Source organism: Aquimarina penaris (assembly GCF_040786285.1).
GTDB lineage: Bacteria > Bacteroidota > Bacteroidia > Flavobacteriales > Flavobacteriaceae > Aquimarina.
Genome location: NZ_JBFMKQ010000001.1, coordinates 634,388 through 692,058, shown reverse-complemented (window position 1 = coordinate 692,058; position 57,671 = coordinate 634,388). Strand labels below are relative to the sequence as shown.

General features: G+C 34.0%; 51 protein-coding genes (2 of these 51 running past the window's edge). 26 read left to right on the top strand and 25 right to left on the bottom strand.

Features of this window, described 5'->3' with window-relative positions:
• Positions 1-3,140, top strand: partial view of a T9SS type A sorting domain-containing protein gene (locus tag ABW637_RS02785; RefSeq protein WP_367583106.1) — the 3' portion only. 37 nt of this gene lie to the left of the window's left edge; only the last 3,140 of its 3,177 coding nucleotides appear in the window; its start codon lies beyond the left edge, outside the window; it ends in the stop codon at positions 3,138-3,140.
• Positions 3,141-3,210: 70 nt separating this feature from the next.
• On the opposite strand, the gene ABW637_RS02780 is transcribed toward ABW637_RS02785, so the two are convergent.
• The 10 genes from ABW637_RS02780 to ABW637_RS02735 form a co-directional block, all read right to left on the bottom strand.
• Complete coding sequence (locus ABW637_RS02780; protein ID WP_367583105.1) at positions 3,211-4,314, bottom strand: TFIIB-type zinc ribbon-containing protein; 1,104 nt, start codon at positions 4,312-4,314, stop codon at positions 3,211-3,213.
• A 56-nt stretch (positions 4,315-4,370) separates the two neighbouring features.
• The gene (locus tag ABW637_RS02775; protein ID WP_367583104.1) at positions 4,371-5,507 is read right to left on the bottom strand and encodes an SPFH domain-containing protein; all 1,137 of its coding nucleotides are present in this window, start codon (positions 5,505-5,507) and stop codon (positions 4,371-4,373) included.
• 276 nt (positions 5,508-5,783) lie between these two features.
• Positions 5,784-7,430, bottom strand: a complete 1,647-nt coding sequence (locus ABW637_RS02770; RefSeq protein WP_367583103.1) for a serine hydrolase — start codon at positions 7,428-7,430, stop codon at positions 5,784-5,786.
• A gap of 21 nt (positions 7,431-7,451) precedes the next feature.
• Positions 7,452-8,327: a hypothetical protein gene (locus ABW637_RS02765; protein WP_367583102.1), complete on the bottom strand. Its 876-nt coding sequence runs from the start codon at positions 8,325-8,327 to the stop codon at positions 7,452-7,454.
• Between the two features lie 207 nt (positions 8,328-8,534).
• Positions 8,535-10,391 (bottom strand): sensor histidine kinase, encoded by a 1,857-nt coding sequence (locus ABW637_RS02760; protein WP_367583101.1) that lies wholly within the window; start codon positions 10,389-10,391, stop codon positions 8,535-8,537.
• Between the two features lie 181 nt (positions 10,392-10,572).
• Positions 10,573-11,325 carry a LytR/AlgR family response regulator transcription factor gene (locus ABW637_RS02755; protein ID WP_367583100.1) on the bottom strand — a complete coding sequence of 251 codons (753 nt, stop codon included), beginning with the start codon at positions 11,323-11,325 and terminating at the stop codon, positions 10,573-10,575.
• A 3-nt stretch (positions 11,326-11,328) separates the two neighbouring features.
• A complete protein-coding gene (locus ABW637_RS02750; protein WP_367583099.1) occupies positions 11,329-12,489 on the bottom strand; it encodes a histidine kinase in 1,161 nt (386 codons plus the stop codon).
• A gap of 111 nt (positions 12,490-12,600) precedes the next feature.
• Entirely contained in the window at positions 12,601-13,329 is a 729-nt protein-coding gene (locus tag ABW637_RS02745; protein ID WP_367583098.1) for a metallophosphoesterase family protein, read from the bottom strand.
• A gap of 71 nt (positions 13,330-13,400) precedes the next feature.
• The gene (locus tag ABW637_RS02740; protein ID WP_367583097.1) at positions 13,401-14,537 is read right to left on the bottom strand and encodes an ATP-binding protein; all 1,137 of its coding nucleotides are present in this window, start codon (positions 14,535-14,537) and stop codon (positions 13,401-13,403) included.
• A 245-nt stretch (positions 14,538-14,782) separates the two neighbouring features.
• The gene (locus ABW637_RS02735; protein WP_367583096.1) at positions 14,783-15,535 is read right to left on the bottom strand and encodes an SDR family NAD(P)-dependent oxidoreductase; all 753 of its coding nucleotides are present in this window, start codon (positions 15,533-15,535) and stop codon (positions 14,783-14,785) included.
• Positions 15,536-15,793: 258 nt separating this feature from the next.
• Between ABW637_RS02735 and ABW637_RS02730 the strand changes: the two genes are divergently transcribed.
• From ABW637_RS02730 to ABW637_RS02695, 8 genes are all read left to right on the top strand, one after another.
• Positions 15,794-16,795: an AAA family ATPase gene (locus ABW637_RS02730; RefSeq protein WP_367583095.1), complete on the top strand. Its 1,002-nt coding sequence runs from the start codon at positions 15,794-15,796 to the stop codon at positions 16,793-16,795.
• A 98-nt stretch (positions 16,796-16,893) separates the two neighbouring features.
• Entirely contained in the window at positions 16,894-17,760 is an 867-nt protein-coding gene (locus tag ABW637_RS02725) for a DUF58 domain-containing protein (RefSeq protein ID WP_367583094.1), read from the top strand.
• A 13-nt stretch (positions 17,761-17,773) separates the two neighbouring features.
• Entirely contained in the window at positions 17,774-19,441 is a 1,668-nt protein-coding gene (locus ABW637_RS02720; RefSeq protein WP_367583093.1) for a DUF4381 domain-containing protein, read from the top strand.
• Positions 19,441-20,445 (top strand): vWA domain-containing protein, encoded by a 1,005-nt coding sequence (locus ABW637_RS02715; protein WP_367583092.1) that lies wholly within the window; start codon positions 19,441-19,443, stop codon positions 20,443-20,445. The genes ABW637_RS02720 and ABW637_RS02715 overlap by 1 nt, the downstream gene beginning before the upstream one ends.
• Before the next feature lie 131 nt (positions 20,446-20,576).
• Positions 20,577-21,611: a vWA domain-containing protein gene (locus ABW637_RS02710; RefSeq protein WP_367583091.1), complete on the top strand. Its 1,035-nt coding sequence runs from the start codon at positions 20,577-20,579 to the stop codon at positions 21,609-21,611.
• A 6-nt stretch (positions 21,612-21,617) separates the two neighbouring features.
• Entirely contained in the window at positions 21,618-22,523 is a 906-nt protein-coding gene (locus tag ABW637_RS02705; RefSeq protein ID WP_367583090.1) for a tetratricopeptide repeat protein, read from the top strand.
• 58 nt (positions 22,524-22,581) lie between these two features.
• Complete coding sequence (locus ABW637_RS02700) at positions 22,582-24,348, top strand: BatD family protein (protein ID WP_367583089.1); 1,767 nt, start codon at positions 22,582-22,584, stop codon at positions 24,346-24,348.
• A 5-nt stretch (positions 24,349-24,353) separates the two neighbouring features.
• Positions 24,354-25,103 carry an SH3 domain-containing protein gene (locus ABW637_RS02695; protein WP_367583088.1) on the top strand — a complete coding sequence of 250 codons (750 nt, stop codon included), beginning with the start codon at positions 24,354-24,356 and terminating at the stop codon, positions 25,101-25,103.
• Positions 25,104-25,105: 2 nt separating this feature from the next.
• On the opposite strand, the gene ABW637_RS02690 is transcribed toward ABW637_RS02695, so the two are convergent.
• Complete coding sequence (locus tag ABW637_RS02690) at positions 25,106-26,317, bottom strand: DUF418 domain-containing protein (RefSeq protein ID WP_367583087.1); 1,212 nt, start codon at positions 26,315-26,317, stop codon at positions 25,106-25,108.
• 109 nt (positions 26,318-26,426) lie between these two features.
• Entirely contained in the window at positions 26,427-27,359 is a 933-nt protein-coding gene (locus ABW637_RS02685; RefSeq protein WP_367583086.1) for an alpha/beta fold hydrolase, read from the bottom strand.
• A gap of 194 nt (positions 27,360-27,553) precedes the next feature.
• Here ABW637_RS02685 and ABW637_RS02680 point away from each other — a divergent pair, with 194 nt between their 5' ends.
• From ABW637_RS02680 to ABW637_RS02665, 4 genes are all read left to right on the top strand, one after another.
• A complete protein-coding gene (locus ABW637_RS02680) occupies positions 27,554-27,877 on the top strand; it encodes a hypothetical protein (protein ID WP_367583085.1) in 324 nt (107 codons plus the stop codon).
• A gap of 144 nt (positions 27,878-28,021) precedes the next feature.
• Positions 28,022-29,602: a SulP family inorganic anion transporter gene (locus ABW637_RS02675; protein WP_367584448.1), complete on the top strand. Its 1,581-nt coding sequence runs from the start codon at positions 28,022-28,024 to the stop codon at positions 29,600-29,602.
• A gap of 10 nt (positions 29,603-29,612) precedes the next feature.
• A complete protein-coding gene (locus tag ABW637_RS02670; RefSeq protein ID WP_367583084.1) occupies positions 29,613-30,245 on the top strand; it encodes a carbonic anhydrase family protein in 633 nt (210 codons plus the stop codon).
• Positions 30,246-30,363: 118 nt separating this feature from the next.
• Positions 30,364-32,229 (top strand): SulP family inorganic anion transporter, encoded by a 1,866-nt coding sequence (locus ABW637_RS02665; protein ID WP_367583083.1) that lies wholly within the window; start codon positions 30,364-30,366, stop codon positions 32,227-32,229.
• A gap of 29 nt (positions 32,230-32,258) precedes the next feature.
• Here the strand turns inward: ABW637_RS02665 and ABW637_RS02660 are convergent, their stop codons facing one another.
• A complete protein-coding gene (locus tag ABW637_RS02660) occupies positions 32,259-32,765 on the bottom strand; it encodes a CvpA family protein (protein WP_367583082.1) in 507 nt (168 codons plus the stop codon).
• Positions 32,766-33,004: 239 nt separating this feature from the next.
• Between ABW637_RS02660 and ABW637_RS02655 the strand changes: the two genes are divergently transcribed.
• On the top strand, positions 33,005-33,247 hold the full coding sequence (locus ABW637_RS02655) for a hypothetical protein (protein WP_367583081.1): 243 nt from the start codon (positions 33,005-33,007) through the stop codon (positions 33,245-33,247).
• 3 nt (positions 33,248-33,250) lie between these two features.
• Positions 33,251-33,523 (top strand): hypothetical protein, encoded by a 273-nt coding sequence (locus tag ABW637_RS02650; protein ID WP_367583080.1) that lies wholly within the window; start codon positions 33,251-33,253, stop codon positions 33,521-33,523.
• Between the two features lie 8 nt (positions 33,524-33,531).
• Here ABW637_RS02650 and ABW637_RS02645 read toward each other — a convergent pair whose 3' ends face one another.
• The 3 genes from ABW637_RS02645 to ABW637_RS02635 are packed head-to-tail and all read right to left on the bottom strand — an operon-like array spanning position 33,532 to position 37,593.
• Positions 33,532-36,111 (bottom strand): TonB-dependent receptor domain-containing protein, encoded by a 2,580-nt coding sequence (locus ABW637_RS02645; protein ID WP_367583079.1) that lies wholly within the window; start codon positions 36,109-36,111, stop codon positions 33,532-33,534.
• Between the two features lie 10 nt (positions 36,112-36,121).
• Positions 36,122-37,024, bottom strand: a complete 903-nt coding sequence (locus ABW637_RS02640) for a FecR family protein (protein WP_367583078.1) — start codon at positions 37,022-37,024, stop codon at positions 36,122-36,124.
• A gap of 56 nt (positions 37,025-37,080) precedes the next feature.
• Positions 37,081-37,593 (bottom strand): RNA polymerase sigma factor, encoded by a 513-nt coding sequence (locus ABW637_RS02635; protein ID WP_367583077.1) that lies wholly within the window; start codon positions 37,591-37,593, stop codon positions 37,081-37,083.
• A 75-nt stretch (positions 37,594-37,668) separates the two neighbouring features.
• Between ABW637_RS02635 and ABW637_RS02630 the strand changes: the two genes are divergently transcribed.
• The 9 genes from ABW637_RS02630 to ABW637_RS02590 all read left to right on the top strand — a co-directional run bounded on the left by ABW637_RS02630 (position 37,669) and on the right by ABW637_RS02590 (position 46,614).
• Positions 37,669-39,240, top strand: coding sequence for a 7TM domain-containing protein (locus ABW637_RS02630; RefSeq protein ID WP_367583076.1), 1,572 nt, complete (start codon positions 37,669-37,671; stop codon positions 39,238-39,240).
• 35 nt (positions 39,241-39,275) lie between these two features.
• On the top strand, positions 39,276-40,157 hold the full coding sequence (locus ABW637_RS02625; RefSeq protein WP_367583075.1) for a sugar-transfer associated ATP-grasp domain-containing protein: 882 nt from the start codon (positions 39,276-39,278) through the stop codon (positions 40,155-40,157).
• A gap of 16 nt (positions 40,158-40,173) precedes the next feature.
• Positions 40,174-41,313 carry a hypothetical protein gene (locus ABW637_RS02620; RefSeq protein WP_367583074.1) on the top strand — a complete coding sequence of 380 codons (1,140 nt, stop codon included), beginning with the start codon at positions 40,174-40,176 and terminating at the stop codon, positions 41,311-41,313.
• 258 nt (positions 41,314-41,571) lie between these two features.
• Positions 41,572-41,928, top strand: coding sequence for a hypothetical protein (locus ABW637_RS02615; protein WP_367583073.1), 357 nt, complete (start codon positions 41,572-41,574; stop codon positions 41,926-41,928).
• 50 nt (positions 41,929-41,978) lie between these two features.
• Positions 41,979-42,680, top strand: a complete 702-nt coding sequence (locus tag ABW637_RS02610; RefSeq protein WP_367583072.1) for a ceramidase domain-containing protein — start codon at positions 41,979-41,981, stop codon at positions 42,678-42,680.
• Positions 42,681-42,782: 102 nt separating this feature from the next.
• A complete protein-coding gene (locus tag ABW637_RS02605; RefSeq protein ID WP_367583071.1) occupies positions 42,783-44,315 on the top strand; it encodes a Kelch repeat-containing protein in 1,533 nt (510 codons plus the stop codon).
• Between the two features lie 98 nt (positions 44,316-44,413).
• Positions 44,414-45,433 (top strand): phenylalanine--tRNA ligase subunit alpha, encoded by a 1,020-nt coding sequence (locus ABW637_RS02600; protein WP_367583070.1) that lies wholly within the window; start codon positions 44,414-44,416, stop codon positions 45,431-45,433.
• 59 nt (positions 45,434-45,492) lie between these two features.
• Positions 45,493-45,888 carry a hypothetical protein gene (locus tag ABW637_RS02595; protein ID WP_367583069.1) on the top strand — a complete coding sequence of 132 codons (396 nt, stop codon included), beginning with the start codon at positions 45,493-45,495 and terminating at the stop codon, positions 45,886-45,888.
• Between the two features lie 243 nt (positions 45,889-46,131).
• On the top strand, positions 46,132-46,614 hold the full coding sequence (locus ABW637_RS02590; RefSeq protein ID WP_367583068.1) for a hypothetical protein: 483 nt from the start codon (positions 46,132-46,134) through the stop codon (positions 46,612-46,614).
• A 10-nt stretch (positions 46,615-46,624) separates the two neighbouring features.
• On the opposite strand, the gene ABW637_RS02585 is transcribed toward ABW637_RS02590, so the two are convergent.
• The 5 genes from ABW637_RS02585 to trpS all read right to left on the bottom strand — a co-directional run bounded on the left by ABW637_RS02585 (position 46,625) and on the right by trpS (position 51,388).
• Positions 46,625-47,047, bottom strand: coding sequence for a hypothetical protein (locus tag ABW637_RS02585; protein WP_367583067.1), 423 nt, complete (start codon positions 47,045-47,047; stop codon positions 46,625-46,627).
• A gap of 192 nt (positions 47,048-47,239) precedes the next feature.
• Positions 47,240-48,421, bottom strand: coding sequence for an IPT/TIG domain-containing protein (locus tag ABW637_RS02580; RefSeq protein WP_367583066.1), 1,182 nt, complete (start codon positions 48,419-48,421; stop codon positions 47,240-47,242).
• 321 nt (positions 48,422-48,742) lie between these two features.
• On the bottom strand, positions 48,743-49,291 hold the full coding sequence (locus tag ABW637_RS02575; protein ID WP_367583065.1) for a hypothetical protein: 549 nt from the start codon (positions 49,289-49,291) through the stop codon (positions 48,743-48,745).
• Positions 49,292-50,021: 730 nt separating this feature from the next.
• Complete coding sequence (locus tag ABW637_RS02570) at positions 50,022-50,393, bottom strand: hypothetical protein (RefSeq protein WP_367583064.1); 372 nt, start codon at positions 50,391-50,393, stop codon at positions 50,022-50,024.
• A gap of 26 nt (positions 50,394-50,419) precedes the next feature.
• The gene (gene trpS, locus ABW637_RS02565) at positions 50,420-51,388 is read right to left on the bottom strand and encodes a tryptophan--tRNA ligase (RefSeq protein WP_367583063.1); all 969 of its coding nucleotides are present in this window, start codon (positions 51,386-51,388) and stop codon (positions 50,420-50,422) included.
• Between the two features lie 93 nt (positions 51,389-51,481).
• Here trpS and ABW637_RS02560 point away from each other — a divergent pair, with 93 nt between their 5' ends.
• Both ABW637_RS02560 and ABW637_RS02555 read left to right on the top strand, forming a co-directional pair.
• The gene (locus tag ABW637_RS02560) at positions 51,482-52,231 is read left to right on the top strand and encodes a lysophospholipid acyltransferase family protein (protein ID WP_367583062.1); all 750 of its coding nucleotides are present in this window, start codon (positions 51,482-51,484) and stop codon (positions 52,229-52,231) included.
• Positions 52,232-52,446: 215 nt separating this feature from the next.
• Entirely contained in the window at positions 52,447-54,417 is a 1,971-nt protein-coding gene (locus ABW637_RS02555) for a tetratricopeptide repeat-containing sensor histidine kinase (RefSeq protein ID WP_367583061.1), read from the top strand.
• A gap of 12 nt (positions 54,418-54,429) precedes the next feature.
• Here ABW637_RS02555 and ABW637_RS02550 read toward each other — a convergent pair whose 3' ends face one another.
• The 4 genes from ABW637_RS02550 to recA form a co-directional block, all read right to left on the bottom strand.
• On the bottom strand, positions 54,430-56,049 hold the full coding sequence (locus ABW637_RS02550) for an outer membrane beta-barrel protein (RefSeq protein WP_367583060.1): 1,620 nt from the start codon (positions 56,047-56,049) through the stop codon (positions 54,430-54,432).
• A complete protein-coding gene (locus tag ABW637_RS02545) occupies positions 56,046-56,600 on the bottom strand; it encodes an RNA polymerase sigma factor (protein ID WP_367583059.1) in 555 nt (184 codons plus the stop codon). Before ABW637_RS02545 ends, ABW637_RS02550 begins: the two co-directional genes overlap by 4 nt.
• Positions 56,601-56,632: 32 nt before the next feature.
• Entirely contained in the window at positions 56,633-57,049 is a 417-nt protein-coding gene (locus ABW637_RS02540) for a hypothetical protein (protein ID WP_367583058.1), read from the bottom strand.
• Positions 57,050-57,246: 197 nt separating this feature from the next.
• Positions 57,247-57,671, bottom strand: the 3' portion of a protein-coding gene (recA, locus tag ABW637_RS02535; protein ID WP_367584447.1) for a recombinase RecA. 583 nt of this gene lie beyond the right edge of the window; the window shows 425 of its 1,008 coding nt (coding positions 584-1,008); the start codon falls outside the window, past its right edge; its stop codon occupies positions 57,247-57,249.

Below are 57,671 nucleotides of genomic sequence, written 5' to 3'. Positions count from 1 at the left end.
TGTGCTCTATTGGACAAATATATGGTCAACAAGGGAATACTTTTTATGGTAGGGGAGCAGGAGAATCAAATACTACTGGGGATAGAAATGCTTTTTTTGGGGTGAACTCGGGAAAGAAAAACACGGCAGGTAGCAATAATACTTTTTCTGGATATAGATCTGGAGAAAATAATACTACGGCCAATAACAATTCCTTTTTTGGATATACTGCTGGATTTAACAATACTACCGGAAGCAATAACACATTTTCGGGATATAGATCAGGATTTACTAATAGATCTGGATATCAAAATACTTTTTCAGGATATCATTCTGGTTATTTCAATTCTATAGGACATTCTAACTCATATTATGGATCTCAAGCAGGATACTATAATTCGTCAGGATTTGAAAATACCTTCTCAGGATATCGATCTGGTTATCAAAACTCCACTGGTTATTCTAATTCTTTTTTTGGAGCCCAATCCGGATACAAGAATACATCTGGTGCAGATAATGTTTTTCTTGGGACTCAATCAGGTTACAGTAATACTATAGGGCAAAGAAATATACTCATTGGTTATCAATCTGGATATACTAACGGTACAGGTAACGACAATACATTTATTGGCAATAATTCGGGATATGGAAACACAAGTGGCTCTAAAAATACCTTTATTGGCGGCTTTGCTGGTTCTGGAAGCACTACCGGAAATAACAATGTATTTGCTGGGTATACCTCTGGATCTGGTAATAAAACTGGAAGTAACAATATTTTTCTAGGCTTTGAATCAGGATATAGAAATAATTCGGGATCCTCTAATATTTTCTTAGGTACTCAATCTGGTAAGTCAAATACCAGTGGAGGCTCAAATACATTTATTGGTAATAAATCAGGACATAATAATACAACGGGTTTTCAAAATATTTTCATAGGAAATGAATCAGGTTCAATGAACACTAACGGAATTAGGAATCTTTTTATAGGTATTCAATCAGGAAGCAGTAATATAACAGGTAGTGGAAATATATTTTTGGGATACCAATCTGGAAAGGGCAATACTTCGGGATTATTTAATACATTTTTAGGGTATCAATCAGGCGTTATAAACGATAACGGAAGTAGTAATTTGTTCTCCGGCTATGCTTCGGGAGCAAATAATAAATCAGGAGATAGTAATACTTTTTTAGGAGCCAAATCTGGAAACCAAAATACTTCAGGATCTGTTAATGTTTTTTTAGGAAATCAATCAGGTTTTTCTAATACAGAAGGTAGTAATAATACATTCATAGGTCATAATTCAGGGTATTATAATACCACAGGTGGTGAAAATATATTTATAGGAGCTAGCTCGGGTTCTAATAATAATACAGGAGACAAAAACCTTTTCATAGGTATAGGATCTGGTAGAAGTAATACAACAGGGAGTGAAAATATGTTTTTGGGATATACCTCAGGGGCAGATAATAATTCGGGTACTGGAAACACCTTCGTGGGCTACCAATCTGGTGTTTCAAACACAACCGGTACTCATAATGTTTATTTAGGTAAAGAAGCCGGTTATAATAACACAGCAGGTGGAGGAAATGTAGCTTTAGGATGGCAGACAGGGTTTAATAACCAAGGAAGCAATAACGTTTTTATAGGACAACAATCTGGGATGAGTAATACTACAGCAAATGCAAATATTTTTATTGGGTCTTTTTCGGGTGAAAAAAATACCACGGGAAAATCGAATGTATTTGTAGGTGTGAGTGCCGGAAATGAAAATACAACGGGTGATTATAACACTTTTACTGGTTGGGCATCTGGAACCGCTAATATCACGGGTAAGTATAATTCATTTTCAGGATTTCGGTCAGGTAATAACAATACCAGCGGTGACTTCAATTCATTCTTCGGAGGAAGTGCTGGGCATAATAATACAACAGGAAGTGAAAACACATTTTTAGGATATGCTTCAGGGTTTAGTAACATTAGTGGAAATACCAACGTTTTTATAGGCAACTCCTCCGGAAGATCAAATACTACTGGTCGTAATAATATGTTTATCGGGTATCGATCTGGATATAACAATACATTTGGATCTAATAACACCTTTTCTGGATATAATTCTGGTGGGAATACTACCGAAGGCAATTTAAATACATTTTTTGGTCATTTTTCAGGATATGATAATACAACCGGTACAGAAAATACATTTTTAGGAGCGGGTTCAGGAGCGGGTAATTCTACAGGTAATTCTAACACATATATTGGCAATATGTCGGGGTTTGGAAATAACGGTGATGATAATGTATTTATCGGAAAACATTCAGGAAGAGGCTTAACTAATGCAAATCATACGCTATATGTGCAAAATTGGGAAATAAACAAAACACCCCTGATCTATGGAGATTTTGAAACAGGTGATGTAGCAATTGGTAATTCTTCGACTTTTGGATATAAATTATATGTTAGCGGCGATGCTTTTGCAACAGGAGTATGGGTTAGTAATAGTATTCCTGGGCCAGGTTTTGCAAGAAGTAAATCCAAACCTATAGAGAATGCACTAGATAAAATTAATAAGATTAATACTACAGTAAGCACTATAACTTCAAAATCAGCCGATAAAAATGAAGTTAATAAAACACAGTATGAAGTAAATGCAACCGATCTGCAAAAAGTGTTTCCCAATCTGATAAAACAGCATGAAGATGATGTCGCAGTAAATTATCAAGGGCTTATTCCTGTACTTGTAGAAGCATTAAAAGGTCTGGAACAAAAGCATAGTAAAGAAATCGAAGGTTTGAAAGAACAAAATGAACAATTAAAAGAAGAAATGGAAGAATTAAAAACATTAATCTCTAATCAAATAATAAGTATTGAAAATCAAACAGGGTCATTGAATGATTCTACATTCAAATTATCACAAAATATTCCAAATCCGTTTGAGTCTACTACAATGATTAAATATAGTGTTCCGAAGGGATATAGTCATGATGCATCGATTCAAATTTTTGATGGTAATGGGATAAGAATAAAATCCTTTACTAACCTATCAGCAGGAGATGGAGAGGTAACAGTTGATAATACCTTTTTACCTACAGGATTGTATTACTATAGCTTAATAGTAAACGGAAAAGTGATTGCTTCAAAAAAGATGATATTGAAGAACTAGTATATGAAGGTAGTACGTTTTTTTGCACCAGGGTTATCTTGATTAGATAGCCCTTATGCATAAAAACATCTTATTTGTTAGACAATAAAACCACTATCGCTATCAGGAGAAGTATAAAAAGTACAAAAAAGAATATTTTCCAAAAAGAATATGGTCTTTTACCCGATATCGTTCCGGTTTGACCATTGATAAAGAAATTATACTTCTTTCCCGAATAGGCATATGCACTTATATATACCGGAAGCAAAATATGCTTAAACGTTTGATCACTTAGATTCATATCTACCCCATGTACTCGTTGTGTATCTCCACCTATATCACGCTTGGCCCATGAGATTGCAATTTTTTCGGCTTCTTTAGTAGATGAAAGATGACCATCTTTTAGAGGAATGGTATATTTTTCGGTAACAAAACCGGCTAAAAAATTAGTGTTAAAAGGCTCTAGATCATCAAGTTTCCAATTTGATATTTTTGATGGGATAGCATTTTTCCTTTGATGAGATGCTTTGATCAATGTATCATCTACAAAACCGCTTATGTTTCCATTTACATTAGTCCATCGGGTTCTGCGTTCTTGTCGTGTTCTTTGCACTGTTTTGCCATTTACAGTAGTAGTGTATGGAACACTTACATAGTAATAATCACCTCGCTGCCCTGTGTATGATGCATATAGCTGGGCATCAAAAGTCCAATAAGGTAAATAAAGCCCTTTGGTATTTTGAGGGTCTAAAGCCGCTTTTTTTAAATTATTAGGAGCAAACCAAAGCCCTTTGACCCACTTGGTAAAGATTTGATGTGATTTTTTTTGATCAAATTGAAATGGAAGCACAGCACCCGGTAATATCCAATCCTCTTTATACGCATCTTCTATAATCAAGGGCATTGTGCAATAGACACAATGCAATGATTTATAATTCTCTTCTATATGTTGATTTGCACCGCAATTTTTACAATGCAACATCATAATCTCTTCAGAATGGGATTGAGAACCCATTTCTTCGAGATAAGGTAAGAGCTCTAATTCTTTAAAACCATCTTGATCCTGAGTAATAGTCTCTTGATGCCCACAATACTCACATGTAATGGACGTAGTACCGGGTTTATATTTTAATTCTGCACCGCAATTAACACAGGATTTCTTTTGCTCTGAAACCGCTTTTTTCTCTTCTTCCATAGACGAATGTCATTTCTGCTTTCGCGGAAATCTCATGAATGTACACGTAATAAATTTTATACTCCAGGTAATGGAGGAGGGGTGCTCCCACCTAAAAATGATTTCAGTTCTTCAACATCTTTTAACGTAGTCCAATTTGCCATTCCTTGTTTCCAGATTAGCGAATCTTTATTAATAGTTCTATTAGCAAACAGGGCCTTTAATTGATCAAATGATGCAGGGCCTGCTTGTTGACCATTACTGGCATAAAAATATTGAACCTGTACGGGCATTGGCGGTGGTGCAACTGGCGAGGTTTGTTGAGGTTGAACAACTTGTTGTCCTCCCATTGGATTCATCATACCACCCATCTGTTGTGCCAATACAAATCCCATTCCCATTCCCATTCCTGCTCCTGCGGTACCACCCTCATTAGCCGCAGCAGCTTCAATAGCCTTAGCGGTTTTAAATTTGGTTAGTTTGTCTAAATCTAATTTGTCTATTCTGCTGTATTCGAAGATTTCTTTCTTTAATTCTTCTGGCATAGAAACATTTTCTATAAAGAATTTTTCGAGAGAAATACCTACAGAGTTAAATTCTGGTTGCATCACATCGAGACAGGTTTCAGATAATTCTGTAGTATTAGCTGCGTATAATTCTATAGGAAGATTGGCTTCACCAACGGTATCTGTAAAACGGGTTGAAATTAAACTTTTAAGATGTTCATTAATTTCAAAATTGGTAAAATTGGCATCGGTTCCTACAACATCAACCACAAACTTACCAGCATCATTAATTTTAAAAGCATATGTCCCGAATGCTCGGATTTCGACTAAACCAAAACGATCATCATTTAGAGTAATTGGGTTTTTAGTGCCCCATTTTTCATCGGTGAACAAATGCGTATTTACAAAATACACCTCAGCTTTAAACGGACTATTAAAACCGTATTTCCACCCTTTTAGTGTAGCTAAAATGGGTAGATTTTGTGTGTTTAAGGTATATGTCCCTGCTGTAAAAACATCTGCCAGTTGCCCTTCATTAATAAAGACTGCAGTTTGTCCTTCGCGTACAATAAGCTGAGCGCCGTTTTTTATTTCATTTTGATAGCGCTCAAATCGATGTACAATGGTGTCGTCTGTATAGTCTAACCATTCTACTATATCAATAAACTCATGACTGAGTTTGTTTTTTATTTCGTCAAAAATTCCCATTATAGCGTATTTATATATTTGAGTCTTAAAGCTACAAAATTGAATGGGTCATTAAAAATTATTTACTACTAAAATCTGCGAGATATAGATGAAATGCAGATTGTTGTACAAGTCTGGTATATGATCGATTATTTATATGAAAAATGAAGCGTATAAATAGTGATGTAAAAAACAATATCTCAAAGCTGTACTATAATAGTATAAGGAGTAATACTTCAAATTAAAAGACCACTCTTATTGGGAGTGGCCCTTTATTTTAAAAAATTAACCAGGATATTAGTAAACTATCAATTTTTTCTGTTGTATGTTCTTGTTTTTATTAATGGTTCGAATTATATAAAATCCAGAGGGTTGATTTGTTAAATCCAAAGTTAATTTTCGTTTATTCTTTGTAAATTTTTCATGAATTTTTTCACCAATAGCGTTCAATACTTCTATGGTGGTTGTGTCTTCTGGAAGTTGAATTTCTACTTGCCCTAAAGTTGGGTTGGGGAAAATTACCAGCGTATTTTTCATCTTTTTTGCGATAGACAATTCTTTGTTTTGATTGACACTTCTACCATTTGGTTTGGTAACACCATTTACACAACTTGCGGCTACATTTTCTATCGCAGCTATTGTAAATGAGCCATCTTTAGCATGAAAACCAGGTTTTAAAGAAATACCATCTCTGGCCATTAACCTCAAATCAGAATTTGCATCCGCAATCATTTGATTGCCTGTTGTTACCCGAGTACCTCTATATACCCGTTCCATACCAGAGGTTAAATGCTTTGACCATATGGTAGGATTTTGGCTATCATACTCAATAAAAGTATCCCCATTCAAATCTGAAGCATCGTCAAAACGAAAACGAGTGTATATTGCTTTTACCACATTTTCAACTACGGTACTGGTAAAATTTACATTGTTTCTATTTGCCATAATAACAACGCCATTACCAGATCCTGCAGACATATTAAAATAACAAGCAGCTCCTTCCTGCCCACCATTTTTACCAAGAACTGTTTGGCCGTTTTCAGGATAGACATCGTTCATCATATTACCGCGTAAAAGCCCTTCGGTAGCTGGATTAGTATACAAATCACCATTAACATAACCTTTAATAAACAGTGCAATATCAATAACTGAAGCAATAAACCCACCTGCTGGAAGTTTATAAGCTATGCTTTCAGCACTACCACCTGTTCCGTTAGCAAAGGAATTGGCGTGATTTTGGTATGGATACATCCATTGATATTCTGGTTTATAGGTTTGCATCATTAATGGTCGGGTAATGTTTTCGCGCAGCACTTCTTGATAAGGTTTCCCCGTGTAGGATTCAATTACAGCACCTAATGCCATATAACCGCCTGTTGAGTATCCTCCTGGTGAGCGTGGAACCGTGCTATTATCCAAAATTGCATTTAAAGATTCTTGTGCGTCGTAAATTGGAAAAGATGCCTCATAATCATCATAGAAGTCTTCATCCCAATCACTATCATCTGTAACATCCCTATTATAATGAGGAACATTTGCATTGTGATTCATGAGGTCTCGAACAGTAACTGTTGCATTGTTTTGTGCCCATTCCCAGCCTGGGAGATAAGTGAGTACCGTGTTTTCGATATCAAAACTAGTGGATTCATGAAGTTGTAATGCTAAAACCGCTGTTAAAGGTTTACAGATTGATGCTGTGCGATAAACCGTACATTCATCGGCATTGCGACCACCACCGATTCCACCATAACCTTTTGCAAAAGCAATTTCACCATCAATTACAATTCCTATTGAAATTGCAACACCAGGGCTAATGTTCACCAAGCTTTGTAATTGTTGATCTACCCAACTTGCATCTCCATTACTTAACCTATCAAATTGTGCATTCACAAACCCATAACAAAATAACAATAAGACTATTATTCTATATCTTTTTTTCATCATCTAAAGATTTTTGGGTTAAATTTATTTTTGAATGACTAATTTCAATTCCTCATTTTCCTTTTTCAATTCGATTAGATACAGCGTTATCTCCTCCAATTTTCTCAATAAGGTTGCGTCCATCGAGCCTAGTTCAATACCATTGGCTTCAACTTCTTTTGCTGAAGGAACATCAGGTAAATGACCATTCTTGGCAATGAATGCTTCTACCTCTTCGAGCGTTCTTAATTCATACTCATCTTCAAAAACATAATCTGCCCAACCTGTTTCTACTCGAATTTCTTTTGCTCGAATTTTTCCGTTTACAGAAAGCATATAATTGGATGAAGGGCTTGAAGTACCTATTCCTACGCGATCTTTGAAATAATTCCAAGAACCACCATACCCCCAGCTGAAGTACGTTCCATTATACCAAAGTGCCTCACTGCCTTTAACACGAAGGGCAACTCCTGAAGAAACAGATTTGTTTAGGTTCAAGGCTCCATTTACATCCAGTAAATAGGATGGAGAAGTTGTTCCAATGCCTACTTTTCCTGTGCCATTTATTACAAATTTTGTATTACCATTTATGCGAGCCATGAATGGCCCTTCATTAATGTTACTATTTACTGTTAACCTTGCAGGAGGTATGCTAAAAGGATCATTAATACTCATTCTTCCTCCCATAAATTTGAAAGGATAAAAAGTGGTGGTGTTAAATCGAAATTCGTTACTTCCGCCTTGGGAAGTAGAGTAAACCGAAATGTTTCTTCCGCTTTTCCAATCAATTCCTTCTCCAGATCCAATATCGTTAATGGTAACTTTATTAGCATCCAAGAGGTTTTTGTTTTCCATGTCAATCTGAGCATTTGTTGTTAAAATGAATAAGGTTGCCCCTAGTGTGAAAAGTGTTTTTTTCATGATTTCATGATTTTAAGATTAATTTGATGATTTAGAATAGCAGCAATTTCATATAATGAAACTATGCTATATATCAATGTATTATCAAATTTAGAGTGTTAACGAAAAACCGTTAGGAGGTAATTGACAGTAGGTGTCTTTCAATTGATAGATGTATGGTTTTGATTGATAGGAAGTTTTGGGTGATTGATCGTAATTGTCTTATTACTAAAAAATAAGATCTGTAGGGATTTTGATCACTACTTTGGTGCCAGATGGCTGCCCCAAATGATCAACTTTGTCGATAATACAGATGTTTTTTTCTTCTAGTGGGTTAAGGAGTTGCAATCGGTTTTGAGTTACTTGGATCCCTCTAGATTTTTTATCACTTTTATAGATGGATTGCATTTTTCTAGAAGCGGTTCTACCAATACCGTTATCTTCTACTTCACATATGATATAAGTATCACCTTTGTAGAAGGTAATAGTTAACTGTTTATCATCTTCTTTTTTATGTAATAGACCATATATAAGGGCATTTTCTACAAATGGTTGTACTATAAGCATTGGAATTTCTTCTGCTTCAGGATCTAAATCCTCTTTTAAAATGATGTTGTAATCAAAACTATTGTCAAAACGAAGTGCTTCTAGCTCGATATACTTTTTTAGCAATTTTATTTCGTCTGATAATACCACCGTAGTTTCAATAGAACTTTCTAGTAGATTTCTGGTTAATGTACTAAACTTGTTTAGATACTGGATAGCAGATTCTTTCTTGTCAGAAAGTATTAGATGTTGTATGGAACCCAAAGAATTAAAGATAAAATGAGGATTTATCTGCGCTCGTAAAGCTTTGTTGTTATTAATCAATGATTCTTTTTGAAAATATAGTTTTTCTTTTTGTTCTTGATGAATTTTGTATGCCAATCCTAATGCAAAAATTGTAATTTCTAACGACGCACCCATGATCATATAGGTAGGGTCTTTTAGAAAGAGTAGGCCTAAAGCTCCAATCATATACAAAAACGATCCACAAACTATAAAATAAGCCAAGCGGTTTTTTGCATAAAACAATAAATAGATCATGCCGCCAGTACCAAAAAGCGTCATGATGATGCGTTGGATATTCATGATTTGAATATGTCCTGCAAAATATTTAATATAGAAGAAAGAGGTGTCCAAGATTACAATAGCGATCAAAATATAAATGATAATTTGTAAAACTCTATGAAGTTTAGGATACTCTTTTTTAGTTATTAAATATTGGCATACGAAAAGCACATAAGATAGGTTGATGAGTACCTGTGCAATCTGCTGAAACCAATGACTTATTATATTAAAACCTCCAAAAATGAGATTGTTGGTTCTGAAAACATCACCATTTAGATAAACGAAAAGCCAAAAAACGTATAGAGAATAAAATAAGAATTCTTTTTTTCTAGAAGTAATAAAAAATGCAATGGTGAGTACAAATACAATCAAACAGACTCCAGTAAAAAGATATTTAGGGATTAAAGTTTTAATATCCTTCCAGCTATAATAATCTTCTTTTAACTGTTCTGCTATATTAGAAGAATAGTGGAACTTAAAAATGTGAGTGGGTTCCATACTAATTACGTGTTTTAACTTAAGATAGATAAAACGATTTTCTATAAGTGAGGTATACGTAAAAGGGACTCCAGGAGCATATACAATGGATTTGTTTTTTATTGATTTATCAAATCTTCCGAATTTTTTTTCTTTTAATTTGAAATTTTCCTCATAAAATATAGAGGCGTAATTATAATAACGAGATCGTAGATACCAAATACTATCTGTTTTTAATGTATTTATCTCTTTGATTAAGTCAATTTTCACCCAAAAAATATCTTTAGGATTTGTTTTTTTAGCCAGTAAATGAACAGGCTTAAATAATGTATCAGATTTTATGAGATCCCCTATATAGAGTTTTTCATTATCAGTTTTATAAATTGTAAACGGAAGCTTGGTTCCATGTCTATTTAATTTTTGTTGCCCATATGTATCATCTTGATGTATGCCGAATAGAAAATAAATACAAATCAAATATAGTAAGCTCTTAGGCATGTTTGGAGTTGAAATTAAGCATTAGGTTTAAAAACTCATCTGTCTTGAACCTGTTTAAATAGATCAATCTGATTGAGGTAAATTTTTTATGTAGTTTATATTATATAATAAGCTTAAAGATAAAAAACTATTCATAAGCCTGTTGAAAATTTGATTTCAGTTTTCTTATTTTATAATTTCATTATTGTAGATGATTCATTGCATTTAGAAAGGTGTCTTTTTTGCTTTTTGAAATATTTACGGTGTCATTATTACTCATTAAGATATAACCACCATCTGATTTTATATATTTTTCTACTTCTTTGAGATTGATTAAAAAACTATTATGTATCCTCATAAAAGATTGATGATCAAGTAAGTTTTCATATTCTTTTAAATGTTTACTAACTAGCACTGTTTTTTTATCTTTTAGATAAAATGCAGTATAAGAACCATTAGCTTTGCAATAAATAATACTTTCTATAGAAATAAATTCAAAACCATCTGTAGTAGAGAGACATATTTTATGCAACTTGGGCTGTTGTTGTAAATTATGAACTAGGGTTTCTAATTGCATGTTATATACCTCTTTATTTTTTTTATTCTTAGCTTTTTCAACCGCTTTGATAAGTTCATCAAGATCTATGGGTTTTAATAAATAATCTAATGAGCTGTATTTTACAGCTTTAATAGCATACTGTTCAAAAGCGGTAATAAATATGATTTCAAAATTTATAAGTTTAATCTGAGTAAGAATGTCAAACCCAGTACCAGATTGTAATTCTATATCCAAAAAGACAACATCTGGATTTGTAGTAGCTATAGCAGTAATTGCTTCTTCTACAGATCCTGCAGATGCCATAATACTGACATCAGTACAAAATTCGCTTATTAGATTTTTTAACGTTTCTCTACTATGCTTTTCATCATCTACTATAATTGCTTTTAAGCTCATAATCTAAGATAAATTAGGTAAGGTGAGTATGATTTTATCATTGTTTGATTTAGAATTACAAGAAAATGTAATTTGGTTATCAATATCTGTAAGAGAATTAAATTGCTGTACTTGGTCTTTCCATGTTAAGAATTGTTTTCTATAATGAGGGATTGCTCTATTTTTTGTCTTATTATAATCAGATGTACAAGAAATATCTACAAGAACATTCTTTTTTTTGATAGTAAATGCCAGGTGGATTGTGTAATTTTTCTTTTGTTTGTAAATAGCTTGCTCGATCATATTTTCTAGTAAAGTTTGTAAAATGAAGGAAGGTATTGAGGCTTTTCCATTTTTTGAAATATTTTTGGAATCAATAAAATAATCAAACTGATCTTCATACCTCAATTTTTGAATTTTTAAATACCAATGGAGCATATCGATTTCATCAACTAGATGTACCGCTTCTTTTTCTATGTATTTCAAATAGAACCTAATTAGTTTACTAAAGGTAGAAAGATAATCCACAGCATGTTTTTTATTTTCTGAAGTAATAAAATACTGGATAGCATTTAGTGTATTAAATACAAAATGGGGGTTCATTTGTGAGCGAAATGCTTTTAGCTTTAGCTTTATCAATTCTTGCTTAACCCTAAGGGTATTTTCTTGCTCTTCTCTCAACCTCTTATCAGCTCTGATACTATTGATCTTTATCGAACAAAAAGAAGCAATTGCAGACAGTATCGTTAAATGCTGTTGGGTAAAAAAATTCTTATCTGGATGTTCACAATCTATAATTCCATAAACGGTGTTTTCTATAACTATGGGGATGGTAATTTCTGATAATCGATGTTGGTCATCAACAATATATTTGGGGTTTTTTGAGGTGTCATTATTAATTTCGGCAATCCCAGTAAGGGCTACATTACCCGATATTCCTTGACCTATAGCAATTTTTACAGGATTGTATATCCTGTTCTCATTTGGGCTTTTAGGTCCGTAAGCCGCCTTTTGTATTAAGGTTTTGCTTGTATAATCCACGGTATAAATTACACAATCTACAAAGCCTAATTTGGAGATACAATTTTTTGCCAAGTCCCATAAAACATCTTCCTCATTATTTTTTGCCAAAATAGATTTTGAAAAATATATTAAAACATCTTCAAATTGAATACTATCCTTCATATTCCTGCATTTCTTATATGATAAATGTACAATATGTCTTTAAATAATGTAGTAACGAATTGATGGATGTGCTATTAGAATTGACGGATTTAATAAAAAACTTCTGAGCGATTAATTCCTCCCCTTTTCATCTGGATACAATTCATAAACCGGATCACTTTGCCAGAATTCTTTTGTAGTAATATCCATGATGGTCAGTGGTCCTTTAAAGGCGGCACCGGTATCGATATTCCATATGCAGGTGGCATTTACCGGTTTAGTTTGGTTGATTCTGGTAACGGGGGTGTGACCGATATAAATTTCATCAAAAATCAGCAGTCGTTTTGGATAGTTGAGATCGGTTTTCTTTAAATTTGGGTCAATTGCCAGAGCAGTTTCCCATAATGTTCTATCCCAGTAAAAAAGCTTGCTGAAATACTCTTGATGTGGACCATGAAGATTGGTAAACCCTGCATGAAGAAATAATCGATTATGGTCGTCAATATAGTAATTGATAAGATTTTCATAAAACTGAAGATGAATAGTAATGTCTTCTTGGGATAACTTTGCATAAGAATCCATGGTAGCTTGTCCCCCATGTTGTATCCATTTGGGATTATATGTTTTTTGGGTTAACCAAGTATAGGCTAACTCATCATGATTTCCTCTTATAAAAATACAATTATGGGTTGTTTTAAGTTGTATTAAAAAAGAAACAAGATTTGCACTATCACTCCAGCCATCGATATAATCTCCAAGAAAAATAAGAGTATCCTCTTGGTTGACTTTTGCTTTTTCCAGTATTTGTTTTAATGCTTTTAGAGCCCCATGAATATCTCCGATTACTAAAACTCTGCCCATATACTTTGTGATGATTGATTGTTATTTGTTGATGGTTTTAAATGCATATTTCAAAAAAAACTTTTTAGTGACTAGCTATATCTCACTTTCCTTACAATTCTAATACTCTCTTTATAAAGAATATATACGCTATCATTATAGGTTTTTAAGTAAGGTTTGGCTTCTTCAAGTTTGTCTTTTGCCTCACTAAAATCGTTAAAGTAACAGATTAAGTAGGTCGCAGGTAAATTGAGGATGTCTTTTTCTTCGCTTTTTGATAATAGAATTCCATTTTTTAATTTTTCAATTAAGGCATTATTACTATTGTATAAATGGTATAGTGTTTTACGATCAAATTGTGGAGGTTCGAAAAGAAGTTTTCTCTCTATATCATAGCTTGCATTATCTTTAAAAGTGATGACAACTTCTTCTAAAGGATAATATTTATAGGTATCCTGAAGCCCTAATTGAACATATTCTACAATTTTAAATTGGTTATCTGTTAATGATATGCTTACTTCATCCAATTCTGAGTAAAACAACTTTACATGTTCATTTACTAACTCTATATCTACTCTAGAATAATATAATTCTCCATTCTGTCTTTTTTCTTTTGCAGCCCAACAAACTACAAAATACTCTTTAAAAACTTTGTATGCAGGGTTGTAATCCTTTCGCGAGTTCATAAAATCAAAAACCCCATCAAGTGTAAGTTCTATGTTATTTTGGGCATGACTTTCTATTGCACTTACAATGTCTGAGTTGACATCTTTGATCTCGAGATCAAAGACTTTGGGCATACTTATACTACCATCTCTAAAAAAAACAGTACCCCCATAATATTTCCAGATATTTTTTCGTAGTGAACACATTATATTTCCTTGTGATCGAATAGATACCAAACCCACGACTTTATCGCTAGGCAAATGTGGGAAAGGAATGTTCTCGTATGCAACCAGAGGAGGGTTGTCTAAATATGCGTTTACCAGGTTTTGTATTTTACTATCATCAAAAAAATCAACACCAACAATTTGATTATCTTCATCCTCAACACCAATAACGATATACGAATTATTCTTTGGGTTAGAATTGGCCAGTGCACAGATATGTTTTAAAAACTTAGCTTTACCTTCTTTTTCGCCAATATTAAGCTTACGTTTCTTATCATAAAAACTGTTTTCGTCATTATGTGCCAGTAGGTTTTTTATAAGAAGACGTTTATTAATCATTCCTTTTTACTCGATAATCGAGATTTAAATGCTCCGAGGCTTGCCTCGAAATCAAAATTATTTTCCAACCGATGCCTCACAGGCTTGCCCCGAGGTAGTTTACTAATAGCAGTTGTTACTTTTTCCCAAGTTAAACTTAGCCATTTTTATTGGGTCTGCAATGCAATGAGAATAAAGAAATTATAAACTTTGCCGTTATTTAATTTAACTTCAGAAAAGCTGCTACTTACAAGTTACAAACTATTTCATGAATTTTTGTTCAAAACAGTGGCACTTGCTTGTGCTGTAGGAAAAACAACCAGATCAGCAATATTTACATGATAAGGACGGGTAACCACAAAAGCAATAATATCTGCAATGTCCTCTGGTGTTAATGGATCAAAACCTTTGTACACATTATCAGCACGCCCATCATCACCTTTAAAACGCACATTACTAAATTCGGTTTCAACTAAACCGGGATGAATAGCGCCTACTCTAATACCATGCTGATTAAGGTCTATTCTCATACCTTGATTGATTGCATCTACGGCAAATTTGCTAGCGCAGTATACATTACCATTAGAGTATACTTCTTTTCCAGCGACAGAGCCAATATTAATAATGTGACCGGATTCTCGCGTAATCATTTTGGGTAGTACAGCTTTTGAAACATATAAAAGCCCTTTAACATTAATATCAATCATAGCATCCCAATCGTCAATATTACCATTTTGTATAGAGTCTAAACCATGAGCATTTCCTGCATTATTGACAAGAATATCGATTTGATCGAATGCTTTAGGAAGGCTTTCTATAGCCTCCAAGACCTTGTTCTTATCTCTAACATCAAAACAAAGGGTATGAACTTTCACAACCCCACTTAATTCTTCTTGTAATTGGTCTAATCGTTCTTGTCTTCTTCCACAAAGAATCAGATTTATATTGTGCTTAGCGAGCTCAATTGCCGTAGATTTACCAATTCCGCTAGTTGCTCCTGTAATTAATGCTGTCTTCATAAAGTAGTGTCATGTTTTAAAAAATTGCAACACCAATTGAGGTGTTTCGTCTTTTGGTAAACTCATCATGAAAATGATGAACATTGATATGTCTAATATTTTCTGGAAAAAGGATTAAATATACTGTAAAATTTATGCTTAGGCAGTTTTTTTAGAAGTACATTTAACCAAGAATTAACAAGAATGCGAAAATTATTTCGACAATTTGCAATGTTTAATTATGAATAGTAAATTCACGGCTTTAAAAAAATAAAATAGATGGAAGAAAATAGTTCTATTGATATTGCTTCAATCAACCAGAAGATAGAGAAAGAATCTGCTTTTGTAGATTTATTGGTTATGGAAATGAATAAGGTGATTGTAGGTCAAAAACATATGGTTGAAAGATTGCTGATCGGATTATTAGGACAGGGACATATCTTACTCGAGGGTGTTCCGGGATTAGCAAAAACTTTGGCAATTAACACATTGTCTCAAGCGGTTCATGGTAGTTTTAGTCGTATTCAGTTTACACCAGATTTACTACCGGCCGATGTTGTAGGAACCTTGATCTTTAATATGAAAGAGAATGATTTTTCAATAAAGAAAGGACCAATTTTTGCCAATTTTGTATTAGCAGATGAGATTAACCGTGCTCCAGCAAAAGTACAAAGTGCTTTGTTAGAAGCGATGCAAGAGAAACAAGTTACCATTGGTGACGAAACTTTTGTGTTAGACAAGCCATTTTTAGTTATGGCAACTCAAAATCCGGTAGAGCAAGAAGGAACCTATCCGCTACCAGAAGCTCAGGTAGACCGTTTTATGCTAAAAACCGTAATCGATTATCCAAAATTAGACGAAGAACAACTTATTATTCGGGCTAATTTAAAAGGATCTTTTGAAAAAGTAAACCCTGTAGTTTCGATTGAGCAGATTCTTAAAGCTCAACAGGCAGTTAGAGAAGTATATATGGATGAGAAAATCGAAAAGTATATACTAGATATCATTTTTGCTACACGTTATCCAGAGAAATACGGTTTAGAAGAGTTAAAACCACTCATTAATTTTGGAGCTTCTCCTCGAGGGAGTATCAATTTGGCCACTGCAGCAAAATGTTATGCGTTTATCAAGAGAAGAGGATATGTTATCCCAGAAGATGTACGTGCAATAATACATGATGTATTGCGACACAGAATTGGTATTACCTATGAAGCCGAAGCAGAAAATGTAACTTCAGAGGATATTATCAATAAAATTGTCAACGAGATTGAAGTACCATAAATCAGTAAAACAGTAATCAGTATTCTGTAGGCAGTTGCTTTATAGATATTGATTAAAACTGACTGCAAACTGAAGCCTGCAAACTGCAAACTGAAAAAATGGATACAAAAGAGTTACTTAAGAAAGTTCGAAAAATTGAAATTAAGACGCGTCGTTTAAGCGACCACATCTTTGGAGGTGAATACCACTCTACTTTCAAAGGTCGTGGTATGACGTTTAGCGAAGTACGACAGTATCAATTTGGAGATGATGTACGTAATATCGATTGGAATGTAACGGCACGGTACAATGAACCTTATATAAAAGTATTCGAAGAAGAACGAGAGCTAACGATGATGTTGATGGTAGATGTATCGGGTTCTCAATTGTTTGGTACACAAGAGCAATTTAAAAAAGGGATAATCACAGAGATTGCGGCCACCTTAGCATTTTCGGCTACGCAAAACAATGATAAAATTGGATTGATTCTGTTCACAGATGAAATAGAGCTTTATATTCCGCCAAAGAAAGGAAGATATCATGTCCTTAGAATTATTAGAGAATTACTTGAGTTCGAACCAAAAAGTAAGAAAACCAATATTACCGAGGCACTAAAATTTCTTTCTAATGTGATGAAAAAGAAAGCCATAGTTTTTATGCTTTCAGATTTTATTGCAGATGATTATCAACAGACGCTTAAGATTGTTGGCAATAAACATGATGTTACCGGAATTAGGGTATACGATCGAAGAGAAGAAGAAATCCCTAATCTAGGGATGGTACAAATGGAGGATGAGGAAACCGGCGAACTGTTGCTTGTTAATACGAGTTCTAAAAAAACACGTTTACATTACAGCACATATTATCAAGAAAGAGCAGATTACTTTAAGGATAGTTTTACACGTAGCGGTGCAGGGTCATTAAGTAGTAGAATTGATGAAAGCTATGTAAAGAAATTACTAGGCTATTTTAAAAGAAGAGGATAGTAGAAAATCACGAATGAAGAATTACGAATTACGAAGTATAAATAGAAAGAAATGTATTCTCCCTTTGAAGAAGGTTAGGGAGGTGTTATTTTTAGCAGTTCTATTGTTGCTTTTAGGAAATCAAGGTTTCTCCCAGGTATCAGCAACCATTGATTCAACTTCTATTAAAATTGGAGAAGAGATTCGATACAAAATGCACGTCGAAGCAGATTCTACGCAAATCGTTATTTTCCCAGAAGGGAAAACATTTACACCCTTAGAAGTAATTGAATCATATACCATCGATACGGCAAAGAACGGGAAACGTTTAGGGCTAACCAAAGAATATGCATTAACCCAATTTGATTCGGGATACTACACCATACCAAGGCAAAAAGTAATGGTTGGCGATCAGGTGTTTTTTACAGATTCACTTAAGGTTGAAGTTAGAAATGTAGTAGTAGATACAACCAAACAAAAAATGTATGCGATTAAGCCTTTAGAAGATGTTGAGGCTAAATTCCCTATTAATTGGAAAAAATGGTTGTTATTAATAGGTATTCCTTTACTTATCATTGGTGGTATTACTTTCCTTCTTTTAAGAAGAAAGAAGAAAAAAGCGGCTAAAGAAGAAGAACTACCACCTTATGAAAGAGCCATGCTTGCTCTTCAGCGAATAGATGAATCTCATTTACTAGAACAAGACTCACATAAAGAATACTACTCGCGATTAAGTGAAACGGCACGTCGATATATTGATGAAGAAGTATACGATCACGCCTTAGAAAGCACGACCGACGAACTCATTATTCGTTTGGATGAAGAAATAAAATCGGGAGCGCTTAATCTAGATAAACATACCATAGAAGAGCTCAAAAGCGTTCTAAAAACTGCCGATATGGCCAAGTTTGCAAGATCAAGACCAGATATAGGAACGGCAAAGGCAGATCGTAATGTAATAGAGAGAGTAATCAACGAAACAAAAGAAGCGATTCCCGAACCTACCGAAGAAGAATTGTTGGCAGATGAAGAATATAGACGTTCTGTTGAAGAAAAAAAACAGAGAAAGAAGATTCTTCTTGGCAGCCTATCTGGAGTAGGACTAATCATAATCACATTAGGAATTTTTATATATATCAAAGGATATGATGTGGTTGTAGATACGATATTTGGCCATCCCACCAAAGAATTGGCAGATACCGAATGGATCTCTAGCCAATATGGATCTCCACCAGTTACAATTTCTACCCCTAGAGTGTTGATTCGTAATGAGTATCAAATGACTGATCAACAAAGACAAATCCTAAAAGGTAATGAAACGTTTGTGTACGGAAGCCTCGAAGGAAATTTTGAAGTGGTAGTGTCTACGGTTTTATATAACCAACCTACCAAAGTAGAATTAGAAAAGATAGTAGAAGGAGTAGTAGGTAATTTTGAATCTAAAGGAGCAAAGAATATTACGGTAAAAGATGAAGAGTATGAAACGTTAGGAGGAGCCAAAGGAGTTAAAGTATTTGGAAATCTGACCATCAATAACGCTATCACAAAAAAAGAACAAAAGAAAGAATATCTGATGCTTAATTTTGCAGAGAATGGAGGATTTCAACAGATCACTTTAGTGTATGATGTCGAAGATCGCTACGCGAAAGATGTTGCGCAGCGCATTCTTAATTCTGTAGAACTTAAAAATGCCAAAAAATAATGTTTGATAATTTTGTATTCGAAAATCCACAGTTTTTTTGGTTGTTTTTGCTACTACCACTAGCAATCGCATGGTATATCTGGAAACGAAATAAACAACAAGCCGCATTAAAAATTTCCAGCATTAAAGGATTTAAAGCCTCTGCAAGTTGGTTAACTAAACTTAAACCGGTTTTATTTCTAATTAGGCTTATTTCGTTATCCTTAATCATTACGGCCTTAGCACGACCAAGAACTGTAGACGTTTCTACAAAAACCAAAACCACTAAAGGTATCGATATTGTAATGGCAATTGATGTTTCGGCAAGTATGCTGGCCAAAGACCTTAGACCAAATCGATTAGAGGCCTTAAAAGATGTGGCTGCAGAGTTTATCAAAGACCGACCTAATGATCGTATCGGTTTAGTGGTGTATGCAGGAGAAAGTTTTACCAAAACACCGATAACCAGCGATAAATCGATAGTCTTGGGGAGTATGAAAGATGTAAAATACGATAATGTATTAGAAAATGGTACCGCTATCGGTATGGGACTGGCAACATCGGTAAATCGACTTAAAGACAGTAAAGCAAAGAGCAAAGTAATCATATTACTTACCGACGGATCTAATAATGCAGGTTTTATAGATCCTAAAATTGCATCAGAATTGGCGGTAGAATATGGGATAAAAACATATACGATTGGTATAGGAACCAATGGTATGGCATTGGCACCTGTAGCAATTCTGCCTAATGGTTCATTTCAATACGGTAGAGTACAGGTAGAAATTGATGAAGATTTACTTAAAGAAATTGCCAAAGCCACAGGAGGTAAATATTTTAGAGCAACAAATAACAAAAAATTAGAACAAATTTATCAGGAAATAGATAAATTAGAAAAAACAGATATCGAAGAATTTAAATTCTATAATTACGAAGAAAAATTCAGGTCGTTGGTATTATTAGCAGGGTTCTTAATTTTTGTAGAATTTTTGTTGAGGTACACTGTGTTTAGAAGTTTTATTTAATTTTCATATCCCCTTGAGGGGATTATAGGGGTGTTTTACATCCCCCTAGCCCCTTTCAAAGGGGGAATAAATTGTCGCACTAAGCTTGTCGAAGTGTCTTTATTTTGAAGAATTATTTAGTATAAAGAAAAATGTACTTATTAGAAGAAAAAATATATTTCTGGTTGTTATTGGGGATCCCAGTACTCATCCTATTGTTTATAGGTGTCTTAGTATGGAAAAAAACCACCCAGAAAAAATTTGCTGATTCGACCTTATTAAAGAAATTAAGTCCAGACCAATCAATTTTTAAATCTATTTTAAAAATAATCCTGATTAGTTTAGCTTTAGGATGTATGGTGATCGCTTTAGTAAATCCCAAAATCGGGACTAAGCTCGAAACCGTAAAACGCGAAGGAGTAGATGTGGTTTTTGCGATAGATGTATCTAAAAGCATGCTTGCAGAAGACATAGCGCCTAACAGATTAGAGAAATCGAAACAATTGATCACCCAAATCATTAATAATTTGGCTAGTGATCGAATAGGGATCATTGCGTATGCAGGTAGCGCCTTCCCTCAGCTACCCATTACAACAGATTATGCGTCGGGAAAAATGTTTCTTCAGGCCATGAATACCGATATGCTTTCCTCTCAGGGGACTGCTATACACGAAGCTATAGAGTTGGCAAAAACGTATTATAATGATGAAGAACAAACTAACAGAGTACTTTTTCTCGTTAGTGATGGAGAAGATCATGAAGGAAATGTAGCATCAATTGCAGAAGAAGCTTCTAAAGAAGGAATTAAAATCTTTACGATTGGTGTAGGATCCGAAAAAGGAGCACCGATCCCAATAAAACGAAACGGTATCGTACAAAGCTATAAGAAAAATAATCAGGGAGCTACGGTTGTTACAAAGCTTAATACGGCAACTTTGCAGGAAATTGCCAATGAAGCAAATGGCATATACATTGATGGTAGAAGTACAAGTAAAGTGGTAGAAGAAGTCACAACGATTCTACAGAATATGGATAAAAAAGAATTTGAAGCAAAGCAGTTTGCAGATTTTAAGGATCAGTTTCAGTGGTTCCTTGCGGCAGGATTGTTATTGTTGTTTCTGGATATTTTCTTTTTAGAAAGAAAAACATCCTGGGTTAAAAAATTAAACCTCTTTAATGAGCAATAAAATAAGATGAAACATTATTTAATACTTATATTTTGTTTACAAGTGGGATTCCTTTTTTCGCAAGAAGAAGAGGAAGATAAAGCGCAGACCATTGCCGAGGCAAAACAATTTATTGCTACGGGTAATAAGGTGTTGACTAAAGACGGTAACTTTCCTAAAGCAGAAGGAGAATACCGAAAAGCTATTGCCAAAAATCCGGTTGATCCCACAGCAAAATATAATCTTGCCAATGCATATTATACTTCAGAAAAATATGACGAAGCCACACAGCGATATACAGAGGCTACAAAAATAGCGACCACCAAGGCAGAAAAACATAAAGCTTTTCATAACCAGGGTAATACGCATATGGAGCAGAAAAAGTATAAAGAAGCTATAGAAGCGTATAAAAATGCTTTGCGCAATAATCCTAAAGATGACGAGACACGATATAATTTGGCATTAGCCAAAAAAATGTTGGAAGAGCAGGAAAAACAAAATGATCAAAGTAAAGATGATCAGGGAGGTCAGGATGAAAATCAGGACAAGGATCAAAACCAGGATAATAAAGATCAGCAAGAAGGAGACGATAAAGAAGAGAAGAAAGGTGATGAAGGCGAGAAAGAACAAGATCCAAAAGATGGAGATCAAGAGGATAAAGGAGATCAGGGAGAGGATCAAAAAGATGAAGGTGACGAAGAGAAAAATGATCAAGGAAAACCTAAAGATGATCAAGGAGATAAGGAGCAGGATGAAAAAGATGGTGAAGGCAAACCACAAGGCCAACAACCACAACAAGTTCAAGGTCAATTATCCCCACAACAGGTAAAAAGCTTGTTAGAAGCCATGAATAACGAAGAAAAGAAAGTACAAGATAAGATCAATGCAAAAAAAGCGCAAGGATCAAAAGTAAAAACAGATAAAGACTGGTAAACTAGGATAGTATTGTCCACTTCCGCGAAAGCGGAAATGATGTAAAATATATAATTTGATGAAACTAAAACTAATTTTTCTAACATTGTTTCTAACGCTAGCTCAGTTTACATTGGCGCAGGTAAAGTTTGAAGCCAAAGTAAGTAAGAAAAAGTTAGGAGTAAACGAGAGATTACGTGTAGATTTTGAAATGAATAAAGACGGAGACAATTTTACTCCTCCTTCATTTTTGGGATTTACAGTTGTGGGTGGACCCAACCAATCCATTAGTAACTCATGGATAAATGGTAAAAGATCGTATTCTAAAACATTTAGTTACTTTCTTGAGCCAAGAGGTAGAGGAAAATTCACTATAAAACAAGCTGCCATAGAAATTGATGGTAAAATCTATAAAACACTTCCTGTAAATGTTGAGGTAACTGGCGCTGTTGATAAACCTAAAGACGGGAACGATACCGATTTTGTTGCCAGCGAGAATTTACACCTGATTGCTGAGGTTTCTAAAGCTAACCCTTACCTAAATGAAGCCATAACTGTGGTGTATAAGCTTTATGTTAGCCCAAGGATTAGTGTAAGCAATTGGAGAGAGTTGGATAGCCCAAAATACAGCGATTTCTGGAGTCAGGCTATCGACATGAAACAGCTCAAAATAGAAAATGGCGAGTATAATGGAGAACCTTATCGTTATGTAGTACTGCGCAAAACAGTGTTATATCCACAAAAAACAGGAAAACTAAATATAGAACCGCTTACCCTAACGGTTTCAGTGGATGTGCCTACCAAAAGAAGAGATATTTTTGGAGGAAGATTATATTCAACGGTTAATAAAACAGTAGCCGCGGGTAACAGAGCAATCAATGTAAAGCCTCTTCCTGCACAAGGAAAACCTGATGATTTTAGTGGAGCCGTAGGATCATTTGATTTTAAAGTTACTACCAATAAAACAGAATTAGATGCAACAGAATCTTTAGATGCCAAAGTATTAGTTTCCGGAAACGGTAACCTAAAATTATTTGATTTACCTCAACTTACTGTACCTAATGGGTTAGAGCAATATGAACCACAACATAATGAAAGAGTAAGAACCAATTTAACAGGTATGGGAGGTAATATCTCTGATACCTATACATTAGTGCCCCAGTATAAAGGAAAATATCCTATACCGGCTGTTTCATTCTCTTATTTTGATCTAAAAACAGAAACATATAAGAGGATTACATCAGATGAAATAATCATTAATGTAAAAACAGGTCCAGATGGAGGTAATACTATCGCAACGTCTGAATCTAATGGTACGGGTAAAAAAGTAGTTACTCAGGTAGGAAACCAATTTAGATTCTTGAAATCAAAAGCTAACCTTAAACCAGTTACAAGAAAACATTTCTTTAAATCTATAGCGTATTGGTTATCACTCACTGCCCCATTATTGGCTATACCATTATTTCTTTTCTTCGGAAAAAAGAGAGAAGAAAGATTAAGTGATGTTAAAGGAAACAGGGTTCGAAAAGCAGATAAGCTTGCACGTAAATATCTTTCTGAAGCTAAGAAAAATTTAGGAAGTCAAAAAGAGTTTTATATCGCCATGGAGCGGGCTTTACATAATTATTTAAAAGCAAAATTGCATATCCAAACCAGCGAGATGAGCAAAGATAGGATACAAAGGCTTTTAAAAGAGCGTGAGGTAGAGGATACCATAGCCATAGAATTCATTGCATTATTAGAAAGTTGTGAATTTGCAAGATATACGCCGTCTTCAACTTCGGCAATGCAACAAGATTATGATAAAGCCTCTAGAGTGATTGCTACTATAGACAAACAATTATAGAATACATGAGAAGAATAATTGAAATAACACTGTTTTTAATAGTAGCCTTTGGTTTTTCTCAGGACGAAGAAACTTTTCAGAGGGCAGGTTCATTGTATAATCAAGAGAAATATCAAGAAGCTATAGATGCCTATAGATCAATTTTGGATACGGGTCAGGAGTCTGCTTCATTATATTACAATTTGGGTAATGCCCATTACAAATTAAGTAACATCGGGCCTAGTATTTATTACTATGAAAAAGCACTAGAATTAGCTCCAAATGATGAAGATATTCAGAATAACCTTGCCTTTGCCCAAAAAGCTACTATAGACTCAATAGATGTAATTCCCGAGGGCTTTGTTTCTAGAACAATAAAAAGATTCACGACGATGTTTAGCTACGATAATTGGGCATGGATTTCGGTAGTCTGTATGGTCGTATTTGTTATTTTGTTTATCCTATATTATACGGCTCATACTTCTTCAAGAAAGAGATTGTTTTTTGTAAGCTCTTGGTTGTTACTTTTTATTGGAATTCTTGGAGTTGCTTTTGCGTACAACCAGTACAATTTTCTTAAAAACAATCAGTTTGCGATTGTTTTTGCTCAAGAAACCAATATAAAAAGTGAACCCAATCTGCGTAGTGAAGAAGTGTTTGAGCTTCATGAGGGTACAAAAGTGCAAGTTACCGAGACAGTAAACAATTGGAAAAAAATAAAACTCTCTGACGGAAAAATTGGATGGATTCCTGCTGAAGACTTAAAAGAGCTGTAGGATCATTTTTTAAAAGGTTGTATTTTGCCCAGTGTTGCACTTCGCCATAACCATTCTAATGGGCCATATCTAAAATAGGTTAACCAAACCTTACTAAGCATTGCTTGTATACTAATTAGTAAGATCGCCATTGCAAAAAGATATAAGGTTCTAACTTTTCCTAAGTATCCAAGACCCCAACCAAATAAAATAAAAGTACCTACAATAGATTGTAATACATAATTTGTAAGCGCCATTCTTCCGTATGGGGCAAAAAAGGATAATCGTTTTTCACCCCAATTTTTCATATAAATTAATATAAAAGCACATAGAATAATTGCTGTAAGCACCATATTTGACCAGTCATAAGCATTAATACCTAATACATGTAGCCAACTTTTGAAATCTACAGGTTGCGGACTCAAACCAAAGAAACCACCAGTAATTAGCAAAGCAATTAGAAAGAAAATAAAGGCTCTTTTTAACCACTTTTTTACTATTGGGATTCGTTCTTCTACATTTTGAAATAGTCCTATTTTACCTAGCCATAGACCAATCAAAAAATAACCAAAGGTGAGATAAAATCGACCAATAAATCCAATCTGGAAGTCCATTTTTTGAAGCATTCCCTGGCTGGCATTTTTTGTAAATACATCAGTAATACTCCCTTCTTTCAGTGTTTGTATATAGGATGTATTTAATTCATTATTGAAATCCATAAACGACGAAAAACCAAAAGCGCTATCTGTGCCTAAAATGTAATAAGAAATAAATCTTGGGATACTTACTAAAAATAACCCTGCAATCAATAAGATCCATTTATTATTCATTTTATAAAAAGGAATAAGAAAGGGAGCTATAAGTGCGTAGATGGTTAAAATATCTCCTTTGTAAAAAAGATGATGGCCATACCCAATAACAAAAAGCAAAAAAACTCGCCATAAAAATCGCCCAGCAAAGTTTTGCCCACGCTTTGCAGCAGTATCCATCTGAATAAAAAAACTAAGGCCGAAAAGAATAGAGAAAAGAGCAAAGAATTTACCAATAATTAAAAAACCAATGGCTCCACTAAGGACCTGATCAATCGGGCCATTAGTTATTTCCATTAAGTTATCGGTAGGAGCAGAGGCGATATATTGCTCGGTCATGTGTACCAAGGCCACTCCAGCAAGTGCAAAACCCCTGAGAGCATCGATAATGACTATCCTATTTGAAGAAGTTTTTTCCAACACCATTAAAATAGGAATTTATAACGACACCACAAAAACGAACTCATATGATCAAAGAGCCATAGGTTTGATTTTTAGATAGGTTATAAATGGGTTCTTGAATAATGCATTAATTTCATTTCATTTTACGACGTATGATTTCAATTACATCTTGCGATTTATCAAATTGAACATAATGGCCTGTTTTGTCTAGCAGTATGAGTTCAGAATTCTTTACTTCAGAATAGAATTTTTCGCAATCATTTCTCAACGTACTTATAGAATCTTTGCCTGTAATAATGGTAATATCAGAGGTTATATTTTTATACTTGTGTGACATTAAATTTAGGTCATCTTGATAATGAATAGACTCTTTAGATTTTGTATAGATAACCTTGGGTTGAGACCAGATATGTTGTCTTTCTTCTATAAGTTTATCAACCTTTTCCTTTTCAGTAGATTTAAATATAGGGATTAAACCATCTCTTATTTGTGCATTAGCAATGGTATATGAAGACAATAAAGCGATTCCTCTACCTATTACAGGTGTTGCAATTAATTTGTAAATTTTTCTTGGCTGGGCTTTGTACAATGGAGAATCAATAATTATATATTGAAGACCTTTCAGGCTAGAATGCGTAGCCATATAAGCCGCTGTAGAGCCACCATAAGAATGTCCTACTATTAAAGGGTTCTTCAATTCTAATTGACTAATCAACTGCTCTGCCAAAATCGCATTATCTTTTATATGATAGGTATAGTCATTTGATGAACTAAACCCATGTCCTGGTCTATCAAAAGAGGTTACCCTATAGTCTTTTGCAAGAGCATCAACAATATCGTTCCAATCTTCGATCAGACCTGGACTACCATGAACGAATAGAATGTCTTTTCCGCTTCCTTTTTGCGAAATTCTAATGTTTTCGTTTCCAATAGTGACAAAAGTAGTTAAGGGATTTTGGTTATCCGATAAGTTTCCAAGATTGGTATATCCCAGAAAGGTGATGACGATAAGCAATATACCTATTCCTAATAGCGTATATTTTACTATTTTCTTGATTTTTTTCATTGTTCTTCTTACTATCTAAATGTAGTGGTTTTTTAAGAAGTATACTACTCTAGTTTTTTTAGATAGGATAGTAATCTTTTGATTTTCGTTACAACGAGTAGCAACATCACATGATGTTGTTTAAATAAATTTACGATTGATTTAACAGATTTTGAAAGTAATACTGTTATTTTAGCGGTTCAAATTCTTTATTCGTGTTAACAAAGCTTCAAATAGCAAAATTTTTAATCGTATTTGGGTTCTTCCTAAATATTACCCATTATGGTATTGGGCTAGTTAACTTCTATAGTAGTGAAGAAAAAACTTCTGTTGTTTTTGAAGAAACAGAAAATTCAGAAAAAAAGGAAAAAGAGAGCTCAGAGAAAGAAGATTTTAAAGAAAAAGATAAAATCTCGCAATATCATGATGAGAAAACCTCGGATCTATTGGATCTAGTGGGGACACTTCACCCTGATTTTTATCTCAAAAACTCTTCGGTATACCTAGAGGAAAAGACACCACCTCCAGAATTTTCATAATACATTTTAATTATTTTAATTCGCAAAACAAATCATTCATTGAATTGAATGGGTATTTCCTTTTGTGAATTGTTTCAAATCAATTTTATCTATTTGTTTCTAATGATTAATTAGAAACATCAATTAATTTATATTACTATGAACATTTTTAAGAATTTAAAAAATGATCTACCCGCAAGTATTGTGGTATTTTTTGTAGCCTTACCTTTATGTTTGGGTATTGCTTTGGCTAGTGGAGCCCCTCTTTTTTCTGGTTTAATCGCGGGAATTATAGGGGGTATTTTTGTAGGAGTCTTAAGTGGCTCGCAGATAGGAGTAAGTGGTCCTGCAGCAGGATTAGCAGCAATAGTACTTGCGTCCATAGGAACATTAGGTGGTTACGAAAACTTCTTGGTGGCTGTGGTGTTAGGAGGAATAATTCAAATTCTTTTTGGAGTATTGAAATTAGGGGTAATAGGATACTATTTCCCTTCTTCTGTTATTAAAGGAATGCTAACGGGTATTGGGATTATTATTATTTTAAAACAAATCCCACACTTTTTTGGATACGATACCGCTCCAGAGGGTGATTTTTCTTTCTTCCAAGCTGATGGAGAAAATACATTTTCCGGAATCATTAGTGCTTTTAAATCCATTAGTTTAGGATCAACTATTATAGCTGTTATCGGTTTGGCAATATTAATTCTATGGGATAAAGTTCTGGTTAAGAAAGCTAAAATATTTCAATTGGTTCAGGGTCCTTTGGTTGCAGTAGTGATTGGTATACTTTTTTATGCTTTTACTGTTGATAGTTCAGAGTTTGGTATATCCAAAAATCATTTGGTTAGTGTGCCTATTCCAGGAGATTTTTCGTCGTTTTTAGGGCAGTTTAGCTTTCCTAATTTTGCGGTTATAGGTAATACAGATGTATGGATAACGGCATTTACAATTGCTTTAGTAGCTAGTTTAGAAACACTGCTTTGTGTAGAGGCAACAGATAAGTTGGATCCAGAAAAACGAGTGACGCCAACTAATAAAGAGCTATTTGCTCAAGGAACTGGTAATATTATTTCTGGGATGATCGGAGGATTGCCTATTACCCAGGTAATTGTAAGAAGTTCTGCGAATATACAATCGGGGGGGAAGAGTAAAATGTCGGCCATCATTCATGGATTCTTTTTATTGATATCTGTGATTTTAATACCTCGTTTATTAAATATGATCCCGCTTTCGGTTTTAGCAGCTGTATTACTAATAGTAGGATATAAATTGGCAAAACCATCTACTTTTAAAGCGATGTGGAGTGCAGGTAGAAAGCAATTTGTACCTTTCATAGTAACCATATTAGGAATTGTTTTTATCGATTTATTATGGGGTATTGGTTTAGGGCTTATGGTCGGAATTGTTGTTATTCTGTATAAAAGCTACCAAAATTCTCATTTCTTGCATATTGAAGATGTTAGTAATGGAAAACATAAGGTTAAAATGACCTTAGCAGAAGAGGTTACCTTTTTTAATAAAGGAGCTATTCTAAAAGAACTTGATCAATTACCAGAAGATACGTATCTTACTTTGGATGTTAGAAAGACTAGATATTTAGATAATGATATTTTAGAAATTCTAGAAGATTTTTCTGAGAAAGCAAAAGGTAGACATATCGATATTAAACTTATTTCAGAAAGAGGGGAAATTGAAAACCCTGACAGCTATATTCAATTTTTTAAATTAAGATCAAAATCAGCTTAAACACATAATTATGAAAGCACTTACAAAAGAAACTCAAGCATCAATAACGCCAAAAGGAGCGGTAGCATTATTAAAAGAAGGGAATTCTAGATTTCAAAAAAAGATGCATGCAGATAGAGACTTGTTAGAACAAGTAGCAGATACAAAAAGCGGCCAATTTCCGTTTGCAACCATATTAAGCTGTATCGATTCAAGGGTATCATCTGAATTAATTTTTGATCAAGGTATTGGTGATATTTTTAGCGCTCGTGTTGCAGGTAACTTTGTAAATGAAGATATTTTAGGTAGTATGGAATTTGCATGTAAACTTGCTGGAACCAAATTGGTTTTGGTTTTGGGTCATACCGCTTGTGGAGCTGTAAAAGGAGCCTGTGATGATGCTAAATTAGGAAACTTAACCGCGCTTATCAGTAAAATTAAGCCTGCAGTCGAAGCAGTAACAGAACCAACGGATCCTTCGTCGAGAAACTCTAAAAATATTGATTTCGTGAATGAAGTTGCCGTTAAAAATGTACATATGACCATAGATAATATCCGAAAAGAAAGCGAAGTATTAAGAGAGATGGAAGATAATGATGAAATTTTGATCTTGGGTGGTATGTATGATATCAGTAATGGAAAGGTTACTTTTTTCGAAAGCTAATCAAGTATATTAAAATTTTCCTAAAAGAGTTGATATAAATTTATATCAACTCTTTTTTTTAGACTAATTTTGATAGTTTTACTATCATTGAGAATAGAAATCGAAAAAATAGTGACATATGAAAGGTTTTTTTAGCAATCTTAGAGGAGATACATTTGGAGGTTTAACTGCCGGAATTGTAGCATTGCCTTTGGCTTTAGCATTTGGCGTTTCTTCTGGATTAGGGCCAAGTGCAGGATTATATGGAGCAATTTTTATCAGTTTTTTTGCTGCTTTATTTGGTGGTACAAATACTCAAATTTCTGGTCCTACAGCACCAATGACCGCCGTAAGTATGCTGGTAATTGCCGGATTGATAGGAGCAAATAACGGAGATGTCGAAAAAGCATTACCCGCTATCCTTACAGTTTTTCTTCTAGCTGGATTAATGCAGATAGGATTAGGAGTCCTGGGAATTGGAAAATATATACGATACATACCTTATCCTGTTGTTTCGGGATTTATGACGGCGATAGGAGTGATGATTTTGATCACTCAATTGTTACCGGCTCTTGGATATTATCCGAAAGACGATAAGGACTATGTTGAAAAATTTAAACCTCAGGCCGAAGAGGTCATCCTGGATAAAATACTAATAGATGAAGCTGGAGAAGGAATTCTGGTTTTAGAGGACTTTAGAGAGACCATTAAGAGAGCTGAAAAAATTTCTAAGGAAGAAATATATCTTGAAGCAGAAGCGCTGGCAAATAGTAATGCCTCTGGTGTTTTAGGCTCTATTAGAAGTCTTCCTAGAGCGATAAAAGGTATAAGCTATCTAGAATTAATCTTGTGTTTGATTACCATCGTGATTATTTATGGATTTAAAAGAATTACTACTGCAGTACCAAGTACTTTAGTAGCGTTATTGATTGTTTCTGGAGCAGCCTATGGTTTGGGATTAGATTATAGACCTATTGAAAAAATCCCCAGTGGCTTTCCTGCTCCTAATTTATCAATTATAACCAATTTCAGTTTAGAAGCGATATTCCCATATTTTTTTACAGCACTATCGTTATCCTTTTTAGGAGCTATAGATTCTTTGCTGACTTCTGTTGTGGCCGATAATATGACTAAAACAAAGCATAATCCCACAAAAGAGTTGGTGGGTCAAGGGATAGGAAATAGTATAGCAGCTTTTTTTGGAGGAATCCCCGGTGCTGGTGCAACCATAAGAACTGTTGTCAATATAAATGCAGGAGGAAAAACAAGATTGTCGGGAATGATAGCAGGGGTACTACTGCTCCTGGTCTTATTAGCTCTTGGTCCTATTGCTTCGCAAATACCAGCTGCAGTACTTGCCGGGATTTTAATCACCGTAGGTATTGGAGTAATGGATTATAAAGGACTAAAAGCAATCCCTAATATGCCAAAAATTGAGGTAATAATCATGATCATTGTTTTAGTGCTCTCTGTTTTTTGGGATTTGGTCTATGCCGTTGGTATAGGTCTAGTATTAGCTTCATTGGCCTTTATGAAAAAAATGGGAGATGTTACCGTAATGGAATCAAGAATAGAATCCTTGAATGGGTTTGAAAATCGTATGCTAGAGAAACCCTGGAAAGATGAACTAAACTTCCCAACAGAGCTTAAAGAAGAAATATTTGTAAAACATCTTAATGGGCCACTGTTTTTTGGATCCAATAATGAGTTGCAAGAATTAGCAAATCAAATTCCTGAAACAGCTTCTCATGTGATTTTAAGAATGGATAGAGTGCCTTATATGGACCAGTCTGGTGTGTACACTCTTGAAGAAATTATTTTGGGATTAGAACAAAAAAATATTAAAACTCAAATAGTTGGAATTCAGAAACAACCTATGTACATCATTAAAAGTATTCATATTGTACCTGATTTAGTACCTGAGGAACGGGTTTTTGAGGATTTCGATTCATGTATTGCCTATCTGATCGAAGTAGTTGAGGATAGAGTGACAGCTCTAAAATAGCTTCATAGGCTGCGAATGTTTTTGTATATCTATGCTTCAGTATGATTATTAGAGGTTTCTTTTAATACATTAGGTAATACCATGGGTGCTAGTTTACGCACAGGATTGTAAAGTAACGAGGATTGCAGTGTTTCTTGTTTAATAAAAGTAATGTTCCTGTTGATGGCCTCAATGAAAATAATGAGTACACTAGCAATAAATGCCATTTTTAAAACCCCAAAAGCAGCACCTAAAATTTTGTTTAAGATTCCTAAAGCTGCATAATCTGCAATTTTGGTGAGTAGTTTACCGGTCAATGAAACCAAAATAACTACAACAATAAATGTGGTGGCAAATGCAGCAAGTTTCATAGCGCCTTCTTGCCAATCTACATATTGTTGCAAGTAATCTCCAACAATATGTGAAAAATGAACGGCAATATAAATACCTATTACTAGCGCCAATAACGAGGCCAAAGAAGCAAATAAACCTTTACTAAGGCCTTTTATTAATCCCCATAATAAAAGAATCCCTAAGATGATGTCAATGTAATTCATTGATAAAAAATTATGGTTTCAAATATAGTTTATTCTACCCATAATTAAACAAGTAAATTGGTTTTGTCATTGTATGTATATGACTATATTATTTTACGTATTACATCAAAATTTTGTATCACAGTAAAGCGAAGTCGAAATGTTCTTGGCAAAGTAAGATTTTAGAACAACGACATAAAAGCAATGTGAATTAAAATATAATTGTATATATTTAGCATATAATATATACAATATATATCATGAGAAAAATTATTGATATTGATGAGCAAATAATCCCTAAACTTAAGCTATTGGCGGCAATAGAAGATTCTAGCGTTAAAAAAGTAATGGAAGATGCCATATCTTGGTATATCGAACACAAGCAAAATACACAGATGAATGCAATGTCTCTAGATCAAAAAGAGGACTTAGGTTTATTGCTTTTAATGCAACAAGCAAAGACTTCTGTCATGATTAATGAGGAAGAACTATTTAAAAAATAGAACATGGACTTGAAAATCTCCTTAAGCTTTGCTAATGACTTTAAAACTCTAAATGACATATCGCTTACAGAAAAGATTAAAAGTATCTTAGAATCGATAAAAACAGCTAAAAACATACATGTTTTGACTCAGTTTAAAGGTGTAAAAGGCGATGATAAAGCGTATAAAATGGGTATTGGGTTCTATTTTTTGATTGGTGTGATGACTTCAGAAAATGAAATAACATTAATACGATTGCTGCATAGAGATGAAATAATAAGAGTTCTAAATACATAGAGATTATATTAAAAAAACATCCTAAACACCAAATTAGGGGTTAATCCTAAAGACTGTTGTCTTAAGATCTCTAATTCAACCTCGCCTGTATTGGGATTTTCGTCTGCCCGATAGCTCAGCGAGATAGGAACCTGTCTGTTATATACATTTTGTATAGAAGCTCCTAATTGTCCTCTCCAGCTTCCTGTTTTGTTAAGATTGAATTGATAAACGGCAGACACATCTAAACGATGGTACTCTGGTAAACGTCTGGCATTGGCACGGCCAAATTCTATCTCCTCATTGATAAGGTCGGCATCTGTAAAAGGTGCTCCTGATCGCCACAACCAACCTAGAGAAAACTCCCAGTTATGCATTTTTAGAGTATTAGAAATTCTAAAATTATGAGTGATGTCATTATTACCAGGAAAAGAACCCTGTTGTATTTCGGGAAATGTATATTCGATATCATTAAATGTGTACCCTAACCAGGTTTTAAAATTTCCGAATTTCTTTCTTAAGAGGATATCAACCCCTAAAATAGAGCTTTTTCCAGTAGATAAATCGATATCCAAAGTGTTAACCCCATTAGTAACCGATGTTAAACCATCGATGTTTTTATAATATCCATCGATCTCAAAATTCCAATCGTTTTTAGAGAATAAAAAACCTCCAGAAAACTGAGTGCTTTCTAAAACTGGGATTTCATCATTGGCATGTATCCAAATATTATTTTCTAACCTAAGCTGTGTGTCTTCGAACTCTATCAACTGACTTATAGGTTGGTATCTAAGTTCTGCGGTACCCTTAACTCTTAAAAAATCAAAGAGTGGATACTCGATATTCACTCGGGGTTCTATATATAATTCGTCAACAACCGAATAATGAGATGCTCTAATTCCCAGGTTGATAAAGGCTTTATTTTTGGATAAAAATTTATAATTTCCGTAAATTGTATTGGCAGTGTTTTTTACCAGATCAGATTCATTTATAGGAGTTTCAAAATCGCTTTCTCGGGTAATGGCATAAAAGACTTCATTATTAGAAAATTGATACCCTGCAGTCACCACATTTCTTTGATTAATATCATAGGTAAGATTAACATCGAGACCTAAATCTTCTACAGTGTTTTTTCTGATAGATTGTTCTTCTATTCGTAATTCTTCCCGCAATGTGAAAAGGTAATCAGAATCATATGCAGAGTAATATGCCTTTAGACTATGTCGCAATTTTTTAGATCGCGTACCCACCCACGAAAAACTAGCACCTTCATTTTTTATTTCCAGATCATCAGTAATAAGATCTTCATCACTATCAATTTCGAAAGCAAGATCATTATTGGTATAGATACTACTCAATAGAATTTTGTCATTTTTAGAAGCATCTATAATGAGTTTTGTACTTACATCATAAAAGAAAAAATTGTTATCACGAATATTTTCTTCATTTTCGGGATCATCACCTTCTTCTACCTCTTCCTCTGGATCTATTGGAATAATTGTGGGGCTTGGGGCTGCATCAATTTTTGTATTCTGAAATACTTTTTTCGAAAGCGCTTTGTATGTTGGGGATTCATATAAATCTGTAAATGATCGTCTCCCCGAAATCACCAAGCCTGTCTTTTTTGACAGGGGTGTTTTAAGAAAAAGATCGGCATGTGTGCCATTTATTCCGGCACCACCATTCAACTTTTCGGGTACTTCTTTATCACTAGAAATGTCAATTACACCAGAGGCTCGATCACCATATTTTGGGTCTGTGCCTCCTTTAAAAATTTTTGCATCTTTAATCACGCTGGGGTTAAAAGCAGAAATCATTCCGAAGAAATGCCCGGTATTATACATTTTAATATCATCCCAAAGAATTAAATTTTGATCAGGAGAGCCTCCTCTTATCTGTATGCCGGTTGCAGTCTCATCGGGGCTATTAATTCCCGGAATGAGCTGAATGCCTTGTAAAATATCAGTTTCACTTTGACCAGGAAGAATACCAAGATCATCGTTGGTTATGGTTATCGATCCATCAATATTTTTATCAATCCCAGTGGTAAGATACTCTACTATCAACACTTCTTCTAGTGCAGTGCCGCTCGTAAACATGGGTATTTTGGGACATGTAGATGAAGCAAAAGAAGAAACATTCATTATTTTGTTTTTATACCCAACATATTGTATTGATAGGGTTGCATCCTGTTCTATTTCTCCTAGTTGAAAAAAACCATTATCATCGGCAATAGTACCGACCTTCTCATTTTCAATGATTATTGATGCAAAAGAGAGGGGTTCATTTGTGGTTTCGTCAAAGAGATACCCACAAACTTCTACTTTTGTGCTTGGGGCGCTCACAATAACTTGTCTTTCGGAGATTTTTTTAAAATCGAGACCGGTTAATGTTTTTAGAGTGCTTAAAATCTCATCTAAAGGAGTATTATTAACGGCTAGGGTTATGATTTTGTTTTTTACAGTTTCATTGCTAAATGAAAAAATAAGATTGTAAGATTCGGATAATTCTGTAAGGACTTGCTGTAAAGGAGTTTCTTTGTAATTCTTTGTGATCTGCGCATTAATATTCAATGAACATAACAATAACAACACTAGGATTTTTTTCATTTACGCATATTTATCTTGGTGAAAGCAAAACCATGTTTCCGTTTACAACATATTCTATTCCCATAGGTACTAATACAGACTCTAATGCAATCTTTAGGTCTTTGTAATTAAAACCGCCGGTAAATAATTGATTTTGATCAATCGTACTGCGTTTAAAAGTAATATTGTATTGTCTTTCCATTTCATCCAATACTTTTTCTAATGGGATACTATCAAAAATGCTTTCTCCACTCATCCATAATGGTGTTTTTTCGGTAATCTTTCTCGAAATCAATGTACTACCTTGTAGCGATACGGCATCCCCTTTTTCAAGTGTTTTTTTCTGATTTTCTACTGAAGAAACTCTCACTTTTCCTTCATAACAACCCACCGTAAACTCATTAGGTCTTCCTTTTACATTAAATTGTGTACCCAACACTTCAATTTTACCTAATTGCGTGGTCACCGTAAAATTAGTTCCCGATGTTACTTTAAAAAAAGCTTCTCCATCTAACTTCACTTGTCTGGTATTGGACCAGAAAAAACGTGGATGCGAAAGGGTAGATGCTGCATTAAGCTCTACCGAACTTCCGTCTGGTAAAGTAATTGCCAATTGTTGTCCTGGATCTGCAATATAAGACACTTTGTTAAAGAAAAGTCCTATAATTAATACAATGGAAGCAGCTGCCGAAATTGCGTACAGGATCGGTTTTAACTTGATTACTTTTCCTTTTTTAGGAGCATCAAGTTTTGTGATTGTAGTTTCTAATGATTGCTGAAGATCAAAAGATGGTGCGTTAAAAAAGGCTAATCCTTCTACGATTTTTTTATACTCATCGTATTCAGGAAGCGCTTTTAACTCCTCGAGCTCCTCGGTAGTAAGATCATTATCTAACCACTTTGCTAAATATGTATTTTCATTTTCGCTAAGCATAATGCTATCTTCATATCAAGCTTATAACAGGTAATTTCTGAAATACCCTACCTTGATTAAATATTTTTTATTAGTACTCTCATTTTTTTTAAGGCATTATGCATCCTTTTTTCGACTGCTTTTACCGAAATACCAAGCATTTCGGCAATTTCATTATATGTTTTTTTATCGATTCTGTTTAATAAAAAAACTTCTCGTTGTCCTTCAGGAAGTTCGGCAATTGCTTTTTGAAGTTTATCCATAAACTCTTTTTCCTCCATTACAAAATCTGGAGATTCAATATTTTTAGTACTACGCGGTATTTTTGAATATTCTAACCGAACTTTTTGTCGAGCAACCTGATTTAAGAACAAATTATTGGCTACAGTGCATAAAAAACCTTTAGCTTTTTCAAAAATTACTTTTTTACAATTATTCCACATTTTTATAAAAGCCTCCTGCATCACATCCTCTGCCTGTGCCTTATCTCCACACTTATAGTAGATAAGATTTCTAACCGCCTCTGCATGTGTTTCGAATAATTCGGTAAAAACAGGTTGTTCACAAACAGACTTAGAGGATTCCTCCATATATAAAATAATTTTTTTCGATGTAAGGTAGGGTGAATTAAATCTCACCTGTTATTAACCCAAAAATAACTGATTATGAATTCTCAAACAAATCTTAAAATCGCTTTGGTTTTAATTACAGTAATTGCTGTTGTTTCTATAGGATTTAAAATTAAACCTACCCTTAAGAATTATGACAATTTTAATCCTGAAAAGGTATATAAAGTAAATTACAATTACTTTTTTAAATCGAAAGATAAAAGTAGTACTGTAGTTAAAACTTTTATTCCTACTAGTAATTACAGACAGAGAATATCTAGCGAAAAAATCGAGAATGATAATACCTTGTTATTCGCAAAGAAAATGGCTAACAATAGAAATGTAAGAGGAGTATGGGGAACCGATAGCCGTAAAACATATCATACTGTAAATTACGAATTCATTTTTGAAGGTAAAGAAATCACATACACCATTCCCAAGCAGTTTAATTTGGTGTCAGATAAGTATGATAAATACCTTAAACCAACCAATAATATACAATCGGCTCATGCACAAATCAGTGAGCTAGCAACGCGATTGGGTCAAAACACTCAAAATGATAAAGAGGTTATCAAAAACATCTTTGATCATGTGGCTATGATTCCGTCTGCTCCGATTATTACATTAACCGATGCTTTAACCACGATAGAGCAAAATAGAGCTTCTTGTAATGGAAAAAGTAGATTATTTGTAGCGATTTGCAGAAATTTAGGCTATCCGGCAAGAATTAAAGGAGGAATTATCGTCGAAAACGCAAATAAAAGAACTTCTCATGTATGGGCAGAAGTACTTATCAATCAAACCTGGATTCCATTTGATGCATTAAATAATCACTATGCACATCTACCCGCAAATTACCTGGAAATTTATGAAGGAGATGAGTTCTTGATAACCCATTCTCCCGGAATTCAGTTTGATTATACGTATGAAATCAAAGAAGTAAATCATATTTCGTTTTTGAAAATGAATTCTAATGAAATTCATAAACTATCAAGCATCTCACTGTGGGGAGTAGTAGAAAGCGGAATTCTTTCAAAAAACTCACTAAACTTACTTTTATTACTTCCGTTAGGAGGATTATTAGTAGCGTTTTTAAGAAACGTGGTCGGAGTTAAAACATTTGGGGTTTTTCTACCTGTTTTGATCGCATTTTCATTGTTGCATACAGGCTTCGTTTCGGGGATGTTATTATTTGTGTCCTTAATTTTACTGGTCGGGTTGATATCCTATCCCTTTGATAAAATAGGATTGTTATACACACCCAAGTTGGTAATTTCGTTAACCGTAATGGTTGGCCTTATGATCCTAGCCACCATGATAGGAATAAAGTACAATATTACGTGGTTAACAACACTTACTTTTTTTCCTACCATTATTCTAACTATTGCTGCAGAGCGTTTTTCGCGAGCAACCGTAGAAGATGGCTATAAAATGGCTATTGATAAACTCTTGCAGACTTTACTGGCGACTGCTATCTGCTATACCCTGTTGTCTTGGTCTGCACTGCCCTCAATCCTTATCATTTTCCCAGAATGTATTCTTTTAATTATTACATCGGCAATGCTGTTAGGAAGATATATCGGGATACGATGGGTAGAGTTTTATCGTTTCAAACCACTTTTTAACTAGATAGTATTCATCAAAAACCTAAAGTTATGATCCCTATGTTTTCAAGAATATTGGTTAAGAAATCACAGCGTATCTCTAAAGTTATTGGCTTAAATGAGAGAAATATTAACCTTATTTACCCCAATAATGCAAAAAAGCATTATCCATTAGCAGATGATAAGGTACTTACCAAAGAGATTTTGCATCAATATCATATTCCATGTGCAGAAACTTATGCAGTGATCGAATATAACAGCGACATAAAAAAGGCTTGGGAGTCTTGCAAGAGGTATTCTGCAATGGCTATAAAACCTGCTAATGGTTGTGGCGGTGGGGGTATTAAAATTGTGAAAAAAGACCAACAAGGAAATTGGACGTCTAGCGGAAAAGTGATATCAGAACGTGAAATTTTTCAGCATATGGCTGCTACCATTATGGGCTTCTTTTCATTAGGCTCTCATGATAGAGTTTTGGTTGAAGAATGTATAGAACCACACCCGTTTTTTCATGAAATATATCCTCAGGGAGTACCAGATTTTAGAATCATCACTCTGGATAAGGTTCCTCTAATGGGAATGCTAAGAATGCCTACAGATAGATCAGATGGCAAAGCAAATCTTCATCAAAATGGAGTAGGGATCGGGGTAGATATGCAAAAAGGAACATTAACCCAGGTATATGATGGTAAAAACTATTATGACCATCACCCCGATAGCAAATTTGTAGTACAAGAAGTACCAATCCCATACTGGAAAGAAATCCTCGAAATATCTATTGCCACAGCCAAAGCTTTTCCACTCAATTACTTGGGAGTAGATATAGTAATTGATAAAAATAAAGGACCACAGATTATGGAGATTAATGTTCGGCCGGGATTAGGGATTCAATTAGTAAACAAACAAGGATTAAAAGAAACCATTGAAAACAAAATTAAATAAGAAGATACATACAGCTATGAATACAAGGAAAATAATAATTGGACTTACAACTTTGCTAATAAGCAGCTTAACATTTTCACAAAGTAAAACCTCATTTGATGTAGAAACACAAGGAGGATATGAATATAACTATTTTAAAAGCCCCAAAGAAATAAGAATGAATGATACCATACTCACCAAAGAAGATCTAATTGCAAGTAGTGTTTATCAGGATATTGATGTTAAATATAGATATCGTTATAAATGGGATAAGAAAAACAGAGTACGATTATTCTTAAACCCTTTTTCACGACTGTTTTATGAAAATTTTGATGATAGCTATTGGAGTTTAGATGCACGGGCAAATTATGATCATAAGTTTACTAAAAAGCTTAGTTTTTTAGCCGAAGCTCGGTTTAAACGTATGAATAGAGAAGGACTAGGTGGGGATCAGGACGTATTGATTAACCCTTTGGGATATACAAATTACGGGGCAACTGCCGGAATAGAGTTTGTGCCATTTACTAACAATGAAACAACGCTAGAAGGATTTTACAACTTTAAAGATTTTGATGCCTTTGGTGTAAGAGACTTACAATTTAATGAAACCGGAATCCAATTCTCTAGCGTGCAGTCTTTTGAAGTGAATACATTAGAACATAAGTTTGGAATCAATGGATATGCGAAAAAACGAAAGTATGACACTTTTAATGCTAGTGAAATCCTTACCGATGGAGAAAGAGATTGGGATTATATCAAAGGGAGTGTGTTTTATGAGCTACCATTTAGTGAAAACTTTAAAATCAAACCCAACTTTTTATATTATGCAAGGATTGATAACTCTACAGCAGGGCGATCTGGATTTAATCAGTTTGGCCCCGGTGTTAATATGATCTATAAAAGTAAAACTACAAAAGTGAGTTCATCGTTTTCCTTTATTAACAGAAAATATAAAGAGATCGAAGCAAGAAATACCGAAGAAAGAATAGGCGAAAAGCTTGCCTATGAATACGTTAACTTTCGATTAAATGCATCTCATACCATCAAAAATGGATTCTCACTAACGGCAACACTATACTCTAGAGTAAGAAGTACTAATTATACAGATATAGATGCCCGTTCGTTTAGAAATTATAGGAATCAATATGCCGGAATTGGCGTATTGTGGGAGTTTTAAGATTTCTCCCAAAATAGTGGTTATTTTTATTGGGTTAAGCGTTACTTTTGTAGCGCTTAACTTTTTATCGAAACCCGTCGATTCGAGTATTTCGGTTTTTATCGAGATGTATCGAGAAATAGGGTTTTGATATGCTAAAAAGCTATTCTCGACATAATTTTATATACTTTCACCTCGAGCGCAGTCGAGAGGTCATTGCAATAAAACACTCGAAGTGATGCTTTTGGCGTTATACATTATAATAGATTAAAAAACATTATGGCCAGAGATGAAAAATTAAAAGAGCGCTGGGCGATGCTTGTACATAAACTTTCTGCTCAATTTGCCGAGGGAGAAGACCTGGATCTTGATGGGATTATATATCTTATCGGGGTACAAGAGCTGGGGCAAATACACCGCAAGTTTAAAAAAGATGAAAAACTAGATTTGATGCATATTGCCATATGCAGACTTTTAGAGCCTTACGGATACTATGAGTTTGATTATTTTGATGATCAAGGATGGCCACATTATAAGGTTAAAGAAGAATTACCTAATCTAAAAGCAGGAGAACAGTCTGTTTTGATGAAAGAGGCAATTGTAAATTATTTTTTAGTGAGTCAGTATATAGAATAAATCCAGCTTAAATTTACCTCTTATTTCTTAACTTTAGTACAAAAAGAAATATGCTATTCAGTTTTGCCGAGGTGGCACAACTTCCTAATGATACTGGGCCTATTTATCGCGAAACTTTGATGAGTAGATTGCCGGTTGAACCTTTTAATACCTTTAGCAACCTTATTTTTTTAATTATCATTATTTACTTTTCGGTTAAGGTGTATAAAAATTTCCGTAGGCATGCTTTTTTAGGTTTTTGTTTACCTGTTTTGGCTATTGGTTTTGTGGGCGGAACCCTGTTTCATGGTACAAGAAGCCATCAGATATGGTTATTTATGGATTGGGTACCGATTATGATCTTGTGTATGGCGGCGGTTTTCTATTTCATTTTCAAATTATTTCACACATGGTGGAAAAGGCTTTTGGCACTGGTTCTTATCTTTGCCGTTTCTTTTACTATACGTTTACTACCTATGCCATCGATGATAAGGATTTCATTAGGATATGTCATTACAGCAATCACAGTGTTATCGCCAATTGTTTTATACTTAATAAAAACCAATGGTAAACATAAAGAACTAATTATCTCGGCAGTGTTAAGCTTTGTATTAGCAGTAAGCTTTAGAAGTTTAGATAAGGTTTTAGAAACAGATTTTTTATATATGGGCACCCATTGGTTATGGCACCTTTTTGGAGGTATTTCGGTTTTCTATTTGATGTTGTATTTGTATCGGGATAAATTAAATGCAAATAAGAGGGTAATATTTTGACACTATAAGACACTAATCAATAAACGTTAAAAAATTTTATGTATTGATAAAACAAGTATACTTTCGCGACTTTATTTATCAATCAAATTAAATCAACTTGTAATGAAGAAATTACTGTCTTATACCCTTATTATGCTAGTGCTGTTTGCATCATCATGTTCTGATGATAATGATGTAGGTATGGTAAACCCTGATTCAACAGATCAGATGACTCCTGATCCAACAGACCCAACAGACCCCGATCCGGCAGATCCAAACTCTGAGACAATAACAATCTTAACCAATAACTCACAGAAATCTTGGAGAATCGAAAAAGCAACGCTTGTTAATCCAACAAATTCTTCTTCGTTAGACATTTCGGAAGCATTAAATATCAAAGATGATGTGTTTGTTTTTTCTACTACAAAAGTTGATAATCCTGACTTGCAAGAAGTAAATGGATCTATATCTTGGAGGGGTAGAGAAGGAGTAAACTGGGAAGCCAATTCTAGTACCGAATTATATAAAGATTTTTATGAAAAAGAAATAGTAGTGGGTTTTCAGGTACAACAAGACAATACTGCTATTTTTAAGGCCTTTGAAGGTTTGTTTGATTTCACAATAACCAATGAAAATACAATCATAGGTAAAATTAAGGTTAGCGATACTGCTGAGTTGGAGATTATCTTAACACCACTTTTAGATACTGATTTACCGGTAATACCCGCTTCAATTAGTTTTACAGAATTGACTACGCTAGAGTTTGCTCCTATGGGAACAGGCGGGCTTTTAGGGCTTAAAGGATCTAATCAAACAAATTCCTTATATATTTCAAAAAGAGGCCCTAGAGATAGCAACCCTGATGGATGTCGTCCTAGTCTTGAAGAAGTGGCAGTTTATAATGTGGCATCCCAAGCGTTTGAGTCTAAATTATTTTGCCAGTATTCAAGTTTTACGACAAAAGAGATAGAGATAATTGATGGAAAATTGGTGATATTATCAAGTGATTCCAATAATGTATATAATTTAGATCTAAGTAGCGATCCCTTAGTAAACGAACATGACGAAAGACTTACTAGGTATGGATCTGCAAATTATGGGAATGATATCTTTGTTACCGGAAGTAGATTTGACCCTGAATCGACAAATAAACCTTTGGATCAATTATTTAAATTCGATACAGAATCGGGAGCGTTTAATGCATTTGCAACATTACCCAAAATTAAGTATTGGGCAGATTTAGAAATAGTAGATAATAAATTATATCTATTTGGTGGTCTGGATGACGCTTTCGAAACGTTAAATGGTACAGATGATCTATTAATTTATGATTTTAGTACCACTCAATGGCAAACTCTTAAAATGCCAAAAACATTAAACGATACTTTTACAGCAAGATATTATAACCTGATCTTTGTTGGAGGAAATACTGGCATAGATACCAATGGTGACGGAAACACAGACAAGAATGAATCTTTTCTTGGTGTTTTCAACACTAATGATAATACTTTAACAGAGATTAGTGTTGAAATTAATACTTCCGAAATTGAATCATTTAGACAATTAACGATACTGAATGATAAGTTATACGTAATAACCAGTTCGGCAAGTGTAAGTGGAAATATTTTTAAACTTCACGAAGCCGATTTAAATTAAATTACCATAAATAAAAAAGTTAAAAACGCTTTCTGAAGAGAAGGCGTTTTTTTATGATTTTATTTCGCTAAATTTGCCGTTCTATTAAGAAAATAGTGATGATTGATAAGATTAAAGAGTACATAGGTGAAGTAGATGCTTTTAAAGCCAAAACCAAAGAAGATGTTGAAGCATTTAGAATTAAATTTTCTGGTAAAAAAGGATTGATTAATGAGTTTTTTGCAGAATTCAGAAATGTAGCTAATGACCAGAAAAAAGAATTCGGACAAGCCATTAATACACTAAAAGTTGCGGCAGAAGAAAAGGTGAAATCTTTAAAAGAAGAGCTTGAATCTAATGAAGAAGAAAAAGGAGCTTACGGGGATCTTACGCGCCCTGCAGAACCTATAGAACTGGGATCTCGTCATCCAATTTCTCTGGTTAAAAATCAGATCATTGATATTTTCTCTCGCATTGGGTTTAATGTTAGTGAAGGCCCAGAAATAGAAGATGACTGGCATAACTTTACGGCTCTTAATTTACCAGAATACCATCCTGCTCGTGATATGCAGGACACTTTCTTTGTACAAACAGATCCAGATATATTATTGCGTACTCATACCTCATCGGTACAGGTGCGATATATGGAAAATAACCAACCGCCGATTAGAACCATTTCACCGGGTAGAGTATATCGAAACGAAGCAATTTCGGCTAGATCACATTGCTTTTTCCACCAGGTAGAAGGTTTATATATTGATAAAGATGTATCGTTTGCAGATCTAAAACAAACATTGCAATATTTTACTACCGAAATGTTTGGTAAATCTAAGATCAGATTACGTCCGTCGTATTTTCCATTTACCGAACCCAGTGCAGAAGTAGATGTGTATTGGGGATTAGAGACCGAAACCGATTATAAAATGACCAAGGGAACAGGTTGGTTAGAAATCATGGGATGTGGAATGGTTGATCCAAACGTACTTAAGAACTGTAATATTGATCCAGAAGAGTATAGTGGTTTTGCGTTCGGAATGGGAATAGACCGTATCGCTTTATTATTATATGGTATATCAGATATTCGTATGCTTAGTGAGAACGATGTGCGTTTCCTTGAACAGTTTAAATCTGCATTATAATTAAACATATATTTTGAATCTTCGCCATGATTTGTGGGCAAAGGTTGAAATTAGATTTCATGAAAAAAGATATAGAAATACCAGTAGTGGCAAATGTATGCATTGCAGTGGTCAAAGAATGGGATGAAGATTTTTTGGCCCAAAACTGGAATTCCTATATCATCAATGATCGAGATACTGCGATCGAAATGGTTTTGGTAGTAACCAAAGGATATGATCAAGACCGAAAAACTTCATTATTACGTCATGGCATCGGTACTATAGAACCTAAATCTTATGCCAAAATCGAAATGCTTCAGGAGGCGTTATTGGATATGAATAATGAATTTGCGGTTACTTTCTTTGCCGATAGTAAATTGTATGAGAAGAAATACATTTTCAGAAAACATACAATTAATGAAAATGCATTTCAGGATCTACCCGTAATGACCCAACGAGGCGTTTTGGTGAAATAAACTTTTCTTTTTTTCTTCTTTTAAAAAATTGACATAAGGTATTATCTCCTTGAACATGGGATTTTTTAGACATTCTTGTTAAATCGCTATACCCAAAAATGGCATAGAATTATAAATGTGGTAAAACAGTAATGGGTCGATTAAATACTGTTTTAATATGTTGAAATACACAATTTAACACTAAATATTTGTTAAATACATGTGTTTTTCTGAATTTTGCTCCTGTAATTGGAAATACATTGTATGGATAAATTTTTACTCGGTTATACAGAACGGTTAACTGTGCTAATTCTATTGTTATTTTTATGTTCTTGTGCAAATAATGTATCTAACACTTTAGAAACTACTTTTACAGGGAAATGGCAATTGAAAAAAGAGTACAGTAGTGAAGGAGTTGATGCCTCATTAAAAGAGTTTCCGCTTTCTGCTTGTGATAAGAATACCATTTTAGAAATTATGTCTAATGGTAAGTTTATAGAAAAAAGCTATTATGAAGACACTGGTACCGGAGGCGAATGTATTAAGGATAACCAGGATATTCATGGAAAATGGAAAAGGGGGAGAGGCAACTATTTTCGGTTTGTTTACGATGAAGAGGATAATTTTTTATTTAAAAAATCAAAGATTACTATTGAAAATGGTGACCTAATTGTCGCTTTGGTACAAAATGATCCAGATTTCGAATCAGAAACCATGGTTAAATTTATATACTCTAAAGTATATTAAAATAGCCAATTTAATTCTTGGGTTGTACATAATAATCAATAGAATCTAATACGTGGTTGCTATCAATTATATCAAGTATAGCCACTATAAATTTACCAAAACCCGATAGCGTATTTTGCACTTTGTTCTTACCTAGTACACTGGATATAGTCTCATCTCTATTGCCAAATTTATACCCTCCTTTTTTTAACCATAGCATATTTAATAGATGCTGCATGATTACATTACCCAATTGATCAATAGAGACTGCAATTTCTAGAAAAAAGCCGCCTACACCTTTAAAAAAGTGTTTAAATAGTGAATGTACTAATCCATAGATAAAACCAAAAGGTGTGGTTGTTATAAAAAGTACTATAGAAACAAGGAAGAGTAAAAATCCTGTAAAAAGATTTGCCTTTCTTTGGGTTGACTGATCATCATTTTGTGGATTCATTTGTTTAGATTTTATTGGTGCTGTATTGCCAAAGAATATCTGATCAGGTTAAAAAAACAATATGATATTGGGGATAAGATGGTTACGAAGGTGTAGTCAAGATAAGAATTCTTTTTAAGAATTGCTACTGTTGTTATTAAATCAAAAAAGCCTGCACATGTGTGCAGGCCTTGTATAATAGTTTCTTATGACTTATTGTTTAATCACGATATCATCAAAATCTTTACCAACAGTAAGAAAAGATGTAGGTATAGTCACATTGGTGGTAACTCCAGTTTCTAAATTCATACGTGCAATATATGGTTCTCCAAAATTATCCTCAAACCCAATATACTCGTTATTTTGCGTGTGGATTACGGCTCCGAGTGAGTTACGACCATAATCAATATTTTCTCCGATATAAGTAAGATCACCCGTAACGATATCGATTTTTGCCAGTTTTTTTGCAGAGTCATGAAAGATGTATACATCATCGTTTTCATCAACAGTTATATCACTAAAATCAATACCAGCAGTAAGAAAAGAAGTAGGTATCGTTACATTAGTAACCGTACCGGTTTCTAGATTAACACGAACTAAGTAGGGTTGGGTAAAATCATTTTCGAACCCAATATATTCATTATTTTGTTTATGAATTACTGCTCCTCGTGTATTGGCTCCATAATCAATATTTTCTCCGATATAAGTAAGATCACCAGTAACGATATCAATTTTGGCTAGCTTCTTTACAGAGGAATGGAAGATATATATGTTATCGTTTTCATCGATAACCAGATCACGAAAATCTTTACCCACAGTAAGAAAAGACGTTGGGATATTTACATTGGTTGCAGTACCCGTTTCTAAATTAATACGAACTATGTATGGCTGAGTAAAATCATTTTCGAATCCAATATATTCATTGTTTTGTTTATGAATTACTGCTCCTCGTGTATTGATCCCATAATCAATATTTTCTCCAATATAAGTTAGGTTGGCTGTAGCAATATCAATTTTAGCAAGTTTCTTTGCAGAAGAGTGGAAAACGAAAATATCAGTAGTGGTAATCTCTATCGACCCCACTACGGTAGTTTGACCGTTTGCTGTAAGTGTAATATCTCCCGATGTCGCTTCTTCTGGCACTTGTGCTTTTAAAAAGGTAGGTGCTACTTCGGTCACTGTGCCCTGTACTTCATTAAACTTAACCACGTAGGTGGTATTGGTATCAAAGTTTTTACCAGTAATGGTGATAATATCGCCAGCAGTTGCAATGGTAGCAGAAACACTCTCTATTGTAGGTAATTGTGTTATGGTTTCTATACTTGGTGCACTATCATCACTAGAGCAACTAAAAAGTAAAACACTTAATAAGGTAATAAGGTAATTTTTTTTCATAAGATGGGGTTATATATATAGGTTATAAGCATTGTTTTATATAGTGATGTAGCATTAATACTACATAACAAATATTAAAAATGGTATTGAGATACTATTGAAGTGAGTACGATTTGGGGCGCATTCACGAAGTATGGGCGCGAATATAGGAATTCTTAATGAAATGTGAAAATAATCATAAAGTACCCTGTTGATTTTTAATTATTTATGGAGAATCAGAGCAAATTAAAAAGCCTGCACAAAACGCGCAGGCTCGGCTAATCTAATTAGTAATATACTACTACTTAGTATGCGTCAAGTAAAAACGCATATTTCTTCAGTCTAATTTTTGCTTAGCGTGTTACTTAATGCCTTTTGTTCCAATCGCTTATAACTCTCTTTACTACCCGAAGCATTAACCTCTTCTCCCGGGATGTAGATAGGTTCAATAATTTTGTATGAAATGCCTACCGGAAACGAGTAATCAATAGATATAACAGCATATTGATTGTTAGTAAGGTTACTGGTTTTGTTAATATCCTCATTTTCTGAAAAAGCGCCCGTTAAAATATCATAATCATATATCTCTATCGCTTCATCGACTTTTAGCAAACTCAACTCTTTGCTGTTACTGGGAGCCAGCTTAACGTAAAGATGCGTAGCTTCAATAGTAATGCCAGTAGCATCAAAAGTACCTTGGGTTATCAAATCGGCAAGCGCATCTTCCATGTTGTCTATACTGTATGGGTTTTTATTGGCTTTCGCGAGAGCAGCATTAGTTTCTTCAGTATTTGGTGGTGTTGGATTTTGGTTACCATAATCATCATCTTCGCAGCTCAAAGAGATTAAAGCAAGTAAGATTAGGATAAACCATAGTTTTGTGTGTTTCATAATCAATAGGTTTTTAGTATTAATTGTTTCAGTATTGTTAGAAATTTATAGTGTAGGATGTTTTTTTCCATCGTACGATTGATGATGTGTTGTTCTTGAAATAATTTCATAGTACTCCGTTTTGATGAAGCTAATTACAGATAAACATGTTTTATATTCAATTTAAAATGTATAAGAAGGAAAAAATAGGGTTAAAGGGGAAAAAATAGAACTGAGTTCATCGTGGTTTTGTGTTTTTATAATAAACCTGAAGTAAACTAAATGAGTAAGTAAGATGTTGATTAGAGTCTAGAACTATAAAAAGTGAAGCCTGTGTAGAAATACACAGGCTTCTTTTGTCTCTAACAGTTGCTTATTACACAATGTCAAAAATGAGAGGGCTCATTTGCAAATTGCAAGAGACAGTGCCACTTCCTACCCCAGAAGGAAGTCTTTTTAAGCTTAGAATTCGTTCCTGCCTCGGGGGGGACATTTTTCTAAGCTTAGAATTTGTTCTTACCCGGGGCAGCAAGCTTTTCTATGCTTGTTATTTATGTAATATGAGTATCATGTTAGACGCTTCTAGCTTGCAAACTATAACAAAATTTAATGCAAATGTTACGGAAACCCGTATCGGGGGTATGCAAATTTTTTCGTATGGGAGAGGGTGAGCAGGTCTTTTTGTAGTGAGTTTTTGAATGTTTGGGGCTGAAAAACCTTTCATTTTCAAAAAATAAATATTGATTCTACCTTATCTTTTATCAAAATATATTTTTCGAATAAGGAATATATAAATGACTATAGGGATGAACAGGCAGATTATTACGGAAGATGTCTTATAAGAACTACCTATGGTATTAAAAAGATTTAAGAAATCAACAGAAGCATTAAACAACCAGTTCGAAAAAATCTTAAAACTGGGAACCAGTAAAAGTGAAATGAGGATAAATGAAGCAAATCCTGTTTTAAAATAGTGTTTGTTTGTAATTTTATCTAATAAAAACATCCATGTAAAAGGAATGAAGAAAAACCAAATGACGATATTGATTTCTTCATAAGATAATCCGGTTAGCTTTTCAAGGAACTTCAAAATATCATATACAATTTTAAATAGATAATCCATAAAAAGGAATTTTACCTCAAACCTTATTAATATCCCATTTTGTCGCGTACCCTGTCTAATACTTTGTCAGCAACCGTAGCAGCTTTTTTGGCTCCGATAGCCAGGGCTTCATCAATCTCGTTGAGGTTATCCATGAAATAGCTATATCGCTCACGCTCTTTCGAGAATTTATCGATAAGCAATTCAAATAAAGCCTGCTTAGCATGCCCATAACCATAGTTGCCGCCTTGGTAATTGTTGCGCATTTGATCTTGCTCTTCTGGTGTGGCAATCAGGGTATATAAGGCAAATACATTGCAAGTATCTGGGTCTTTAGGTTCTTCTAATGGTTTGCTATCGGTTTCGATAGACATGATTTGTTTGCGTAGTTTTTTGTCAGGCAAAAACAGATTGATGATATTACCTTTAGATTTACTCATTTTAGTACCATCGGTCCCTGGGACATACATGGTTTCTTTTTGTACCTGTGCCTCTGGTAGTACAAAAAGTTCTCCCACTTGTGCATGTATTCGTGATGCTACATCACGAGTCATTTCTAGATGTTGTAATTGATCTTTACCTACAGGAACGATTTCTGCATCGTATAATAAAATGTCTGCGGCCATTAGCATGGGGTAGGTAAATATCCCGGCATTTACATCCTCAAGGCGATCAGCTTTATCTTTAAATGAATGTGCAAGTGTTAATCGCTGATACGGAAAAAAACAAGTTAAATACCATGATAACTCTGTTACTTGGGGGACATTACTTTGTCGATAAAAAACTGTTTTCTCTATATCTAGCCCAAAAGCTAACCAGGCAGCCGCAGTAGAGTAGGTATTTTCTCGTAATGTTTTGGCATCCTTGATCTGCGTAAGCGAATGCATATCGGCAATAAATAAAAATGATTCGTTTTTGGGCTGATTAGCCATTTCGATTGCCGGGATGATTGCTCCAAGTACGTTTCCTAAATGCGGAGTTCCTGTACTTTGCACTCCTGTTAGAATTCTGGACATAGTAATTTTTGTAGTTTCCCGCAAAGGTAAATTTTTTTATCAACTCCTCTAGACTTTTTTATATAGCTCAATCCAATTGTGTATTTTTGAGTCATGTCTATTTTGAAAAAAATATTGACCCTACTTTGGCGCATATGGTTTTATGTACTTATGGGGGTCCCCATCATTATTATGTTTCCTGTTTTATTGGTACTAACCTCTAGAGAAAAATGGTATCCACAGTTTTTTGTTGTAGCAAGATTCTGGGCAAGAATTGTATTATATGGTATGGGTTTTATGCCCAGAGTAAGTAAAGAAGCCCAACCCGATCTTAATAAGAGTTATATGGTTGTTGCCAATCATACCTCGATGACCGATATTATGTTTATGTTACATTGTGTGAAACACCCCTTTGTTTTTGTTGGAAAGAAGGAGTTGGCCAAAATCCCCATTTTTGGGTTTTTCTATAAACGCACATGTATACTAGTTGATCGTAATAGTCAAAGAAGCCGAAAAGAAGTTTTTGATCGTGCTCATGCTAGGTTGCATGATGGTACAAGTATCTGTATTTTTCCCGAAGGAGGTGTTCCTGATGATCAATCCTTATTATTAGATCAATTTAAAGATGGTGCTTTTAGACTTGCAATAGATCATCAAATCCCAATACTGCCATTAACCTTTTTTGATAATAAAAAACGATTTTCGTATGAGTTTTTTAGTGGTAGCCCAGGAAGAATGAGGGCTTTTATCCATAAAGAGATTCCTACCAAAGGATTGGTACAGGAAAATAAAAAAGATCTAAAAGAGAAAACACGACAGGTTATTTTACAAGCCCTTGAAAACAATTATAATAAAGAGACATAATCAAACCGGTATATAGTTGAATTCTATTAATATATCATTTATGAGTACATATATTATACAATCAGAAATCAATTTACGCACCGTTTTTACTTCAAAACCATAAAAATAATAGTATTATAGTAAGAATTAGACTACTAAATAGTCTTTTTTAAATAAGATTTTGGTATTTTGCGGAAATAAATTGCATTTAATCTATTGCCCCGAAAATAGAATTTATGAAAAAAAATTATTTTCTCTTATTATTCCTGGTGAGCTCATTTTGTTTTCCGCAGCAAAAATCATTGGATAGTATTATCCCAAAAATTAGAACTTCAAAGGATACCATAGCTTTTGATAGTGCAATGGAATACCTTAAAAAAATATGGGTGCAGGAAGAGTATGAAGTTGCATTAACTTATGAAGATAAATTAGCAATCCTTTCTAAGTACATCAATTATGATAAAGGAACAGGACATGTATACAATCAAATAGGAAATATTTATAATCTAACCAATAAATATATCAAGGCCTTTTATAATTATGATAAGGCAGCTATTTACTACAAAATTGCGAAACATTCAAGAGGTTTGGCAATAATCAATAATAATAAATCGACTATAGAACAAAAACGGGGTAATTTTGAAAATGCGATTAATTACCTCTTAGAAGCCAATCTATACTTTGCTAGAATAAATGATAGTATTGTTTTGTCTAGTACCTACAATAATATTGGTAACGTATATTCTTCTCTTGATAATACAAAGTTGGCAGAAGAATATTATCTCAAGTCTATAGAGCTTAAGAGAAAAAACAAATCAAAAAAATTGGGCGGTTCACTTAACAATCTTGCCCTTTTATATATTGATCTTAAAAAATTAGATAGCGCCAAAGTTTTACTTAAAGAATCATTATCCATTAATATAAAGAATAAAAATACGACAAGTGTAGCGCTAACATATAATAGACTTGGTTCTATAGCTTTGATAAATAAGAATTATGAAAAATCCAGAAAATATTATGATTCTTCTGCTGCTGTGGCATTAAAAGCGGGTAATAAAAGGATACTTGCTAATGCAAGACAACAATTAGGACTTATTGCCATTAGGACGAATAAATTTAATGAAGCTCAAAACTTTTTAACTGATGCACGTAAAGAGCTTAAAAAACTAAAATTGAATCCTCTTCTTCTTACAAATTATAAATATGCAGCGGCATTAGATTCGGCAAAAGGAAATTTTGCGGGTGCGTTTGAGTGGCAAAAAAAGCATCAACAGCTATCAGACGAGAGCATATCAGACGAAACTACTCTAAAAATAGAATTGGCCGAGGCTCGTTTCAAATCTGAAATGGAACAACTCAAACTTATCGATGAACAAGAAAAAAGAGAGCGGCAGAGCAAAGACGAATTATTTAGATATCGAATATTCACATATGTTAGTATAGGTATAACATTAATTATATTAATATTCTTTGCATTCATTATCAAATCGAGAAAAGAACGAAAAAGATATGTTGATCAATTAAACGAATCCAATCAAGTCAAAAACAAGCTGTTTTCGATTATTTCTCATGATCTAAAAAATGAAATTCATGGTCTTGATGGGAGCTTGAACTTATTAAAAGATGATGCAATTTCGACAGAAGAGTTCAAAGAGATTGTTCCGCTACTGGCAAACAGAACACACCAAACGTCGATTTTATTAAATAATTTATTGAATTGGTCAAAATCGCAAATGAAAGAACTGAATGCTAAGCCTACTACTTTTGATATTAATGAAGTTATTTCTAGTAAGTTCACCTTTTTTAAACCGAAGGCAGAAATAAAAAATATTCAACTTACCAATGCATTAGATCCAACACTAATTTTTGCTGATAAAGATATGGTCGCCATTGTGGCCCAAAACCTGATTGCTAATGCTATAAAATTTTGTGATTCGGGAGATTCTATAACGCTATTGTCTACAGAGAAAGAAAAGCATTATGAGATTTGTTTCAAAGACACTGGAGTAGGTATTGCTAAAGAAAACCTCGATAAACTTTTTGCAGAAGATACATTTACAACAACTGGAACTCAGCAAGAAACAGGAACAGGATTGGGACTAAAAATATGTAAGGAACTCATAGAGCTTAATAATGGTCGTATTACAGTAAAAAGTGTATTAGGAGAGGGGAGTACTTTCTGTGTTACACTGCCTAAAGCGTCATAAATTTCTAACACTTTAAAAACTAATGCTCACCCCTGTGTATACGCCAAAGTAATAAGGTCTAAAATTTTCTGCATTACCATTAAAGGCATTAAATTGATACTTAAAAATAGGTTCGAGATTAAACTGAAAGTGATCCGATAATTTATAATCTACCCCAAGCCCGATATTACCACTAAAACTAACTTCGTTTAGGTTATTCGCTTGTCCCACCGAGGTTTCAAAATCACCTGCTTCTATAGAAATCTCATTATTTTGCAGGAATAGTGTACTTATACCTCCAATCATGTTTACGCCAAGTTTTTTATTCACTAAAGCATATTTCATTTCCATAGGAACTTCGATATACCCAATACTCTGATTTAGTAACCCAATGTTCTGTGTTTGATTTGGAGCACGCCTAATATCTGATGAAGTAAGATCATCTTGGTTCCCAACATCTGAAACCAAAATAGCTTCTGCATTAGGACTATAGTTTATACTTTGTAGGTTTTGACCATTAGTAGAGGCAGTAAAACTTACATCCTCTGTATTATAGCTAAGATCCACTTTGCTTACTCCGGATCGAATACTTAGTTTTTCGTTTATAGCATACGCAATTTGTACGCCATAACTTAAATTAACTTGCCCGTCTTTAGCATTGTCTGAAAATTGAGGGTCAATAGACGAACCATCTCCAATAACATTATAATATACAGGAGCTACGTTGGGAGAGATATTCCATTTTTTGGTAATTGTCGTAGTTTCTTCTTCTACAATGGCTTCTTCTTTTTGATCTATAGCATCAAAGATGGATTTTTTATTGTCTTTTTCTGCAATCTCAATATCTTCTGTGGTATTGTTTTCTTGTTTTTCAGAAACAGAATCCTCAGGATTGTATTCTGCAATACTTTGTGCATTGGGATTACTTTCCTGATGTTCTGGAGCTATAAAATGAGAGTCCAGTTTCTTAGGTTTCGAACCCTTGTTTGAGATATTAGCTACTTCCGTATTTTCTGTACTTCTATCCTTAGAAGTGGTCTCTTCTTTATCTTTTGTTAAAGTATTGTTTGGTGTATTGTTTTTTATTGGGGTATTTTCTGCAATTTGGCCTTCATTAGATGAATGCATATTGGTGGTCAAATCTTCACCTTGTATAGTTGATTTAGAGGGCGATAGTTGTTTTTTAGGAGCAGTAACAATTGCATTGTCGTTTTGCACAGATGGGTTGAAATGATTGCCTTGGACAGCCTCGCTATTTAGATCCCTATTTTGTGATGTTTCCGTTGAGACCGGAGTATTAATTTTATCTTCTTCTGTGGCGACCAAAATTTCTTTAGAGGTATTGTCGTTTGTCTCAAAAGTTTTATCAGGGGTAGTTTCAGCTTCAATGATAGTTTTGGTATTATTAACATCATTTACAATCGTTTCTTCTGCAGTGCTATATTCATTAAATGATACATACCCTATACTAAGTATAAGTATAATTGATGCGGCTACACCTGCAGCCCTATACCAGAAAGGCAATATAACCATTCGCTTGCGACCTTTTTCTTGTCGAGCTTTGATTTTTTCCCAAACAGCATCATTGGGAGTAACTTCAAAGTTCTTGAATTTCTCTTGAAATAGTCGGTCTATATTTTTTTTATCATTCATCTTTGTCCTTCTATTGATCGAACATAGCGCTCTTCGTGATTGATTTCAATTTTTTCTTTTAAAATATATCGTGCTCTAGCCAGATTAGATTTTGATGTTCCGATAGATATTTCTAGCATTTTTGCAATCTCTTTATGAGAATAGCCGTCTAATACATAAAGTGTAAAGACTAACCGATATCGATCTGGTAGTTGTTGTATAATCTTAAGAAGATAATCCAGCGAAATTTCTTCTTCGTCAACGTCAACTTCAACCTCTTCAATCTGTTCTTCATTTACAATATCAAAAACTTTTTGCTTTCTATATTTCTGCAATGCAGTATTTATAGTCACGCGTTTTATCCATCCTTCAAAAGAGCCCTTATTTTTGTATGTATTTATTTTATCAAAAATTGTCATAAAGGCATCTTGCAAAGTATCTTCTGCACTGGGGTAATCGCTAGAATATTTTAAACAGATAGAAAACAATTTACTGCTATATAATCTATACAGTTGCTCCTGCGCCTTACCGTTTTTTTTCTTACACTTATGTATGAGTTGATCCAACCCCACTAATAACTTTTTTTGATTTGTATACCCTATAATTATTCTACTACTGGTACTTCTATGGTTAAAAATTGATTATCTCCATTTTCATTTTTTCCTTGCCAGAATCTAAAAACATAAGAATCTTCTTGTCCAACAAGAAAATCAAAAGATACATCAATAAGATCTACCCTTTCTAAATTTCTGCAATTTTCTTGGTCGACGATAACATTAACTACGGCCACGGTACGTTCATTACCTAATCTATTATAATCAAATCCGGCAAAAGAGTGACAATCTGAAGGTCTAAAGTAAGAAACTGTAATTTTAAAGGTTTCCCCTCTATTAAATGCCTCAGGAAGCACAACTTCTTCAATGGATACTAAGTCATAAAAGAAATTCGTATTATCATCTCCAGAACACCCCATAAGGGCAGTTACAAGAAAAAAAGCTAATATTTTTTTTATGATTCTCATATTTGGGGTTTTGAGAAATAACATAATTAACCTAATACTTAGATGATTGAAGATAGATAAGGTTGCTTAGAAGGTAAAAAAAAATCCCGAAGGTTCGGGATTTTAAGACTTTTATTAAGAAAATTTTATTAATGAAACTCTGTTTTGAAAAGTTGCGTAGCAATGAATTCAAAAATTGAGTATCCAGGGACGGACTTTTATTCTTTTATAATTTTTATAGCTTCTTTGATTTTTCCTTCAAGTTCTTCCATAAGCTCAGGATTGTCATTTAGCAGAGCTTTGACAGAATCTCGCCCTTGACCCAATTTAGTGTCCTGATAGCTAAACCATGAACCACTTTTCTTAATAATTTCGTAATCTACGCCAATATCAATGATTTCTCCGTTTTTAGAAATACCTTCTCCATACATAATATCAAATTCGGCGGTTCTAAAGGGTGGTGCGACTTTGTTTTTTACGACCTTAACACGAGTTTTATTTCCTTGTACTTCGCTATTGCTATCTTTTATCTGTGTAGAACGACGAATATCTAAACGTACAGAAGCATAAAACTTTAATGCATTACCACCGGTAGTAGTTTCTGGGTTTCCGAACATCACTCCAATCTTCTCACGAAGTTGAT

Excerpts from the sequence above, each read along its gene's own strand:
- ABW637_RS02560 (WP_367583062.1), top strand. The coding sequence starts at position 51,482 with ATGTCTATTTTGAAAAAAATATTGACCCTACTTTGGCGCATATGGTTT.
- ABW637_RS02600 (WP_367583070.1), top strand. The coding sequence starts at position 44,414 with ATGATTGATAAGATTAAAGAGTACATAGGTGAAGTAGATGCTTTTAAA.
- ABW637_RS02690 (WP_367583087.1), bottom strand. The coding sequence starts at position 26,317 with ATGGTGTTGGAAAAAACTTCTTCAAATAGGATAGTCATTATCGATGCT.
- ABW637_RS02745 (WP_367583098.1), bottom strand. The coding sequence starts at position 13,329 with ATGGGCAGAGTTTTAGTAATCGGAGATATTCATGGGGCTCTAAAAGCA.
- ABW637_RS02735 (WP_367583096.1), bottom strand. The coding sequence starts at position 15,535 with ATGAAGACAGCATTAATTACAGGAGCAACTAGCGGAATTGGTAAATCT.
- ABW637_RS02770 (WP_367583103.1), bottom strand. The coding sequence starts at position 7,430 with ATGATGAAAAAAAGATATAGAATAATAGTCTTATTGTTATTTTGTTAT.
- ABW637_RS02620 (WP_367583074.1), top strand. The coding sequence starts at position 40,174 with ATGAATACAAGGAAAATAATAATTGGACTTACAACTTTGCTAATAAGC.
- ABW637_RS02665 (WP_367583083.1), top strand. The coding sequence starts at position 30,364 with ATGAAAGGTTTTTTTAGCAATCTTAGAGGAGATACATTTGGAGGTTTA.
- ABW637_RS02775 (WP_367583104.1), bottom strand. The coding sequence starts at position 5,507 with ATGGGAATTTTTGACGAAATAAAAAACAAACTCAGTCATGAGTTTATT.
- ABW637_RS02585 (WP_367583067.1), bottom strand. The coding sequence starts at position 47,047 with ATGAATCCACAAAATGATGATCAGTCAACCCAAAGAAAGGCAAATCTT.
- ABW637_RS02705 (WP_367583090.1), top strand. The coding sequence starts at position 21,618 with ATGAAACATTATTTAATACTTATATTTTGTTTACAAGTGGGATTCCTT.
- ABW637_RS02710 (WP_367583091.1), top strand. The coding sequence starts at position 20,577 with ATGTACTTATTAGAAGAAAAAATATATTTCTGGTTGTTATTGGGGATC.
- ABW637_RS02720 (WP_367583093.1), top strand. The coding sequence starts at position 17,774 with ATGAAGAATTACGAATTACGAAGTATAAATAGAAAGAAATGTATTCTC.
- ABW637_RS02685 (WP_367583086.1), bottom strand. The coding sequence starts at position 27,359 with ATGAAAAAAATCAAGAAAATAGTAAAATATACGCTATTAGGAATAGGT.
- ABW637_RS02635 (WP_367583077.1), bottom strand. The coding sequence starts at position 37,593 with ATGGAGGAATCCTCTAAGTCTGTTTGTGAACAACCTGTTTTTACCGAA.
- ABW637_RS02540 (WP_367583058.1), bottom strand. The coding sequence starts at position 57,049 with ATGAGAATCATAAAAAAAATATTAGCTTTTTTTCTTGTAACTGCCCTT.
- ABW637_RS02570 (WP_367583064.1), bottom strand. The coding sequence starts at position 50,393 with ATGGATTATCTATTTAAAATTGTATATGATATTTTGAAGTTCCTTGAA.
- ABW637_RS02550 (WP_367583060.1), bottom strand. The coding sequence starts at position 56,049 with ATGAATGATAAAAAAAATATAGACCGACTATTTCAAGAGAAATTCAAG.
- ABW637_RS02760 (WP_367583101.1), bottom strand. The coding sequence starts at position 10,391 with ATGCCTAAGAGCTTACTATATTTGATTTGTATTTATTTTCTATTCGGC.
- ABW637_RS02700 (WP_367583089.1), top strand. The coding sequence starts at position 22,582 with ATGAAACTAAAACTAATTTTTCTAACATTGTTTCTAACGCTAGCTCAG.
- ABW637_RS02655 (WP_367583081.1), top strand. The coding sequence starts at position 33,005 with ATGAGAAAAATTATTGATATTGATGAGCAAATAATCCCTAAACTTAAG.
- ABW637_RS02660 (WP_367583082.1), bottom strand. The coding sequence starts at position 32,765 with ATGAATTACATTGACATCATCTTAGGGATTCTTTTATTATGGGGATTA.
- ABW637_RS02610 (WP_367583072.1), top strand. The coding sequence starts at position 41,979 with ATGCTATTCAGTTTTGCCGAGGTGGCACAACTTCCTAATGATACTGGG.
- ABW637_RS02695 (WP_367583088.1), top strand. The coding sequence starts at position 24,354 with ATGAGAAGAATAATTGAAATAACACTGTTTTTAATAGTAGCCTTTGGT.
- ABW637_RS02595 (WP_367583069.1), top strand. The coding sequence starts at position 45,493 with ATGAAAAAAGATATAGAAATACCAGTAGTGGCAAATGTATGCATTGCA.
- ABW637_RS02725 (WP_367583094.1), top strand. The coding sequence starts at position 16,894 with ATGGATACAAAAGAGTTACTTAAGAAAGTTCGAAAAATTGAAATTAAG.
- ABW637_RS02730 (WP_367583095.1), top strand. The coding sequence starts at position 15,794 with ATGGAAGAAAATAGTTCTATTGATATTGCTTCAATCAACCAGAAGATA.
- ABW637_RS02645 (WP_367583079.1), bottom strand. The coding sequence starts at position 36,111 with ATGAAAAAAATCCTAGTGTTGTTATTGTTATGTTCATTGAATATTAAT.
- ABW637_RS02650 (WP_367583080.1), top strand. The coding sequence starts at position 33,251 with ATGGACTTGAAAATCTCCTTAAGCTTTGCTAATGACTTTAAAACTCTA.
- ABW637_RS02590 (WP_367583068.1), top strand. The coding sequence starts at position 46,132 with ATGGATAAATTTTTACTCGGTTATACAGAACGGTTAACTGTGCTAATT.
- ABW637_RS02740 (WP_367583097.1), bottom strand. The coding sequence starts at position 14,537 with ATGATTAATAAACGTCTTCTTATAAAAAACCTACTGGCACATAATGAC.
- ABW637_RS02575 (WP_367583065.1), bottom strand. The coding sequence starts at position 49,291 with ATGAAACACACAAAACTATGGTTTATCCTAATCTTACTTGCTTTAATC.
- ABW637_RS02615 (WP_367583073.1), top strand. The coding sequence starts at position 41,572 with ATGGCCAGAGATGAAAAATTAAAAGAGCGCTGGGCGATGCTTGTACAT.
- ABW637_RS02780 (WP_367583105.1), bottom strand. The coding sequence starts at position 4,314 with ATGGAAGAAGAGAAAAAAGCGGTTTCAGAGCAAAAGAAATCCTGTGTT.
- trpS (WP_367583063.1), bottom strand. The coding sequence starts at position 51,388 with ATGTCCAGAATTCTAACAGGAGTGCAAAGTACAGGAACTCCGCATTTA.
- ABW637_RS02755 (WP_367583100.1), bottom strand. The coding sequence starts at position 11,325 with ATGAGCTTAAAAGCAATTATAGTAGATGATGAAAAGCATAGTAGAGAA.
- ABW637_RS02750 (WP_367583099.1), bottom strand. The coding sequence starts at position 12,489 with ATGAAGGATAGTATTCAATTTGAAGATGTTTTAATATATTTTTCAAAA.
- ABW637_RS02715 (WP_367583092.1), top strand. The coding sequence starts at position 19,441 with ATGTTTGATAATTTTGTATTCGAAAATCCACAGTTTTTTTGGTTGTTT.
- ABW637_RS02765 (WP_367583102.1), bottom strand. The coding sequence starts at position 8,327 with ATGAAAAAAACACTTTTCACACTAGGGGCAACCTTATTCATTTTAACA.
- ABW637_RS02605 (WP_367583071.1), top strand. The coding sequence starts at position 42,783 with ATGAAGAAATTACTGTCTTATACCCTTATTATGCTAGTGCTGTTTGCA.
- ABW637_RS02555 (WP_367583061.1), top strand. The coding sequence starts at position 52,447 with ATGAAAAAAAATTATTTTCTCTTATTATTCCTGGTGAGCTCATTTTGT.
- ABW637_RS02670 (WP_367583084.1), top strand. The coding sequence starts at position 29,613 with ATGAAAGCACTTACAAAAGAAACTCAAGCATCAATAACGCCAAAAGGA.
- ABW637_RS02580 (WP_367583066.1), bottom strand. The coding sequence starts at position 48,421 with ATGAAAAAAAATTACCTTATTACCTTATTAAGTGTTTTACTTTTTAGT.
- ABW637_RS02640 (WP_367583078.1), bottom strand. The coding sequence starts at position 37,024 with ATGCTTAGCGAAAATGAAAATACATATTTAGCAAAGTGGTTAGATAAT.
- ABW637_RS02630 (WP_367583076.1), top strand. The coding sequence starts at position 37,669 with ATGAATTCTCAAACAAATCTTAAAATCGCTTTGGTTTTAATTACAGTA.
- ABW637_RS02625 (WP_367583075.1), top strand. The coding sequence starts at position 39,276 with ATGTTTTCAAGAATATTGGTTAAGAAATCACAGCGTATCTCTAAAGTT.